This window comes from Amycolatopsis sp. NPDC034160 (genome assembly GCF_055575355.1).
In genome coordinates this window covers 92618-136014 of sequence record NZ_JBVISU010000023.1, presented here as the reverse complement: position 1 = coordinate 136014, position 43397 = coordinate 92618, and the positions used below count along the sequence as shown (strand labels likewise).

The 43397-nt window shown below is 69.1% G+C and carries 42 protein-coding genes and 1 pseudogene; 13 read left to right on the top strand and 30 right to left on the bottom strand.

Annotated features, from left to right (window positions below):
• Positions 1 to 120: 120 nt before the first annotated feature.
• The 3 genes from pspM to ACZ54P_RS33820 form a co-directional block, all read right to left on the bottom strand.
• On the bottom strand, positions 121 to 1128 hold the full coding sequence (pspM, locus tag ACZ54P_RS33830; protein WP_465465664.1) for a phage shock envelope stress response protein PspM: 1008 nt from the start codon (positions 1126 to 1128) through the stop codon (positions 121 to 123).
• A gap of 75 nt (positions 1129 to 1203) precedes the next feature.
• Positions 1204 to 2049: a PspA/IM30 family protein gene (locus tag ACZ54P_RS33825; protein WP_465465663.1), complete on the bottom strand. Its 846-nt coding sequence runs from the start codon at positions 2047 to 2049 to the stop codon at positions 1204 to 1206.
• 220 nt (positions 2050 to 2269) lie between these two features.
• A complete protein-coding gene (locus tag ACZ54P_RS33820) occupies positions 2270 to 3151 on the bottom strand; it encodes an RNA polymerase sigma-70 factor (RefSeq protein WP_465465662.1) in 882 nt (293 codons plus the stop codon).
• Positions 3152 to 3321: 170 nt separating this feature from the next.
• Between ACZ54P_RS33820 and ACZ54P_RS33815 the strand changes: the two genes are divergently transcribed.
• Positions 3322 to 3807, top strand: a complete 486-nt coding sequence (locus tag ACZ54P_RS33815; protein ID WP_465465661.1) for a carboxymuconolactone decarboxylase family protein — start codon at positions 3322 to 3324, stop codon at positions 3805 to 3807.
• A gap of 51 nt (positions 3808 to 3858) precedes the next feature.
• Here the strand turns inward: ACZ54P_RS33815 and ACZ54P_RS33810 are convergent, their stop codons facing one another.
• The 4 genes from ACZ54P_RS33810 to rimO all read right to left on the bottom strand — a co-directional run bounded on the left by ACZ54P_RS33810 (position 3859) and on the right by rimO (position 6969).
• Positions 3859 to 4314, bottom strand: a complete 456-nt coding sequence (locus tag ACZ54P_RS33810) for a helix-turn-helix domain-containing protein (protein ID WP_465465660.1) — start codon at positions 4312 to 4314, stop codon at positions 3859 to 3861.
• 101 nt (positions 4315 to 4415) lie between these two features.
• A complete protein-coding gene (locus ACZ54P_RS33805) occupies positions 4416 to 4865 on the bottom strand; it encodes a CinA family protein (RefSeq protein WP_465465659.1) in 450 nt (149 codons plus the stop codon).
• An 11-nt stretch (positions 4866 to 4876) separates the two neighbouring features.
• The gene (pgsA, locus tag ACZ54P_RS33800) at positions 4877 to 5524 is read right to left on the bottom strand and encodes a CDP-diacylglycerol--glycerol-3-phosphate 3-phosphatidyltransferase (RefSeq protein ID WP_465465658.1); all 648 of its coding nucleotides are present in this window, start codon (positions 5522 to 5524) and stop codon (positions 4877 to 4879) included.
• Positions 5521 to 6969, bottom strand: a complete 1449-nt coding sequence (gene rimO, locus ACZ54P_RS33795; RefSeq protein ID WP_465465657.1) for a 30S ribosomal protein S12 methylthiotransferase RimO — start codon at positions 6967 to 6969, stop codon at positions 5521 to 5523. The genes pgsA and rimO overlap by 4 nt, the downstream gene beginning before the upstream one ends.
• A gap of 88 nt (positions 6970 to 7057) precedes the next feature.
• Here rimO and ACZ54P_RS33790 point away from each other — a divergent pair, with 88 nt between their 5' ends.
• Together ACZ54P_RS33790 and ACZ54P_RS33785 are read left to right on the top strand one after the other, a co-directional pair.
• Complete coding sequence (locus tag ACZ54P_RS33790; protein ID WP_465465656.1) at positions 7058 to 7585, top strand: amino-acid N-acetyltransferase; 528 nt, start codon at positions 7058 to 7060, stop codon at positions 7583 to 7585.
• A gap of 44 nt (positions 7586 to 7629) precedes the next feature.
• A complete protein-coding gene (locus tag ACZ54P_RS33785; RefSeq protein WP_465465655.1) occupies positions 7630 to 8271 on the top strand; it encodes a nitroreductase family protein in 642 nt (213 codons plus the stop codon).
• Between the two features lie 254 nt (positions 8272 to 8525).
• Here the strand turns inward: ACZ54P_RS33785 and ACZ54P_RS33780 are convergent, their stop codons facing one another.
• Together ACZ54P_RS33780 and ACZ54P_RS33775 are read right to left on the bottom strand one after the other, a co-directional pair.
• Positions 8526 to 8990, bottom strand: a complete 465-nt coding sequence (locus ACZ54P_RS33780) for a hypothetical protein (protein WP_465465654.1) — start codon at positions 8988 to 8990, stop codon at positions 8526 to 8528.
• 124 nt (positions 8991 to 9114) lie between these two features.
• On the bottom strand, positions 9115 to 11622 hold the full coding sequence (locus tag ACZ54P_RS33775) for an FtsK/SpoIIIE family DNA translocase (RefSeq protein ID WP_465465653.1): 2508 nt from the start codon (positions 11620 to 11622) through the stop codon (positions 9115 to 9117).
• Positions 11623 to 11749: 127 nt separating this feature from the next.
• On the opposite strand from ACZ54P_RS33775, the gene ACZ54P_RS33770 reads away from it, so the two are divergent.
• From ACZ54P_RS33770 to ACZ54P_RS33750, 5 genes are all read left to right on the top strand, one after another.
• Positions 11750 to 12559 carry a lysophospholipid acyltransferase family protein gene (locus ACZ54P_RS33770; RefSeq protein WP_465465652.1) on the top strand — a complete coding sequence of 270 codons (810 nt, stop codon included), beginning with the start codon at positions 11750 to 11752 and terminating at the stop codon, positions 12557 to 12559.
• 112 nt (positions 12560 to 12671) lie between these two features.
• On the top strand, positions 12672 to 12962 hold the full coding sequence (locus tag ACZ54P_RS33765; protein WP_465465651.1) for a hypothetical protein: 291 nt from the start codon (positions 12672 to 12674) through the stop codon (positions 12960 to 12962).
• Positions 12962 to 14491, top strand: a complete 1530-nt coding sequence (locus ACZ54P_RS33760; protein ID WP_465465650.1) for an alpha/beta hydrolase — start codon at positions 12962 to 12964, stop codon at positions 14489 to 14491. The genes ACZ54P_RS33765 and ACZ54P_RS33760 overlap by 1 nt, the downstream gene beginning before the upstream one ends.
• Before the next feature lie 65 nt (positions 14492 to 14556).
• Entirely contained in the window at positions 14557 to 15126 is a 570-nt protein-coding gene (locus ACZ54P_RS33755) for a hypothetical protein (RefSeq protein ID WP_465465649.1), read from the top strand.
• A 96-nt stretch (positions 15127 to 15222) separates the two neighbouring features.
• The gene (locus ACZ54P_RS33750) at positions 15223 to 16191 is read left to right on the top strand and encodes an EamA family transporter (RefSeq protein WP_465465648.1); all 969 of its coding nucleotides are present in this window, start codon (positions 15223 to 15225) and stop codon (positions 16189 to 16191) included.
• On the opposite strand, the gene ACZ54P_RS33745 is transcribed toward ACZ54P_RS33750, so the two are convergent.
• Positions 16168 to 16755 carry a DUF305 domain-containing protein gene (locus ACZ54P_RS33745; protein WP_465465647.1) on the bottom strand — a complete coding sequence of 196 codons (588 nt, stop codon included), beginning with the start codon at positions 16753 to 16755 and terminating at the stop codon, positions 16168 to 16170. The genes ACZ54P_RS33750 and ACZ54P_RS33745 overlap by 24 nt on opposite strands.
• Positions 16756 to 16908: 153 nt before the next feature.
• On the opposite strand from ACZ54P_RS33745, the gene ACZ54P_RS33740 reads away from it, so the two are divergent.
• Positions 16909 to 18294, top strand: a complete 1386-nt coding sequence (locus ACZ54P_RS33740) for an amino acid permease (protein WP_465465646.1) — start codon at positions 16909 to 16911, stop codon at positions 18292 to 18294.
• Positions 18295 to 19106: 812 nt separating this feature from the next.
• Here ACZ54P_RS33740 and ACZ54P_RS33735 read toward each other — a convergent pair.
• The 6 genes from ACZ54P_RS33735 to thyX form a co-directional block, all read right to left on the bottom strand.
• Positions 19107 to 19922: a pentapeptide repeat-containing protein gene (locus ACZ54P_RS33735; protein ID WP_465465645.1), complete on the bottom strand. Its 816-nt coding sequence runs from the start codon at positions 19920 to 19922 to the stop codon at positions 19107 to 19109.
• Positions 19923 to 19995: 73 nt separating this feature from the next.
• Positions 19996 to 21684 (bottom strand): ribonuclease J, encoded by a 1689-nt coding sequence (locus ACZ54P_RS33730; protein ID WP_465465671.1) that lies wholly within the window; start codon positions 21682 to 21684, stop codon positions 19996 to 19998.
• A 5-nt stretch (positions 21685 to 21689) separates the two neighbouring features.
• A complete protein-coding gene (gene dapA, locus ACZ54P_RS33725) occupies positions 21690 to 22703 on the bottom strand; it encodes a 4-hydroxy-tetrahydrodipicolinate synthase (protein ID WP_465465644.1) in 1014 nt (337 codons plus the stop codon).
• Positions 22704 to 22804: 101 nt separating this feature from the next.
• Positions 22805 to 24304: a serine/threonine-protein kinase gene (locus tag ACZ54P_RS33720; RefSeq protein ID WP_465465643.1), complete on the bottom strand. Its 1500-nt coding sequence runs from the start codon at positions 24302 to 24304 to the stop codon at positions 22805 to 22807.
• 82 nt (positions 24305 to 24386) lie between these two features.
• Positions 24387 to 24779 (bottom strand): ACT domain-containing protein, encoded by a 393-nt coding sequence (locus ACZ54P_RS33715; protein ID WP_465465642.1) that lies wholly within the window; start codon positions 24777 to 24779, stop codon positions 24387 to 24389.
• Positions 24779 to 25531, bottom strand: coding sequence for an FAD-dependent thymidylate synthase (gene thyX, locus ACZ54P_RS33710; RefSeq protein WP_034312167.1), 753 nt, complete (start codon positions 25529 to 25531; stop codon positions 24779 to 24781). The genes ACZ54P_RS33715 and thyX overlap by 1 nt, the downstream gene beginning before the upstream one ends.
• Before the next feature lie 133 nt (positions 25532 to 25664).
• Here thyX and ACZ54P_RS33705 point away from each other — a divergent pair, with 133 nt between their 5' ends.
• Both ACZ54P_RS33705 and ACZ54P_RS33700 read left to right on the top strand, forming a co-directional pair.
• A complete protein-coding gene (locus tag ACZ54P_RS33705; protein WP_465465641.1) occupies positions 25665 to 26189 on the top strand; it encodes a toxin-antitoxin system HicB family antitoxin in 525 nt (174 codons plus the stop codon).
• Between the two features lie 11 nt (positions 26190 to 26200).
• A complete protein-coding gene (locus ACZ54P_RS33700) occupies positions 26201 to 27109 on the top strand; it encodes a DUF4097 family beta strand repeat-containing protein (protein WP_465465640.1) in 909 nt (302 codons plus the stop codon).
• A gap of 194 nt (positions 27110 to 27303) precedes the next feature.
• On the opposite strand, the gene ACZ54P_RS33695 is transcribed toward ACZ54P_RS33700, so the two are convergent.
• Positions 27304 to 28524: a winged helix-turn-helix domain-containing protein gene (locus ACZ54P_RS33695; RefSeq protein ID WP_465465639.1), complete on the bottom strand. Its 1221-nt coding sequence runs from the start codon at positions 28522 to 28524 to the stop codon at positions 27304 to 27306.
• A gap of 59 nt (positions 28525 to 28583) precedes the next feature.
• Here ACZ54P_RS33695 and ACZ54P_RS33690 point away from each other — a divergent pair, with 59 nt between their 5' ends.
• Positions 28584 to 29144 carry a GNAT family N-acetyltransferase gene (locus tag ACZ54P_RS33690; RefSeq protein WP_465465638.1) on the top strand — a complete coding sequence of 187 codons (561 nt, stop codon included), beginning with the start codon at positions 28584 to 28586 and terminating at the stop codon, positions 29142 to 29144.
• 66 nt (positions 29145 to 29210) lie between these two features.
• Here the strand turns inward: ACZ54P_RS33690 and ACZ54P_RS33685 are convergent.
• A pseudogene (locus ACZ54P_RS33685) lies at positions 29211 to 29513 on the bottom strand (GtrA family protein); the annotation flags it as partial.
• Positions 29514 to 29767: 254 nt separating this feature from the next.
• Between ACZ54P_RS33685 and ACZ54P_RS33680 the strand changes: the two are divergent.
• Complete coding sequence (locus ACZ54P_RS33680; protein ID WP_465465637.1) at positions 29768 to 30289, top strand: YqaA family protein; 522 nt, start codon at positions 29768 to 29770, stop codon at positions 30287 to 30289.
• Positions 30290 to 30346: 57 nt separating this feature from the next.
• On the opposite strand, the gene ACZ54P_RS33675 is transcribed toward ACZ54P_RS33680, so the two are convergent.
• The 12 genes from ACZ54P_RS33675 to ACZ54P_RS33620 form a co-directional block, all read right to left on the bottom strand.
• On the bottom strand, positions 30347 to 30796 hold the full coding sequence (locus tag ACZ54P_RS33675) for a tetratricopeptide repeat protein (protein WP_465465636.1): 450 nt from the start codon (positions 30794 to 30796) through the stop codon (positions 30347 to 30349).
• On the bottom strand, positions 30793 to 31539 hold the full coding sequence (dapB, locus tag ACZ54P_RS33670) for a 4-hydroxy-tetrahydrodipicolinate reductase (protein WP_465465635.1): 747 nt from the start codon (positions 31537 to 31539) through the stop codon (positions 30793 to 30795). The genes ACZ54P_RS33675 and dapB overlap by 4 nt, the downstream gene beginning before the upstream one ends.
• The gene (locus ACZ54P_RS33665) at positions 31536 to 32903 is read right to left on the bottom strand and encodes a M16 family metallopeptidase (protein ID WP_465465634.1); all 1368 of its coding nucleotides are present in this window, start codon (positions 32901 to 32903) and stop codon (positions 31536 to 31538) included. The genes dapB and ACZ54P_RS33665 overlap by 4 nt, the downstream gene beginning before the upstream one ends.
• A 107-nt stretch (positions 32904 to 33010) precedes the next feature.
• Positions 33011 to 35266, bottom strand: coding sequence for a polyribonucleotide nucleotidyltransferase (locus ACZ54P_RS33660; protein ID WP_465465633.1), 2256 nt, complete (start codon positions 35264 to 35266; stop codon positions 33011 to 33013).
• Between the two features lie 252 nt (positions 35267 to 35518).
• Positions 35519 to 35788 (bottom strand): 30S ribosomal protein S15, encoded by a 270-nt coding sequence (rpsO, locus tag ACZ54P_RS33655; RefSeq protein WP_003084034.1) that lies wholly within the window; start codon positions 35786 to 35788, stop codon positions 35519 to 35521.
• Between the two features lie 128 nt (positions 35789 to 35916).
• Complete coding sequence (thpR, locus tag ACZ54P_RS33650) at positions 35917 to 36426, bottom strand: RNA 2',3'-cyclic phosphodiesterase (protein WP_465465632.1); 510 nt, start codon at positions 36424 to 36426, stop codon at positions 35917 to 35919.
• Positions 36426 to 36905 (bottom strand): helix-turn-helix domain-containing protein, encoded by a 480-nt coding sequence (locus tag ACZ54P_RS33645; protein ID WP_037304358.1) that lies wholly within the window; start codon positions 36903 to 36905, stop codon positions 36426 to 36428. The genes thpR and ACZ54P_RS33645 overlap by 1 nt, the downstream gene beginning before the upstream one ends.
• A 114-nt stretch (positions 36906 to 37019) precedes the next feature.
• A complete protein-coding gene (locus ACZ54P_RS33640) occupies positions 37020 to 37982 on the bottom strand; it encodes a bifunctional riboflavin kinase/FAD synthetase (RefSeq protein WP_465465631.1) in 963 nt (320 codons plus the stop codon).
• 215 nt (positions 37983 to 38197) lie between these two features.
• A complete protein-coding gene (truB, locus tag ACZ54P_RS33635) occupies positions 38198 to 39121 on the bottom strand; it encodes a tRNA pseudouridine(55) synthase TruB (RefSeq protein WP_465465630.1) in 924 nt (307 codons plus the stop codon).
• Between the two features lie 29 nt (positions 39122 to 39150).
• Positions 39151 to 40461, bottom strand: coding sequence for an MFS transporter (locus ACZ54P_RS33630; protein WP_465465629.1), 1311 nt, complete (start codon positions 40459 to 40461; stop codon positions 39151 to 39153).
• A 195-nt stretch (positions 40462 to 40656) separates the two neighbouring features.
• On the bottom strand, positions 40657 to 41979 hold the full coding sequence (locus ACZ54P_RS33625) for an MATE family efflux transporter (RefSeq protein ID WP_465465628.1): 1323 nt from the start codon (positions 41977 to 41979) through the stop codon (positions 40657 to 40659).
• Positions 41980 to 42028: 49 nt separating this feature from the next.
• Positions 42029 to 43219 (bottom strand): preprotein translocase subunit SecY, encoded by a 1191-nt coding sequence (locus ACZ54P_RS33620; RefSeq protein ID WP_465465627.1) that lies wholly within the window; start codon positions 43217 to 43219, stop codon positions 42029 to 42031.
• Positions 43220 to 43397: the final 178 nt, after the last annotated feature.

Below are 43397 nucleotides of genomic sequence, written 5' to 3'. Positions count from 1 at the left end.
GAACCCCGCGGAGCTTCCGGCACGGTCGCGAGTGGCTGGGTGGGTCGTGAGTGGCGATTCGGGTTCTAACCCGAATCGCCACTCACGACCACCTGGACCGAGCGGACGTGGCTGCCGAACTCAGGAGAGTTCGCGCAGCGCCATGGCCAGTCCTGCGAGCTTGTCGGTCGCGTCGGAGAGCGACTCCTTGGACGACGTCATGCCGTCCGTGCTCGCGGCGACGGTGTGCCCGGCGGCCGCGACGAGACCGCCGTAGCCGTCGAGTCCGTCGTCGAGCTGCTCGCGCAGTTGCTTGACGGCGGCGTCGAGGGCACCCCGTTCCCGCTCGGGCGCGGCGTCACGGCCGCGTTCGATGGCCTGGATCCGGCTCGCCAGGCCGCGCAGGGCTTGCGCGGCCTCCGTGGCGGTGGCCCGGGCGTCCGCGACGGCGATTTCCGAGACCGGCATGGTGCCGAGCGATGTCGGCTGCGAAAGCTGGCGAAGCAGCTCCGCCAGTGAAGCCTCGCTCTCGATGAGACGCTCCATCGGTTCCCGCGCGACGGAACGCGCCGGGGGCAGCGGAGGCGGAGCGGCGGGCGCGGCGGGCAGCACGGTGCGGTTGAGCGACCGCAGGCGCAGTCCCGACCGGACGCCGAAAGTGCCGAAGACGATGGTGAACGCGCTGGCCGCGATGGCCTGGAAGACGTCGGCCTGGCCGTCCTTCAGCAGGCCCGTGCCCGCGACGACGGCGAACAGTCCGCAAAGGACGGTGAGGAGCAACCAGAAGGTCATCGCGCGCGAGGTGCGGCGCTTGCGGCGCTCCAGTTTGGCGGCCGGTTCGTTCCAGCGGGCCCATTTGGCCTTCGCGTCGGCGACGACCGGGACCTGACCCGCCGCCAGCGATGTCAGCTGCTGGGAAATCTTCGGCATGGCGGGCATCGGCGGCATCTGCGGTCTGCTTCGCGGCGGCTGAACCGGCCGCGGGGGCTGCGCGGCCGTCGGCGCGGACGGCCGGGAGCCTTGCTCGGAGGGCGGAATGTAGCGCTGCAGTTTCTCCTGCGCGCGCTGGGCGTAGTCGGGCAGCTTTTCGATGTGCTTCTCAAGCTTGGCGGTGAACTCCCCGAAGTCTTTGCGCCTGCCCTGCCCCATTTGCCCTCGCCCCTGTCTTCGGTGAGTCCGGTCCCGCGTCCCCGCGAGGACGCGGGACCGGCTCTAGGTGGTGTGTCAGGCGGGGTTCTTGCCCTGTTCGGCCTGAACCCGTGCCTGGATCTCACGCTGGATGTCCGCGGCACCACTCGACGCCTTCGGCGCGGCGGCGGTCTTGCCGTCGGTCACCTGTGCGACGGAGTCACCCTTCATGGAAGCGCGAATCTGCTCCAACCGCGAGTGTCCCGCGAGCTGCGTCGTCGAGGCCTGGACTTCCATCATCCGGCCTTGAACGGAGTTCTGAGCGAGTTCGGCAGAGCCGAGCGCGGTGGTGTACCGCTTCTCGATCTTGTCGCGAACGTCTTCCAGCGACGGGGTGTTGCCCGGCGCGGCCAGCTGGCTCATCTGGTTCAGCGAAGCGGAAACCTGCTCCTGCATCTTCGCCTGCTCCAGCTGCGAAAGCAGCTTGGTGCGCTCGGCCAGCTTCTGCTGCAGCATGGTCGCGTTGCGCTCGACGGCCTTCTTCGCCTGCTCCGCAGCCTGAAGCGACTGGTCGTGCAGGGTCTTCAGGTCCTCGATGCTCTGCTCGGCGGTGACGAGCTGCGCGGCGAAGCTTTCCGCCGCGTTCTCGAACTCGGTCGCCTTCTGCTCGTCGCCCTTGGCGCGCGCCTCGTCGGCGAGCACCAGCGCCTGGCGGGTCGAAGCCTGCAGCTTCTCCACGTCGCCGAGCTGGCGGTTCAGCTTCATCTCCAGCTGACGCTGGTTACCGATCACCGAGGCGGCCTGCTGGGTCAGCGCCTGGTGATTGCGCTGCGCCTCCTCGATGGCCTGCTGGATCTGTACCTTCGGGTCAGCGTGCTCGTCGATCTTCGACGAGAACGCCGCCATCATGTACTTCCAGAACTTCACGAACGGGTTGGCCATCTCCTCCGCCTGCCTTCTCGCATCCCACGGGCTGTTACCTCGAGGTGGGGCGTCCCCTCTGTGATGTTGCAACGTCCCGACCCCGGCGTTGAGTTCCATCGTGTCAGGTCGGCGTCCCGCGTTCCAGGCGACCCCGACGGAATTCAGGGATACCCCTGACTGTGATGTCCGCGACCTTTCGGGCTCACGGGGCGGTGACCGTGGGTGAAAACGGGCGGGTTCAGTGCCGCAGGGCGGTCGCCTGTTCCAGGTGTGACAACTTCTCGGGGTTGCGCACGACGTAGAGCCCGGTGATGAGGCTGTCGTCGAAACGCACCGCGACGACAGTGTCGACCTCGCCGTCGAGGCGCAGGATCAGCGCGGGATGGCCGTTGACCTGCGCCGGGCACAGCGTCGCCGCGTCGGCCTTGACCAGGGCGCTCGCGGCCAGCATCGAGGCGACCCGTCCGGCACCCACGACCGGGGTCAGGATGGCCTGCGCCACTCCGCCTCCGTCGCCGAGGAAGACGACATCGGGAGCGAGGACGTCGAGCAGTCCTTGCAGGTCACCCGTTCGGACGGCGCGCTGGAAGGCCTCGAACGCGGCCCGGGTCTCGGCCGGGGAAGGGGCGGCTCGTGGCCGTCGCGCGGCGACGTGGGCACGGGCCCGGCGGGCGATCTGGTGCACCGCGGCCGGGGTCTTGCCGACGGCTTCGGCGATCTCGTCGTAGGCCACGTCGAACACCTCACGCAGCACGAAGACCGCGCGTTCGGTCGGCGCGAGGGTCTCCAGCACCAGCAGCATCGCCATCGAGACGCTGTCGGCCAGTTCGACGTCTTCGGCGACATCGGGCGTGGTGAGCAGGGGTTCAGGCAGCCAGGGGCCGATGTAGGACTCTTTTCGGCGGCCGAGCGTGCGAAGCCTGCCGAGTGCCTGCCGGGTGGTGATGCGCACCAGGTAGGCCCGCGGGTTCTCCACGGTCCCGAGGTCGACGCCCGACCAGCGCAGCCAGGTCTCCTGAAGGACGTCCTCCGCGTCGGAGGCCGAGCCGAGCATCTCGTAGGCGACGGTGAACAGCAGGTTCCGGTGGGCGACGAACGCCTCCGTGGCGGTGTCGGGCATGGACGGCTCCTGTTCTCGGCGACGGTGTCCCCACCAGACGCCGCGTCCCCTCGATTTCTGACACGTCGAGGCCGTGTCGCACGTCACGTCCCGGCGCTGTCAGCGGGGCCGGGCCGCAGGCATCTGGTGGTCGTTCGCTTCACCGCTCGACCACGAATGAGGACGAAGTCATGAATTCCCGTTTCGATCTGAACAGCACCGAGCTCGGCGCCAAGCTCGGCAAGCGCTTCGCCGGCGTCAGCGTGGCCATCAAGGGTTCCACCCTGCCGAAGGTCACCCAGGAACTGGTGTCGCTGCGGGCAAGCCAGCTCAACGGCTGCGGGTTCTGCGTCGACGCCCACGCCAAGGACCTGGCGGCCGCCGGCGAACCCGCGGTCCGGGTCAATTTGGTCGCCGCCTGGCGCGAGGCATGCGTGTTCACCGAGGCCGAGCAGGCCGCGCTGGCGCTCGCGGAGGAAGGCAGCAGGCTCGCCGACGGGCACCAGGGCGTCTCCGACGAGACCTGGGCCCAGGTGCGGAAGCACTACGACGACGACCAGATCGCCGCGCTGATCTACCTGGTCGCGATGATCAACGCCGCCAACCGGCTGCTGGTGATCACGCGCACCAAGGGCGGGTCCTACCAGGCGGGCACGTTCGACAACGCCGCGAAATGACGGAAAGGCCCCAAGCGGACTGCCTGGGGCCTCTTTCCGTTCACAACCTCGTTAGGCGGCGACCATCTTCGGTGCGGCGATGGTCGTCCGCAGTGCGGGACTCATCCTCGGCGGTGGCGAAATCCGCAGATCGGCCAGATCGTTGCCGATCAGTTCGGACACCAGGCGGCCTCCTTCGAGCCCACCCGCCGCGGCCTCGGCGCCCTCGCGCTCCTGAGCCCGCCGCTTCCCTGCTTCGACCTTCTCGTCCACCGGGGCGACCTCGACGTTGTCCATCGCCGAGACGTCCGCCGCGACCTTGTGGAGGAGTTCGCCGAGGGGAAGATCCAAGGCGTCGCAAATGGACGCCAGCAACTCGCTGGACGCCTCCTTCTGCCCGCGCTCGACCTCCGAGAGGTAGCCGAGGCTCACCCTGGCGGCGCGGGAGATGTCCCGCAGGGTTCGACGCTGGTTCGTGCGGGCGTGTCGGAGCCGGTCGCCGATCGCCTCGCGCAACAGCACGGTCATCACGCGCCTCCCTTCCAGGACTGACTGTCCCCTACGTTACCCAGTGCGGTGCCCCGGGCGCAGGTGTTGACACGGCAATACGCCAAGGGCGAACGCGGCGATCATGTGAGATGTTCCCCCAGCAGGGCGAACGCACCGCGGACGGCACCGGCTCTGACCGAGCCTCGATCACCGCTCAAGTCCAGCGTACGGACGGTGAGCACGCCCGGGCCGGCGAGGCCGACGTGGACGGTGCCGGGTGCGACACCGTCCTGCCCTGCCGGGCCCGCGACACCGGTGAGGCCGAGGCCCCAGGTAGCACCGCAGCGATCCATCGCCCCGGTGGCCAACTGCGCCGCGACCTCGGGATGAACGGCACCGTGGACGGCGAGGAGGTCCTCGTCCACCCCGGCGAGCGAAGCCTTCAGATCGGTGGCGTAGACGATCAGGCCGCCCCGGACGACGGCGCTCGATCCGGGGGTCTCGGTCAGGGTCGCGCAAACCAGCCCGGCGGTCAGCGACTCGGCGGTCGCCACCGTCTCCCCACGCTCGATCAGGTGAGTGACCAACATCTCACCGGTTGTCACGACGCGGTGCCTGTCGCACGCTGTCCAGCGGCCCGCATCCGCACCGCGCGCACGACGTAGTCGAGGCCGGTCACGACGGTCAGGACCAGCGCGAGTCCCATCAGCACCCAGCGGACCGGTTCGGCGGCGGCAGGCAGCGGCAGCAAGTACGCGGTGATGGCCGCGACCTGCGTGAGTGTCTTGGCCTTGCCGCCACGGCTGGCCGGGATGACGCCGTGCCGGATCACCCAGAAGCGCAGCAGCGTCACACCGATCTCGCGGATCGCGATGATGATGGTGACCCACCAGCCCAGTTCGCCGAGCACGCTCAGCCCGATCAGCGCGGCGCCGATCAGCGCCTTGTCCGCGATCGGGTCGGCGATCTTCCCGAAATCGGTGATCAGCCCGTACTTCCGCGCGACCCAGCCGTCGACCTGGTCGGTGAACGACGCGATCGCGAACAGCGCGGTGGCCATCGCGCGCCAGAAGGTGTCGTCCCCGTCGCCCGCGAACAGCGCCATCACGAACAACGGCACCAGCACCAGCCGCGACATCGTGAGCAGGTTCGCCAGGTTCAGCGTCGGAACCGGAGTGGCTTCGGGAACCCGGGCGTGCTCACCGCCCGTTCCCTCACCGGCTCCGGCGTCGCTCGGGGCGGCATTCACCGGTCGGCCTCGGGCGGCGCGGGCCGCACGATCAGATCGACGCCCTCGGAGTCGACGACCTCGCAGCGCACGAAGTCACCGACCGCCAGCGAGGGCAGGTCGTCCGTCTCGATCAGGACGCATTCGCCGTCGACCTCGGGGGCCTGGTGCGCGGCGCGGCCGATCGGGTCCTCGCCGTCCTCGGCCTGCTCGATCAGCACGTCGACGAAGTCACCGATCCGCTCCTCGGCTCGCTGCGAGGTCAGCTCCTCGACCAGCGCGGAGATCCGCGACACCCGCTCGGCGACCACGGACTCGTCGAGTTTGCCGTCGAAGGTCTCGGCCTCGGTGCCGTCCTCGTCCGAGTAGCCGAAGACGCCGACCGCGTCCAGCCGCGCGCCGGTCAGGAAACGCTCCAGCTCGGCCACGTCCTCCTCGGTCTCGCCGGGGAACCCGACGATGACGTTGGTGCGGATGCCGGCGGCGGGCGAGTACTCCCGGATCTGGTCGCACAACGCGAGGAACGAGTCCGTCGAGCCGAAGCGGCGCATCCGGCGCAGCACGGTCTCACTGGAGTGCTGGAAGGACAGGTCGAAGTAATCGGCGACACCCGGCGTGGTCGCGATGGCCTTGACCAGGCCAGGGCGGGTCTCGGCGGGCTGCAGGTACGAGACGCGGACGCGTTCGATACCGGGCACCGCGGCCAGGCGCGGGACCAGCAGCTCCAGCGCGCGGGCGCCGTCACGGCCGAAGTCCTTGCCGTAGGAGGTGGAGTTCTCCGAGACGAGGAAGACCTCTTTGACGCCGTTCTCGGCGAGCCACATCGCCTCGGCGACGATCTCGTCCGGCTGCCGGGACACGAAGGAACCCCGGAACGACGGGATCGCGCAGAACGAGCAGCGGCGGTCGCAGCCGGAGGCGATCTTCAGCGCGGCCACCGGGGAGTCGTCGAGCCGGGTCCGCAGCACGCGCGGGCCCCAGCCGTGCTGCGCGTGCCCTGGCACCTCGACCGACTCGGCGGCCGTCGGACGCTGGACCGGGCTGATCGGCAGCAGCTTGCGGCGGTCGGACGGGGTGTGGGACTCGACCTTACGTCCCGCCACGACGTCGTCGAGACGCTCGGAGAGGTCCGCGTAGTGGTCGAAACCCAGGACCGCGTCGGCCTCGGGCAGGTTCTCGGCCAGCTCATTGCCGTAGCGCTCGGCCATGCAGCCGACGGCGACGACCTTCTTGCCGGTGTCGGACGCCGCGAGCAGGGTGTCGACCGAGTCCTTCTTGGCGGACTCGACGAAGCCGCAGGTGTTGACGACCACGACGTCGGAGTCTTCGGGCTCGGCGGTGAGCTCCCAGCCGCCCGCCGCCAGCCGTCCGGCGAGTTCCTCGGAATCGACCTCGTTGCGGGCGCAACCGAGGGTCAGCAAGGACACGCGACGGGTGGCGACAGGATCAGTGGTGGGAGAAGACACGTGCCTTAGGGTAGCTGGCCTGCTCTCGGGGTCGGCGATCGCTTGCTCGGGCGAGCCTCCGGCCGGTCGCGGCCTCGTGGATGGCTTAATGGTGGACGTGCCCTCAGATCCCCTCCTTCACCGCCGCCCGATCGTTCGCCGGGCGCGGATCGCGGACGTCCGCAAGATCAAGGCGCTGGTCGACTCCGACGCGGGGACGGTGCTGCTGGAGAAGGAACTCGTCACCCTCTACGAGAGCGTCCAGGAGTTCTGGGTGGTCGAAGACGGTGACGACGTCCTCGGCTGCGGCGCCCTCCACGTGCTGTGGGAGGACATCGGCGAGCTGCGCACCATCGCCGTCGACAAGGACTCCCGGGGCCGCGGCATCGGGCACGCGCTGGTGGGGCAGCTGATCGACTTCGCCAGGGAGATCGGGCTGAAGCGGCTGTTCGTGCTGACCTTCGAGACCCATTTCTTCTCCGGGCACGGCTTCGTCGAGATCGACGGCACCCCGGTGACCCAGGAGGTCTACGAGGAGATGCGGCGCTCGGCCGACCCGGGTGTCGCGGAGTTCCTCGACCTGCCGTACGTGAAGCCCAACACGCTGGGCAACAGCCGGATGCTGCTGGAGCTGTAGCTTCGGGTGGCGAAGCGTTCTTCGGCATCAGGGAAAGGCGGGACATGGACACTTCGGTCACCGACCATCTGCTCAGCACGACGCGAGCGGTCCGGCGCAAACTCGACCTGGACCGGCCGGTCGAGCCGGAAGTGCTCGAAGAGTGCCTGAGGCTCGCGCTGCAGGCACCGACGCCGGGTAACCAGCAGGCGTGGCGGTGGCTCGTGGTGCGGGATCAGGGCGTCAAAGACCGGCTGTCGGAGCTGTTCCGCCGGGTCGGGAAGGCCTATCTGGAGACGAACGCGGCCGCGTTGGGCGAGGCGATCACCGAGCCGTCCGTCGCGCGGGCGTTCGCCTCGGGACAGCATCTGATCGACGTCATCGACCGGGTCCCGGTGTACGTCATCCCGTGCCTGACCGGCAGGCCGAGCGGGGACAACGCGACCGACGCCGCCTTCTACGGCGGGATCTTCCCGGCGGTGTGGAACTTCCAGCTGGCGCTGCGGTCGCGCGGTCTGGGCTCCACGCTCACGACGTACCACCTGACGCACGAGGCGGAAGCGGCCGAGATCCTCGGCATCCCCTCCGACGTCACGCAGGTGGGGCTGCTGCCGGTGGCTTACACGACGGTGCCGGATTTCAAGCCCGCCGCGCGCGTGCCGCTGTCGGAAGTCGCGTACCTCGACGGCTGGGGCAACGCGCTCTAGGCAGAGGCGACCGGGGCGGCGCTGGTCGTGGCCGGGCGGCTTCAGTGTCCATAAAGGACGCTTTTCGAGACTCTGGCGCCCGATTTGGGCTACTTACACGGTTTCACACAGGGGTCGTGAGTGCTAATGAGGGTTAGAACCCTCATTAGCACTCACGACCCTCGTGGACAGTCAGGTGATGCTCTTGGCCGAGGGCTTGTCGGGCATTGGCGACTTAGCTCTCGATAGAACGCGGATCGCCGGTCGAGACGCGCCTAAGCCTTCGACACCCGCAGGGTGACCTGGTCGCCCCCCGAACTCACGGCGACCAGGTCCACCCGGCAGGCGGCGAACTCGACGGACTGCCTGCCACCCCGTCCGGTGGAGGCCAGTTCCGCACTCGTCCGCTCGCCGCGTCCCGGTTCGGCCAGGGTCACCGCGACCACGGCCTCCCCTTCCCAGACGCAGACCATGCCCTGGGCGCAGCGGGAATCGGACACCAGCTGGGAGAACCGGATACTGATGTCCTTCGACGCGACCTCGGCGGTTTCACCGGCCTTGAGAGTGATGGACTCCCCCATCTCCACGGTGCCTTTGGGCGACTGAGCCGGTTCGGGCGCCGGCGGAGCGGCCGGTGCGGCTTGGGCCGCCGGGGGTTGTTCGCGCGCGACGGAGCTGCCGGCTCCGCAGGCGAGACCGGCCAGGGCGCAGAGGACGACGAGCAGCTTCTTGGGGTCCACACGTCCTTGACGTAACGGAGCCGCCGGTCCGTTGCATCGGGTTTCAGCTGACTTTCTCGTAAGTACATGAAGGCCCCCTTACCTGCGCTAGGCGCAAGGAAGGGGGCCTTCATGTACTAACAGGTCAGTCGTCGTCGGAGACGTCCCCGCCTCCTCCGTCCCCGCCGCCGCGGATCATGAACAGCACCGACTCCAGCTCCTCCGGCTTGATCAGCACGTCCCGCGCCTTCGAGCCTTCCGACGGGCCGACGACGCCCCGGCTCTCCAGCAGGTCCATCAGGCGGCCGGCCTTGGCGAACCCGACACGCAGCTTCCGCTGCAGCATCGACGTCGACCCGAACTGCGAGGTGACGATCAGTTCGGCGGCCTGCAGCAGGACGTCGAGGTCGTCGCCGATGTCGGAGTCGATCTCCTTCTTCTCACCGGCCTTCGCCGCGGTGACGCCGTCCTGGTAGTCCGGCTGCGCCTGCTCCTTGGCGAAGTTCACCACCGCGGAGATCTCTTCGTCACCGACGAAGGCGCCCTGGATGCGGACCGGTTTCCCGGCGCCCATCGGCAGGTACAGGGCGTCACCCATACCGATGAGCTTCTCCGCGCCCGGTTGGTCGAGGATGACCCGCGAGTCGGTGAGCGACGAGGTCGCGAACGCCAGCCGCGAGGGCACGTTGGTCTTGATCAGGCCGGTCACGACGTCGACGGACGGGCGCTGGGTCGCCAGGACCAGGTGGATACCGGCGGCACGCGCCTTCTGGGTGATCCGGACGATCGCGTCCTCGACGTCGCGCGGGGCGGTCATCATCAGGTCGGCGAGCTCGTCGACGATCGCCATGATGTACGGATACGGCTGGTAGACGCGCTCGCTGCCGGGCGGCGCGGTGATCTCTCCGGAGCGCACCTTCTTGTTGTAGTCGTCGATGTGCCGGACCTTGTTGACCTGCATGTCCTGATACCGCTGCTCCATCTCCTCCACCAGCCAGGCCAGCGCCGCGGCGGCCTTCTTCGGCTGGGTGATGATGGGCGTGATCAGATGCGGGATGCCCTCGTACGGGGTCAGCTCGACCATCTTCGGGTCGATCAGGATCATCCGGCACTCGTCCGGCGTCGCCCGCGCGAGCAGCGACACCAGCATCGAGTTCACGAAGCTCGACTTACCGGAACCGGTGGATCCCGCCACCAGCAGGTGCGGCATCTTCGTCAGGTTCGCGGTGACGAAATGGCCCTCGATGTCCTTGCCGAGGCCGATCACCATCGGATGGTTGTCCTTGACCGTCGACGGCGCGCGCAGCACGTCGCCGAGGCGCACCATCTCGCGGTCGGAGTTCGGCACCTCGATGCCGACCGCGGACTTGCCGGGGATCGGGGCGAGCAGCCGGACGTTGTCGGTCGCCACCGCGTAGGCGATGTTCTTGGTCAGCGCGGTGATCTTCTCGACCTTCACCCCGGGGCCGAGTTCGACCTCGTACCGGGTGACCGTCGGGCCCCGGGTGAACCCGGTGACCTGCGCGTCGACGTTGAACTGGTCCAGCACGCCGGTGATCGCCTCGATCATGGCGTCGTTGGCCTTGCTGCGGGACTTCGGCGCGTCACCGAGCTTCAGCAGGTCCGGCGGCGGGAGTTTGTAGTCGCCTTCCACGGTCCGGGTGACAGCCAGCGGCTGCTCGACCTTCTTGGGCTTCTTCTCCGGCACTTCGACCGGTTTGACAGCGGGTTTCGGCGGGCGCAGCGGCGTCGGCGGTTCGGCCAGCGCGGCTTCGATGTCGAGCTGCTCCCCCGCGTGGTCACCGGCACCCTGGCGGCGGCGCGACGGCTTCCGCAGGCGGACCGACTTCGGGTCGGCCTCGGTGACGGCGTCGCGTTCGTCGTGGATGGCCCGGCGCTCGGCCTCGGCCTCTTCGATCTCTTCGGGGTCGAGCCCCCAGGTGCGCAGCCGGTGCGGGATCTCCCGGACCGGGGTCCCGGTGAACACGAGCGTGCCGAACAGCAACGCCAGTACCAGCAGCGGCACGGCCACCCAGGTGGTGACGCCCATGGTCAACAGGCCGCCGGAGACAGCGCCGATCACCCCACCGGCGTACATCCGCCCGTCGTTGGTCTCGGGCAGCGCGGTGAAGATGTGCAACAGGCCGAGCACGGACAGGATCACCAGCAGCGTGCCGATCACCATCCGCGGCCGGGCCTCCGGCATCGGTTCCGAACGCATCAGCGCGACGGCGACCACGGTCAGCACCAGCGGGAGCGTCACGGCACCGGCACCCAGCAGCGAGCGAGTGCCGACCTCCACCCAGCCGCCGATCGGACCCGCGGCACGCCACCACACGCCGAACGCGATCACCAGCGCCAGCGCGATCAGGCCGAGCGCGAGACCGTCGCGGCGGTGCTCGGGTTCGAGTTCACGGCCGCGGCCGACCGTCCTCGCCAGGGTGCCGAGGCCCTTGGCGAGCAGGTTCCAGGTGCCGCGCACGCCTTTGGCGAACGTGCCGGAAGACTTCTTCCTGGCTGCGGGGCGCCGTGGCGCGGGCTTCCTCGCCGCCGTTGACCTGGGCTTCGCCGGGGTACGCGGTTTCCGCGCCGGCCCCTTGCTGCCGCCGCTTCGCGCCGTACTCCGTTTCCTGGTCGTCGACCCGCTAGCCATGTCTCCACGGTAACCGCCTCGACCCTTCAGCCCCGGGTGCCACTCGGAGCACATACTGAACATTCGTCTCAGGTCACAGCTTGAGCGGCCATCCGGGTGAAAAGAGTTTCATGACATGCTCTGCCCCATGTTCGCGCTGCATCAGGATGAGAATTCGGCTCGCCGCGCCCCCGCCATCTGGCGCACGATGCTGAACATCGACCGGGGGCTGGTCAACGTCGTCGGCAAACTCACCGTGACCGGCGGTGTCCCGGCGGAACTGCGCCGGAAGCCGCTGCTCATGGCGGCCAACCACATCGGCGTGTTCGACGCGTTCGTGCTGATGGCCGCCTGTAAACGGATCGGCATCAACCCGCGGTTCATGCTGGCGGGCGGCATCCTCGACGCCCCCCTCATCGGGCCGGCGCTGCGGGCCAGCGGACACCTGCGGGTCGACCGCAAACAGGCTTCGACGGCCGTCGGCCAGTTCGCCGAGGCGACCGAGGCGTTGCGCACCACCCGCGACCCGCTCATCGTCTATCCCGAGGGCCGGATCAGCCACGATCCCGGTCTGTGGCCCGAACGCGGCAAGACCGGCGCCGCCCGGCTCGCGCTGGCGGCCGGGGTACCGGTGATCCCGATCAGCCAATGGGGCGCGCACGAAGCCGTCTATTGGGGAACGGAGACGGTCAACGGGCCCGCCGATCTGGTGCCGCTCGCCAAATCCGGGCTGAGCGCGCCGATGCGCCGTCCCCGCTTCCAGGTGCATTTCGGTGACCCGGTGGATCTGTCGGAGGTCGAGCCGGGGCGGCCGGGCGCCGGGGTTCGCGCGCACGCCAAGATCATGCAGGCGATCACCGACGGCCTGGTGCCGCTGCGCGGCGGCGAACTGGACAAACCGCGCTTCCACGACCCGACGCGGCCGACCGACACGGTCAGTCCCTGGAAGAAGTACTGAGTTCCGCGTCCGCACGGTTTCCGGGACGGCCCTGGGTGGATGAAGGAACCGCACGTCCGTCTCCCGCGTCGTAGTGCGGTCACACAGCGTCACGCTATGGGGAGGCAGCGGGATGACCGGCGGCTACGAGGTACTCCTGGAGGTGATCGGCGCCGCGTCCGACGCCGCGAAACGGGCTTCGGACGACGTCGGCCAGGTGGATCTCGCGGCCGCGCTCGCCGGTGTCGCGACAGGCCTGCCCGGTGGTGTGTCCGGTGAAGCGGCCCGGCTGCTCGCGGACGCCTGGGGCCGCGCGGTGCCAGGCTGGGTGAAGAACGCTTCGGAGTACTCCGGGCAACTCGACGCGACCGCCGTCCGCTACCGCTCGAACGAGCTGGCGGCGTCCCGGGAACTGCACGTCTGATGCTCACGTGGGGCGACGTACGCCGATGGGATCCGGCCGCGATCGGCGCGGTCGCCGACGCGCTCAACGACGGCTGCACCCGGATCATCGCCGCCGACGACGACGTCGAGTCCATGGCCCGGTTCCCCGGCTGGTCCGGTGAAGCCGCCCTCGCCGCATCGATGCGAGGCGAATCGCTGACGTCCACTTTGGAACAGCTGGTGGCCGAAGCGGCCGCGGTCCGGCGGGGCGCGCACGAGGTGCAGATCGCGTTGGACCGGATCGTGGCTTTCGTGCGGGAGACCGACGAACTCGCCTCCCGGCACGGCCTGACCATCGGCCCCGGCGGAGAGGTCACTTCTTCCGGTGGGCCTTCGGAACCGCGGGTGGCGGCGGAACTCGCCGACCGGATCGAGCAGATCCTGCGCCGCGCCACCGACGTCGACGCCGACTTCGCGGCCATCATGCGGCGCGCCCTTCGAGGCGAGATCACCGAACAAGGAGTCGGCACCCTCGCCCAGGCCGCTGACGCCGGAGCCGCGCGAAGCGGTCTGTCGATCATCGGCCCTCCAGAGCACGGTTCGGCCGGTGACAACAAGGCGTGGTGGGACAGCCTGTCGGATACCGCAAGAGTCGCTTTGCTGCAAGGAAATCCAGGGCTGGTCGGGAATCTCGACGGGATCCCGGCCGCCGACCGCGACGCCGCGAACCGCGCCGTCCTCGCCAGGGAGATCGAACGGCTCCAAGGCGATCCCCGGGTGAAGGGGCTGGAAGCCATCGCGCGGCGGCTCGACCAGCCGGAGCCTCAGGCGTTCCTGCTGGGCTTGGACACCAGCGGGGACGGGACGGCGATCGTTTCTGCCGGCAATCCCGACACCGCGGCGAATGTGGCGACCTACGTGCCGGGGACCGGTGCGGAACTGGCGAAGATCGGCGGGGATCTCGACCGTTCCGACAAGATGTGGGCCGTGGCCACGACCGCGGGGTCGCCGTCGACCGCGGTGATCACCTGGCTGGGTTACGACGCGCCGGACGGTCTCACCGACGCCGCGAGCGACAAGTACGCCGATGGCGGTAAAGCGGCACTAGCTCGGTTCCAGGACGGTCTGCGGGAAACGCATCAAGGGGCACCGTCGCACAACACGGTGCTGGGGCACAGCTACGGCACGACGGTCGCCGGCCACGCGGCCCGCGATGGCGGCCTCGCCGCCGAAGAACTCGTTTTCGTGGCGAGCCCGGGCGTCGGCGCGCACGACGTGAGCCAGTTGCACCTCGATGGGGTGGCTCCGGGCGAGATCGGCGGACATGTGCACGCGACGGTGGCCGAACACGACATGATCGATCTGGCCAATCTGGAGGTCGCCGGGTACGACCTGGTACTCGGACAGGATCCGACCGACGCGGAGTTCGGCGGGCGGGTGTTCACGTCGGCGCCGGGCACGGACGGGTTCGGCGGGTACAGCCAGGCAGCGCACAGTGAGTACTGGGAAGACAACAACCCCTCGCTACGGAACATCGGCCTGATCATCGCGGGGAAACCCGCCTCGTGAAACTGTCGCTCCTGACCGCCCTTCTCCTGTTCTCGACGGCCTGCTCCCCCGGAGGTGGAGACGCCATGAAACCGACCATCACCGAACAACAGGCCCGGGAGAAGGCCGAGGCGTACATCCAAAGCGTGTTCGCCGCGCTGCCAGGCTCGGCGCAGCGGAAACTGTTCACCCAGAACCGTTCAGAATGCGCCGACCCGACCGACGACGGTCCCCGAGGCCGGTTCGAGATCTCGGCGACCTACGAGGTGACCGGGCTCGAACCGGCGAAGTTCGCGGAGTACTTCGATGCCGTGGTCGGGTGGTGGACGGCTCACGACTTCAAGATCCTGACGGATTCACGGCCCCGAGATCAGTATGTGTTCGCCCGGAACACCGCGGACGCGTTCGACATGTCGGTTCAGGCGAACGATCTGGGCAAGTTCTACCTCGGCGCGACCTCACCGTGCGTCTGGCCGAACGGCACCCCCGACCCTCAAGCCCGCGAAGCTCAAGCCCTCGAAGCCGGCGAACCCGAGCAGCCGGCCGCCGCTCCCCCGGCACCGGAGCCGGCCCGCAGACCGCGCCGCGCCCCGGTGGACGACGAAGACTTCGACCAAACCGACTGGACCGACGGCAACTTATCTCGTGAGTGGTAATGACGGTGAGAACCGTCATTACCACTCACGAGACCGGACACCCAGCCGCTGGGAAAACCGTTCGCCCCGCCCCCACCCGGCCTCTACCCTCCGGCCGTGACCGCCGAACTCGCCGCCCCCGCCCAGCACGTCGCGCATCGAGGCCGGGGCATCACGCTCGTCCTGCTCGCCGCGCTCTTCTTCGGGACGTCGGGCGTGCTGGGCAAACCGGCGATGCAGGCGGGGTTGTCGCCGGAGCAGGTCGCGGCGATCCGCATCGGGCTGTCCGCGATCGTGCTGCTCGGACTGGTCGCCGTCTTCCGGCCGAAGCTCCTCAAAGTGACGAAGCGAGAGTGGCCGCTGCTGCTGGCGTACGGCTCGCTCGGGGTCGCCGGTGTCCAGCTCATGTACTTCCTCGCGGCGGGCCGGATCCCGGTGGGCATCGCGATCCTGCTCGAATTCACCTCTCCGGTGCTGATCGCGTTGTGGGTGCGGTTCGTGCGGCGGGTGCGGCTGCCGAGGGCGATGTGGGCGGGTATCGGGCTCGCGATGACCGGGCTGATCCTGGTCGCCCAGGTCTGGGAAGGCCTCAGCCTCGACGTCGTAGGGTTGCTCGCCGGGCTGGGCGCGGCCGTCTGTTCGGCAGGGTATTTCCTGCTCGGGGAGCGCGGGGTCGCGAACCGGGATCCGCTCGGCATGGTCACCTGGGGGATGACGATCGGCGCGGTGCTGGTCTGCGCGGTCGCCCCGCCGTGGACGATCCCGTGGGGTGTCGTCGCCTCGCCGGCGGCTTTCGGACCGTGGCATCCGCCGGTGTGGTCACTGCTGATCGCGCTCGTGCTGATCGCGACGGTGCTCGCCTACGCCACCGGCATGACGGCGCTGCGTCATCTCCCAGCGTCGGTGGCGAGCGTCGTCGGGCTGGTGGAGCCGCTGATCGCGGCGGCCGCGGCCTGGGTGCTGCTCGGCGAGGCGCTCAGCTGGATCCAGGCCGTCGGCGCGGTGGTCCTGTTGACCGGCGCGTACATCGTCCAGTCGAACTCGAACGTGGTCCAGACGGACTCAACCCTGCTGGAAGCCCCGTAGCTCGCTGATCTCCTGCTGCTGCGAACGTGCCGTCGTCGCGGCGAGGTCGCGGGCGTCGGGATTGCGGCCGTGCTGCGTTTCGGCCTCGGCGATGCGGACGCCCGCCTCCCGCTGCTTCTGCAGCCGCGAGGCGAACTGGCGGTCGAAGTCCTTTCCGGACAGTCCGGCCAGTGTCGTCAGCTCAGCGGGGCTGATGTACCCGTCGCGCTGGACGTGTTCGAGGTTCGGATCGTCCGGGGCGGGCTGCGCCCAGGACTCGATGAGCGAGGAAAGCCGTGCGATCTCCGGTTCATGCGTGTCGATGATCCGCTTCGCGAGCGCCTTCAGCGCCGCGTTCTCCGCGCGGGTTTCGGCCAGGGAAGCCAGATCCATGCCCTGCTGATGGTGCGCGAGCGCCTGCCGCGCGAACGCGACATCGGCGTCGTTGAACGGAACGGCGGCCTGTTGCGCCATCGGCGACGACCCCGGCGGCGCGGTCTGCGGCTGGGGTGCCTCGCCCGAGCAGCCGGTCAGCACGGCGGCCAGTGCGACGGCGGGCAGGAACCGGAGGACGGCGTGCGGCATCGAAGTGCTCCTCGGAACGCGCGGTGGAGATGCCTAGGTTGGCAGAGTCCACATCGGTCCGTTCACCGGGGTTGCGCAAATACTTTTCCTCCGGGCTCCGCGGTGCGAGAATCCCGCGATCCGCCGCCACTGGAGACAGGAGGCCATCCGCGAATGGACGCCGAAACCTCTCCAGAGCGGACCACCGAACGCGACGGCCTCCGCCCGGACCTGCGGCAACGCCACGTCCGGATGATCGCGCTCGGTGGCATCATCGGCGCGAGCCTGTTCATCGGCAGCGGCGCCGTCATCCACACCGTCGGCCCGGCCGCCGTCCTCTCCTACGCCATCGGCGGCCTGATCGTCGTACTGGTGATGCGGATGCTCGGCGAAATGGCGACGGCCGCGCCGTCCCAAGGCTCCTTCATGGAGTACGCGCGGACCTCGCTCGGCGGCTGGGCGGGTTTCACCGTCGGCTGGCTGTACTGGTACTTCTGGGTCGGCGTGGTCGCGTTCGAGGCCGTCGCCGGGGCGAAGATCCTGCAAGCCTGGATTCCCGTTGTGCCGCAATGGATCTTCTCGCTCGTGCTGATGCTGCTGCTGACCGCGACCAACCTCGCCTCGGCCCGTTCGTTCGGGGAAACGGAGTTCTGGCTCGCGTCGGTCAAGATCGCCACGATCGTGGTGTTCCTGGTCGTCGGCATCCTGTTCGTCCTCGGCCTCTGGCCCAGCGGATCCTTCTCGGTCGGCAACATCGCGCAAGATGGTTTCGTCGCCAACGGCCCGTTTTCAGTGGTGCACGGTGTGGTGATCGTGATCTTCTCCTATTTCGGCGCGGAGATCGTCACCATCGCCGCCGCCGAATCCCGGGAGCCCGAAGCGGCCGTACGCAAGGCGACGTCGTCGATCGTGTGGCGGGTGATCGTGTTCTACGTCGGCTCGGTGACACTGCTGGTGATGATCACCGGCTGGCGCGACATCCCGACCACCACGAGCCCGTTCGCCGCCGCGTTCGGGCGGTTCGGCATTCCCGCCGCCGAGACCGTGGTCAGCGCGGTGGTGCTGACCGCCGTGCTGTCGGTGTTGAATTCCGGGCTGTACACGGCTTCGCGGATGCTGTTCGCGTTACGCGGCAACGGCTGGGCGCCGAAATGGATCGCGGACACGAACCGGCGCGGGGTGCCGTGGAAGGCGATCCTGGTGTCCACTTCGGTCGGTTACGTCGCCGTGGTGATGAACTTCGTGTCCCCCGACAAGATCTTCTACTTCATCATCAACTCCGCCGGCGCGGTCGCGTTGTTCGTCTACGCGATCATCGCCGGGTCGCAGCTGCGGATGCGGCGCCGTCTGGAAGCCGAGGCACCGGAACGGCTGAAGCTGCGCATGTGGGGTTATCCGTGGCTGAGCTGGCTCACGTTGGCCGGGACGCTGGCCGTGGTCGCGTCGATGCTGTTCGTGGACGCGGACACGCGGGCCCAGCTGTACCTGAGCTTGATCAGCCTCGCGGTGATCCTCGGCGTCTACTTCCTCCAGCGACGGCGGCTTGGCTCGACGTCGTGAGTGGCGATTCGCGTTCTTGAGGGATAAGGCAAGCGTGGCGTGCCCTGAAGGCTTCGATGCTGGAGCAGTGGTGTTCCCGCTGTGTCGCGAAAGCGGCCGCGGCTTCGAGAGAATGCGCCGTAGCGGTGTCGGCCACGCCTCTTCCTGCTCTTGGGTCAGGGTCCCGGCAAAGTCGCATACCTAGCCGGCCCGCTCTCGACTGTCCATAAGGGACACATGACGGGGAATTGATGCCCGCTTTGAGCGCTTTGCGCGATTTTGACGAGGGAATCGTGAGTGGCAAGGAGCGTTCTCTTGCGCGGTAAGGCAAACGTGGCGTGTTGCGTGCGGGGCTGCTCGCGCCGCGGCCGGATGTCCCCAATGTGGCATTGGGGACGCTGACCGTCTCCAATGCCACATGGGGGACATGCCGCCTCCCGATTGCCTGCTCACAGCGCCAGGGGTGACCAACCTTCCCCCCTCTCAAGGAGGTGTCGCGAAAACCGCTTCCGCAACACCAAGCCAGGCCCCAGGGCAGGCCAACTTGCCTTACCTCTCAAGATAGAAAGGGTTAGTGGGCAAAGGTGTCATGGTCGGCACCTATGCGGATCGTGTTCCCGCGAAGGCGACGCTCGCTGCTCGTGTCGCGAAAGCCACTTTCAGGACATGTGATGTCCCGAAAGTGGCTTTCGCGACACCCTCGGGACGCCACTGCCCAGTGCCGAAGCATGATGCCCAACGTCTCACAGACCCTCCCGAACACGACACCTTTGCCTTGCCGCTCGATAGAACCCGAATCGCCACTCCCGGCCCCATCGGCCACTGCGCCACGGTCAGACTGGTGGTCGCGGGTCGGTCGCCATCGGAATGAGCCGCGCCTGAGCGACCGGCGAGGTCGCCCAAGCACGCCACGACGGCGGCCACGAGTGCGCGGCGTCGGGCTGTTCCACCCGCGCGTCGGTGAAGTCGGCGTCTTGCTCGAACTGGGCGTCGGCGAACGTGGTCGTCCCGCTGAACATCGCGCCGATGAAGGTCGCATACCTGGGGAACGACGCGCCACGGAAGTCGGTGTCACCGGTGAAGGACGCCCTGTCGAAGTTCGCGTACGTCAGGAACCGGGCCCGGTGAAAGTCGCCGCGGACGATCAGGCTGTCCCGGAAGTTGGCGTCCTCGAGGACGGTGTCCGCGAAATCGGGTTCGACGAGCACCGCGTCCCGCAGGTTCAGCTCTTCGACATCCCAGAACTCGAAGGGCCGGGTCTCCCCCTCCGGCCACCTGAAGTGCCGCGTGAGCAGGTTCTGCGCGGCGCGCCGGACTTCGAGTTCTTCGTCGTCTTCGGACGGGTACAGGAAGGGCTTACGCAAATAGGCGCAAGTCATCTCGACGACGCTTTCCCTGACGTCGGTGTCTTCGCGCCCGTAGCGTTCCAGGATCGCGAAGCTTTCGAGGCGCTCCGCGGCGGCCTCGCTCTCCATCATGGCCTCGACGCGTTCCCAGTCGTCCCGGCGTAATCCCTCGGTCACCTTCTCGGGCTGGATCCGCCGGTCGCGGCGGACGCCCTCGATGATCATCCGGACGAGATAGACGGCGCCGATCCCGAGCGCCACCCCCGCCAGCGCGCCTATGACGTGTACCCCCACCATCACCATGCGGTGATTATGCGCGTGAAGGCCCCCTTCCCGCGGCTGATCCGAGGGAAGGGGGCCTTCACGCGCGATGAAGCTAGACGGGGATGACCGTCGGCACGATCATCGGACGGCGCCGGTAGGTGTCGGCGACCCAGCGGCCGACGACGCGGCGCACGGCCTGCGCGATGCGATGCGTGTCGGTGATGCCCTCGGCTTCGGTCCGCGCGAGTTCCATCTCGACCATCGGGAGCACGGCGTCGAGCGCCTTCGGATCGTCGGAGAATCCGCGTCCGGACACCGTCGGACGGGTCACCGCGCGACCCGTGCTGGTGTCCACGGCGACCGTGATCGCGATGAAGCCACCCTCACCGAGCACGAGCCTGTCGGACAGGGTCGACTCGCCGACGTCGCCGACCGACAGGCCGTCGACGTACACGTGTCCGACCTCGACCCGGCCGGTCCGCGAGGCCTTGCCGTCGACGAGATCGACCACGACGCCGTCTTCGGCGATGACCACGTTCTCCGGCGCGACACCGGTGCGCACGGCCAGTTCACCGTTGGCGACCAGGTGCTTCCACTCGCCGTGCACCGGCATGACGTTGCTGGGGCGCACCGCGTTGTACAGGTACAGCAGCTCGCCCGCCGACGCGTGGCCGGAGACGTGCACCTTGGCGTTGCCCTGGTGGACGACGTTCGCGCCGAGCCGGGTGAGGCCGTTGACGACGCCGAAGACGGCGGTCTCGTTGCCCGGGATCATCGAGCTGGCCAGCACGACGGTGTCCCCCGCGCGGATCGAGATCTGCCGGTGCTCGCCGCGCGCCATCCGCGACAGCGCCGACAGCGGCTCGCCCTGCGAACCGGTCGACACGAACAGCACCTTGCTCTCGGGCAGGTCGCTGGCCTGGTCGAGAGTGACCAGAAGGCCGTCCGGCACGTTGAGCAGGCCGAGGTCGGCGGCGATGCCCATGTTCCGGACCATCGACCGGCCGACGAAGGCGACGCGGCGGCCGTGCCGCGTGGCGGCGTCGAGCACCTGCTGCACGCGGTGCACGTGGCTCGCGAAACAGGCGACGATGACGCGCTGGTCGACCTTGCGGACGACGTCGTCGAGCACCGGGCCGATGTCGCGCTCCGGCATGACGAATCCGGGGACCTCGGCGTTGGTCGAGTCGACGCAGAACAGGTCCACGCCCTCGTCGCCGAGCCGGGAGAACCCGGCGAGGTCGGTCAGCCGCCCGTCGAGCGGGAGCTGGTCGAGCTTGATGTCGCCGGTGTGCAGCACGACACCCGCCGGGGTGCGGATGGCCACCGCGAGCGCGTCCGGGATCGAGTGGTTGACCGCGAAGAACTCCAGGTCGAAGTCGCCGACCTTGCGCCGCTCGCCCTCGCGGACCTCGATCAGGTTCGGTCGCTGGCGGTGCTCCTTGGCCTTGGCCGCGAGCAGCGCGTTCGTGAACCGCGAACCGTAGATCTTGAGGTCCGGGACGAGCCGCAGGAGGAACGGGACGGCGCCGATGTGGTCCTCGTGCCCGTGGGTGAGGACGAGGCCGTCGATGTCCTCCAAGCGGTCTTCGATCGCGCGGAAGTCGGGCAGGATCAGGTCGACCCCCGGCTGGTCGTCTTCGGGGAAGAGGACCCCGCAGTCGACGATCAGCAGACGGCCGCCGAATTCGAAGACGGTCATGTTGCGGCCGACTTCGCCGATTCCGCCGAGCGCGACCACGCGCAGGGCGCCTTCCGGCAGCGCGGGCGGCGGGGTGGTCGGTCCGGGTCCGGTTGACAATGAACTCACCGAGGCATGGTCCCTACGCTGGTATGTGAGGTCGGCGCCGTATAGGCCGCCGCTGAATCTGCTTGTGCCACCCGAGCACCATGCCAGTCGCTGACGGCGCTGTCGCCGAGCGGCACGCCACCCTGGGCGAGATCGGCGGAAATCGCCTGGAGCTGTTCGTCGCTCGCGGCCACGATGGGCAGCCGCGGGTCGCCGATGTCGAATCCGCGCAACCGCAGGGCCGCCTTCGAGAACGCGACGCCGCCGACACGGGACATCGCCCGCAGGACGGGCAGCATGCCGCGGTGGTTGGTGCGCGCGGTGGAGGTGTCGCCGGATTCGTAGGCGTCCATCATGCCGCGGATCCGGCCCGCGACGACGTGCCCGATCACGCTGACCACGCCGGTGCCGCCGACGGAGAGCCACGGGAGGTTGAGGCCGTCGTCGCCGGAGTAGTAGGCGAGCTGGGTGTTCGCGATGACTTCGGAGCCGGCGATCAGGTCGCCCTTGGCGTCCTTGACCGCGAGGATACGCGGGTGCTCGGCGAGCCTCAGCAGCGTGTCGACCTCGATAGGGACGATCGAACGCGGCGGGATGTCGTAGAGCATCACCGGCAGTTCGGTGGCGTCGGCGACCGTGGTGAAATGCGCGTAGAGCCCGGCCTGGCTGGGCCGCGAGTAGTACGGCGTGACGACGAGGATGCCGTGGGCACCGGCCGCTTCGGCCTGCTTCGCCTGCTCGATGCTGTGCGCGGTGTTGTTCGTGCCCGCCCCGGCGACGATCGTCGCGCGATCGCCGACGGCTTCGACGACGGCGCGGACCAGCTCGGTCTTCTCGGCGTCGGTCGTGGTGGGGCTTTCCCCGGTCGTGCCGTTCACGACAAGACCGTCGTTGCCCAGTTCCACGAGGTGTTCGGCCAGCTCCTGCGCCCGCTTCAGGTCCAGCGCGCCGTCGGCGTCGAAGGGGGTGGCCATCGCGGTGAGCACGCGCCCGAACGGTCTTCCCGGCGCTGCGGTAGGTGGAGTGGACATGCTGTGAAGGTACCTCCTGCGACCGTCCGACCCCTTGCCGACGTGGTCATTCCCGCCGATACGGGAGAATTTCCGGGGTGGAGCCGGACTCGGCGCAAACTCTATTTGACCTTGGTCGTGATCTGCGCCGGGATCTGGCTGCCGTCGGCCTTGGCGAGCAGGCAGAGGAACGCGCGCGAGTAGCTCGGGTCCTCCTTGTTGGGCGGCCGGTTCCATTCGGCTTCGGTCGGCACCACGGGACGCCAGATCAGCGTCGAACGCTGCGCCGCCGGGACCACGTTCGAAGTGAAGGTCGCCGAGCACAGCGACTCGGCGATCCGGTTGACCGCGTCCGCACCGGGATACACCGCGACCTGGGCGTCGTCGTCGGAATAGGACTGGACGTCGAGCAGGTTCCCCTTGGCGAAGATCTCCATCAGGTGATCCTTGTCGCAGCTGATCCCGTCGTTCAAATTGACGCCCTCTTTGAGCGGCACGTTGAAGCAGTCCCCGGACGAACCGAGTTTGACCTGGCCGTTGATGCCGTAGGTCAGCGTGGGCTGCGCCTGGTCGTTCCCCTCCGGCGCGGCCATCCAGCGGCCCAGGAAGATGCCGCCGACCAGGGCGGCGATCACGGCGACGGCGGCCAGGCTCAGCCACAGTGGACGCAGATCGCGCTTCGGCGGAGCGGGTGCGAGCCGGGTCATCGGCTGGCCGGGGTGCAGCATCGCCGTGCCGCCCGAGGGCGGGGTGGGCTGGGCCTGCACGCCCTGCGCGGCCGCGAGCAGGCTGCGCACCTGGTCGTACGACATCCGTGCTTCGGGTCTGGTGACCAGCAGGCCGAGGATCGCGGCGGCCAACGGGCCCTGGACCCTGGTCAGGTACGGGGCCTCGGTCATGATCGCGTGCAGCGTGGCCGCGGTGGTCGACCGTTCGAACGCGACGATGCCCTCGGCGGCGAAGAACAACGTCGTGCCCAGCGACCAGAGGTCGGACTCGGGCATCGCGTCGCGGCCTTCGACCCGTTCCGGCGCCATGAACGCGGGGGAGCCGACGATCATGCCGCTGGTGGTCAGGCGCGGGTCGTCGGCGGCGTGCGCGATGCCGAAGTCGGTGAGTTTCACCCGGCCGTCCGGCGAGACCATGATGTTCGCGGGTTTGACGTCGCGGTGCACGATCCCGGCGGCGTGCGCGGCCCGCAACGCCGACAGCACCCGCTCCCCCACCAGCGCGATCTGCTGGGCGGGCAGCGGTCCGCGGTCACGCACCAGGTCGGCCAGCGTCGGCGCCTCGACCAGCTCCATCACGATGTAGGTGGCGCTGTTCTCGGTGACGACGTCGTACACGGTGACGACGGCCGGGTCGTTGAGGCGCCCGGCGGAGCGGACCTCGCGCAGCATCCGCTCCGTCAGCACCGAAGCGTCCTCGGGGGCGTTCGGGAACTTCAGCTCCTTGATCGCCACCTGGCGGCCGATCACCTGATCCTGTGCGCGCCAGACGATGCCCATCCCACCGCGGCCGAGCTCGCCCAGCAGGGCGTATCGGCCGGCGATGATCCGCGCGCCGGAGGCCTGCTGGGGCTGCTGTGGCGGCCCGTACGGACGGGTCTGTTCGTCGGTCAAGGTTCGGTGCTCCTTCGGTTCACGCAGGATGCCAACTCGGACCCGTTCGCGCTCCGAAAGGTTCCTTCGCCGAGCTCGTGAATCAGACTGTGACCTCGTGCCCGGACTCCCGGAGCGCCTGCACCGCGCGTTCCAGCTCGGTAGCCCGGACCAGGACGTGGTCGGTGTCGAACGTGGACATCGAGAACAGCGCCACCCCGGCGGCGGCAAGTTCACTCGACAGCGCCGCGATGATGCCGGTCAGCGTGAACGCCAGCGGCCCGCGGACCGTCAGCAACCGCCAGCCGACCTCCACCGTGGCCCCGGCCGGTGCGAGACCGGCCGGGCAGATCACCGACAGCTCTTCGGGCGTCCGCGTGATGGAGATCAGCACGGGCTCGCCGGGGTCGAGCAGATTCGCCGGAACCGGCGCGTCCGGGGCGAGGCGGGCGACCGCGTACTCGCCTGGCCGGACGTCGATCGCGAGGCGCCGCATCAGCCCTCGAGAACCTTCGGGCTGGACGCGACCTCGGTGCCGTCGGGCAGCGCGGAGATGGTGAAGTCCGCGAACACGTTGCCCGAAGCCTTCTGCAGCTCGCGCAGGCACTCGATGGCCAGGGCGCGGATTTCGACGTCGGCGTGCTCGGTGGCGCGCATCGCGATGAAGTGCCGCCAGGCGCGGTAGTTGCCGGTGACCACGATGCGGGTCTCGGTCGCGTTCGGCAGCACGGCGCGCGCGGCCTGGCGGGCCTGCTTGCGGCGCAGGGTCGCGCTCGGCACGTCGGCGAACTTCTCCTCCAGCCCGGCGAGCAGCTCGGTGTAGGCGTCGACGGCGGCCTGCGAGGCGGCGAGGAACTTCGCGTGCAGCTCCGGGTCCTGCGCGATGACGTCGGGCTCGACGAAGGCGGCGTCGCGCTCCGGGACGTAGCGCTGGGAGAGCTGCGAGTAGGAAAAGTGCCGGTGACGGATCAACTCGTGCGTCAGCGACCGGGAGATCCCGGTGATGTAGAAGCTGACGGACCCGTGCTCCAGCACCGACAGGTGGCCCACGTCGATGATGTGCTCGAGGTAGCCGGCGTTGGTCGCCGTCTTCGGGTTCGGCTTCTTCCAGGACTGGTAGCAGGCCCGGCCCGCGAATTCGGCCAGTGCCTCACCACCGTCGGCGTCGGTCGACCACGGTACGTCCGACGGCGGGAAGAACTCCGTCTTCGCGATCAGTTGAACCTTGGGTGACACGGTCTCGGCCACGTTCGCACTCCTTTTCGACCCCTGCTCCACGACTCCGGGCAGCGTAACCGCAACCCGGTTCGACAGCGGGGCGACATCACGGTGACGTCATCGACTCCTTGACTGACATCACTTATGACGTCATAGTGGTGTCATGGATCTGACGCCGTACATCTCAAGCCTTCGCGAGGACCTCGCGAACACGGCTTCGGCCGGCGACGAGCAGACGCGGCGCGCTGCCGCGCTGCTGTCGTCGGCGCTGGAGCCCGCCGCCCGGCTGACCATCATGAACGCCCTCGCGGACCTGGCCGCCGAAGTGACCTCGGCGCTGCCGGGGCACGTCGTCGACGTCCGGCTCGACGGCCGCGACGTGCGCGTCGTCGTCACCGGCTCCGCCGAGAGCACCGAGCAGGCCCCGCCCCGCCAGGAAGCGCCACGGGAGACCCCGCGCGCGCCCAAGGTGGACACGGGCGACATCACCCGCATCACGCTACGCCTGTTCGAGCAGGTCAAGGGCCAGGCGGAAGCCGCGGCCGCCTCTCAAGGCGTTTCGCTGAACACGTTCGTCTCGCAGGCCGTCCAGGGCGCGCTGGGCAAGGGCGGCGGCGAGCACTGGCACCACAAACAGAAGCCGGGCGGCGGTGCCGGTTCCCACCTGCACGGCTGGGTCCAGGGCTGAGGGGGACGGAAATGACCGAGGAAAACACTTCCGCCGGTGAAGAGACCGTGCGCGTCGAGGAGTTCGAGGCCGAGGGCCCGATCGAGATCGATGTGAGCGTGGCTATCGGCCGGGTGAGGATCGAACTGACCGACGAGACCGGTGTCCGCGCCGAGGTCCGCCGCGACGGCGGCGAGCAGCAGCCGTGGGTGGACGGGATGACGAGCCTGCTCAGCTGGGTCGGAGAACGCTTCGGCGACCAGCTCGGCGGTTCGCCGGGGGCGTCGGCGGAGGACGCCGTGGCGCAGACGCGGGTCGAGAAGGTCGGCAACCGGCTCGTCGTCCAGGCGCCGAAGGCCTGGCAACTGAAGAACGTCCCGCTCGCGGTGACCGTCCGGGCACCCGCCGGTTCGCATCTGGAGGTGCGGGCCGGGGCGGCCGACGTCACGGTGTCCGGCGTCGCCGGGCGAGCCGACGTCATGACCGGGGCGGGCAAGGTCGGCCTGGAGCGGGCCGACGGTTCGGCGATCGTCCGCACCGGCACCGGCGACATCAAGCTCGGAGCGACCCAGTCCGGTCTGCAACTGCGCACCGGCAGCGGCTCGGTCGAGGCGTCCTCGCTGGGCGGTTCGGCCACGATCGCGACCGGTACGGGAGACGTCTGGCTCGGCGAGGTCGCGGGCGAGGTACTGGCACGCACCGGCAGCGGTGACCTCTCGGTGGCGGACGCCGCCTCCGGGGCACTGGAGCTGACCACCGGGTCCGGCGCGGTCCGGGTCGGGATCCGCGGCGGCGTGCACGCCGAAGTCGACCTTTCGTCGACGACCGGTTCGGTGTCGAGCGAGCTGGATGTCGCCGAAACCGCGCCTTCGGAGGTCTCGCTGAAGGTGCGGGCGCGGACCGGCACCGGCGACGCGGTGGTGACCAGCGCGGCCAGCTGAGGCTGCGGGCCGCAGGGGGATCGGGGGACCTTTGCTCTCAGTTTTCCACGGGGGTGGGAGCGAAGGTCCCTCGCTCGTTCCCGCAGAACCGGTTGCCCTGGTGACCGGCTGCTATGAAAGGTCCTTTCCTTGCAAATTTTGCAAGGAAAGGACCTTTCATAGCGCGAGCCGACCCAAACGACAGCGCGAGCCGCTCAGCGCACCAACCGGGAAAGCACCGGAGCGAGATCGCCCCGCTCCCCCACCGCGACCCCGTCCAGCCCCTGCCAGTCCGCCATCAGCCGCAGCTCGCCCGCCAGCTCACTCGCGACCCGCGCGACATCCACCCCTGGCTCGGCGAAAGCGCCCTGAACGCGAAGCACCCCGGCGGCTCGATCGCATTTGAGATCGACCCGGCCGACCAACTCACCGTCCAGCAGGAACGGGAACACGTAGTAGCCGTAGATCCGCTTCGGCTCGGGGACGTAGATCTCGATGCGGTAGAAGAAGTCGAAGATGCGCTCGGTACGGGCGCGTTCCCAGATCAGCGGGTCGAACGGTGACAGCAGCGCGCGGCCGGCGACCGACCTCGGCGCCTTCGCCGCGACGTGTCGGTAGGCGGGAGCGGCCCAGCCCTCCACGGTCACCGGCTCCAGCACGCCCGCCTCGACCAGTTCGGCCACCGCCCGTTTGCTGACGTCGGGGCCGAGCCGGTAGTAGTCCCGCAGATCCGGTTCGGTGCCGATGCCCAGCGCGACGGCCGAGCGGGTGATCAGTTCGCGGGCGCCCTCCTCCGGCGTCACCTGCCGCGACAGGATCTCCGGCGGCACCACGCGTTCGGTCAGGTCGTACAGCCGCTCGAACGACCGGCGCGTGCCGGTCGTCAGCTGCCCCACGCCGAACAGCCATTCGCACGCCTTCTTGACCTCGGAACGCTCCCACCACGAGCCGGGTTTCCGGCGCGCGCCATCGCTTTCCAGCGCCCGTTCGATGCCGCCCGCGCCGATCGGTCCCTGTTCCTTGACCACGGCGAGGATGTCGTCCACCAGACCGGGCGTCTGCTCCAGCACCCGCGCGTAGTTCGTCCACCAGCCCATGCGTTTCGCCCCGGACCGCAGCAGCGGCCAGTCCGCCACCGGCAGCAGACTCGCTTCGTGCGCCCAGGATTCGACCAGCATCCGGGGCTTGCGCGCGGAATGCGACCAGGCCGCGTCGTCCACCAGCGTGGGCTCGTACGCGCCGAGCCGGGAGAACAGCGGCATGTAGTGCGCGCGGACCGCGACGTTCACCGAATCCAGCTGCAGCAACTGGATCCGCGACAGCACGCGCTGCAGATGCCGCCTGCTCGCCGTTCCGCTCGGCCGCGCGTCGGCGAACCCCTGTGCGGCCAGCGCGATCCGGCGCGCGACCGGCCCGCTGATGGTCGTAGTGCTCATCATCGGAATGGTGCCATCCACCACCGACAGTTTTCCGCGGCACCGATAACCTGCGCACCATGGCCGTCGCCGAAGTCCGCCCCGCCGTCGTTTCCGACGCCGCCGAGATCGCCCGTATCCAACGCGAGACCTGGCGAAGCGCCTACACAGAGCTGCTTGGCGAAGCGGCCGTCGCCGAACTCGACGCCGTGGAACTCGAAAAGACCTGGGCCGAAACGATCGAGTACCCCGGCACACGTGTCTTCCTCGCCGTCGAAGGAGAGTTCGCCGTCGGTTTCTGCGTCGCCGGCCGGGCTCCGGAGAGCGAGGTGGCCGCCGCGGACGGTTCGCTGCCCGACGACGCCTCGACGACGGCGCTCATCGCCTCACTTCTGGTCGAGCCGCGTTGGGGACGGCGCGGGCACGCGGGGCGGCTGCTGGCGAACGCGTCCGCGTGGCTGCGCGAGGACGGCGCCACCCGCGGGATCAGCTGGGTGGCGCAGACCGATCACCCGTCACTGGGGTTCTTCCGCCGCGCGGGATGGTCCCCCGACGGGACCGTCCGCATCCTCGACACCGGAAGCACGAGCGTGCGCGAAGTCCGGCTCACCGGCGGCCTCGACCTCGAGCTCGCTCCCTGACTTCGCGAACACGATCCAGCGCATCACCGAGTACATGAAGACGCCTTCGCACGCCCCGGCGATGAGCCGGGACAGGCGGTAGTCGACGCCCAGCGCGGCCAGTCCCGCGCCGACGCCGAGCAGGAACGCCACGTAGTTGACGATGATCGCGACGACGTACAGCCCCGCCTGTCTGCCCACGGGCGCGTGCGAGCGGAAGTTCATGCCGCGGTTCAGCACGAAGCTCAGCCCGAACGCCGTCGCGTACGCGAGCGTGATGGCCAGCCACACCGGCAGGCCGAGCCAGCCCCGAAGCAGGGTCAGCAGAATGAGGTCGACCCCGAAGGTGAACCCGTTGATGAGCGCGAAACCGAGGAAACTCGGCGCCACCAGCCGGGAAAGCCCGAAGGGGAGGCGCCGGACCACGGCCGCGCAGAAGTCGGCGAAGCGATCCGCGAAACCCTTGCCGCGGACCGCGTCGTGCACGTCGGCCACGGCTTCAGCATGACAGCGGCAGGTGGCCGCGAGCCGACGGACAGGTGATCTTCTGGTGCGCCCCGGAAGCCGGGAACGGGGGTTATCCCCAGTGCGTCCTGTTTTTCAGCTGATAGCTTGGAGAGAACGAAGATAACGGGGAGGCAACGATGGTGGGCTGGTTGCTCCTGTCGTTCGGGGTCGCCTTCGGCTCCGCGATCCTCCCCATCGTCAGCGTCGAAATGTTCCTCATCGGCCTCTGCGCGAGCGAACCGACCTTGCCGTGGCTGCTGCTCGGCGCCGTCGTCGCCGCAGGTCAGGTGGGCGGGAAGACGCTCTACTACCTCGCCGCGCGCGGCAAGATCAAGCTGCCGAAACCACTGCACGACCGGCTCCACCGGGAGCGGCCGCCCACTCCGCGTCGCGAACGATGGCGGGCACGGACCAAGAAGATGCGTGCCCGGCTCGACGCCCTTCGCGAACGCTGCCACCGCCATCCGCAGTGGATGGCGGGCACCTACGGCGTCAGTTCGGTCATCGGCCTGCCGCCGTACATGGCCACGAGCGTGCTCGCGGGCCTGGTGAACATGCCGCTGGCGAGCTTCCTCGTCACCGGGTTCGTGGGCCGCTGGCTGCGGTTCAGCCTGCTGGCCGCGTCACCGGCGTTGTTCGCGGGCTGGTTCCCCTTGTGAGCACGAATATCGTGGTGCGCACCAGGACGGCCTTGCCTTGCCCACGCGTTTAGAGGACTAAGTGCGGGAAGCGGCTTCGAGTTCCACGGCGCGCCGCATCGTGGCGCGGGCCCGCTTCCGGTCCCCCGCGATCTCGTAGGCGTAGGCCAGCCGGTACCAGACGCGCCAGTTCTCCTGATCCGCCTCGACCTCGGCACGGCGCTCGTCGAACCAGGCGTCCGCGGCGTCGCGATCCACCCGGCCGGAAGGCCTCCGGGGCAGGTCGGACACGTCGGGCAGACCGCCTTCTTCGTCCAGCCGCCGCGAAAGCCGCTGGATCTGGACGCCGGAGCGCCAGGTGGTGACGATGATCCAGACCCCGAGCAGCGGCAGCAGCAGGACACCGACGCCGAAGATCACCGGCACCGTCGCGCCGGTGCGCACCAGCGCGATGCCCCGCCCCGCCAGGAGGACGACGTAGACGGCGAGCGCCGCCGTCATCACCAGGGCGAAGTTGCGGGCCCTCACAGGTCGAGGATGTTCTCGAGACCGACCGTGAGGCCGGGCCGCGTGCGCACCGAACGCACGCCGAGCAGCACACCCGGCATGAACGACGTGCGGTGCAGCGAGTCGTGCCGGATGGTCAGGGTCTCCCCTTCGCCGCCGAACAAGATCTCCTCGTGCGCCACCAGTCCGGGCAGCCGGACCGAGTGCACGCGGACGTCCTCGACGAGCGCGCCGCGGGCACCGTCCACTTCGGACGTCGTCGCGTCGTCGCCCGGTTCGAGTCCGGCCGCCGCGCGGGCCTCGCCGATCAGCCGCGCGGTGTGCGCCGCCGTTCCGGACGGCGCGTCGGCCTTGCGGTTGTGGTGCAGTTCGATGACCTCGGCCGAGTTGTAGAACCGCGCCGCCTGCTGAGCGAACCGCATCGCCAGCACCGCGCCGAGGGCGAAGTTCGGCGCGATGAGCACGCCGACCGACGGATCGGCGGCAAGCCACGAGCGCAGCTTCTCCAGCCGCTCCTCGCTGAAGCCGGTGGTGCCGACGACAGCGTGGATCCCGTTGCCCGTCAGGAATTCCAGGTTGTCCATCACCGCGTCGGGATGGGTGAAGTCGACGACGACCTCTGCCTGCTTGAGCGCCGAGAAGTCGTCCCCGGCGTCGAGCGCGGCGACGAGTTCCATGTCTTCGGCGCCGTTCACGGCACCGACCACTTCCTGGCCCATCCGGCCGCGTGCGCCCAGCACACCGACGCGAATTCCAGCGGTCATGATGCGATCACCTCGTGCAGATCGTCCGGCAGGTCGTCGGCGTGAGCGTACGGCCCGACCACCGCAGCCGCCGACACGCCACCAGGGCGGTGCAGCAGAGTGCGAGCGAGCGCACAGACCTCTTCGGTGGTGACGGCGTCGATCCGCGCCACCGTGTCGTCGACGCCGAGGTACCGGCCGTAGTTCAGTTCGTTCTTGCCGATCCGCGACATCCGCGACGAGGTGTCTTCCAGGCCGAGCACGAGCCCGCCCCGCAACTGCCCCTTCGCGCGCGCGACCTCGGCTTCGCTCAGGCCGTCCTTGCCGACGAGTTCGAGCACCTCGCGGATCACGCCGGCGACCTCGCCGAGCTTCTCGGGCTGGCAGCCCGCGTACACGGCCATGTGCCCGGTGTCGGCGTAGCTCGCGACGGACGAATACACCTGGTAGGCCAGCCCGCGCTTTTCGCGGACTTCCTGAAACAGGCGTGAACTCATCCCGCCGCCGAGCGCGGCGTTGAGCACCGACTGCGCGAACCGCCGGTCGTCGTGCCGAGACAGCGACCGCAGGCCGAGCATGACGTGGGCCTGCTCGGTGTCGTCGGTGTGCAGCGCGAGCTTCGGCACCATCGCGATCCGCGCGCGGCCCGACCGCGGCGGCACCGGGGTGGCCGTACCGGTCAGGCGGTTCCGCAAAGCCTTGCGCACCAAGCGAAGCGCCTGACCGTGCTCGATGTTCCCGGCGACGGCGAGCACCATCCGCGGCAGGGTGTAGCGGCGCCGGTAGAACCCGCGCAACGCCGACGCGGACATCTCCACGATGGACTTCTCGCTGCCGAGCACGGGACGGCCCAGCGGATGTTCGCCGAGGATCGCGCCGACGAACGTCTCGTGCAGCAGGTCCTCGGGGTCGTCGTCACGCATCGAGATCTCTTCGAGCACGACACTGCGCTCGGTCTCGACGTCGGAGTCCGTGCACAGCGCCTCGAACACCACATCGGTCACGAGGTCCATCGCGAGCGGCAGGTCCTCGTCGAGCACCTGCGCGTAGTAGCAGGTGTGCTCCTTCGCGGTGAACGCGTTGAACTCGCCGCCGACCGCGTCGATCTCCTCGGCGATCTGGGTGGCGTCGCGGTTCTTGGTGCCCTTGAACAGCAGATGTTCGAGGTAGTGCGCGGCACCTTCGACCGACGCCGGCTCGTCGCGCGATCCGACGCCGACCCACAGCCCGACCGTCACCGACCGGGACGCGGGCACGTGCTCGGTGATCACCCGGAGGCCACCGGCCAGCACGCTGCGCTTGACCACCGCACCATCCGAAGTGGACTCGAGCGTACGGGTGCTGCCGACGGGCTGCTCGTGCCCGGCTGTGCTTGATCGCGCCAACGGATCCCTTACTCGCAGGTCAGGAAAGGGCCGTTCAGGACCCGCTTTGAAGCGGCTGCGCGTCCCGAACGACCCTTTCCTGGCGTTTCACATCGATCTGGCCGGACCTACTGGGCGTCGGCCTTCGGAGCGTCGGCCTTCTCGCCTTCGGCCGCCTTGGCGTCCGCCGTGTCCTCTTCCTGGACCACGATCAGGCTGATCTTGCCGCGGTTGTCGATGTCGGCGATCTCGACGCGGAGCTTGTCGCCCACGTTGACCACGTCCTCGACCTTGGCGATCCGCTTGCCGTTGCCCAGCTTCGAGATGTGCACCAGGCCGTCCTTGCCCGGCAGCAGCGAGACGAACGCGCCGAACGCGGCCGTCTTCACCACGGTGCCGAGGAAGCGCTCGCCGACCTTGGGCAGCTGCGGGTTGGCGATGGCGTTGATCTTGTCGATCGCCGCCTCCGCCGACGGGCCGTCGGCCGCGCCCACGTAGATCGTGCCGTCGTCCTCGATGGAGATGTCGGCGCCGGTCTCCTCGGTGATCGAGTTGATCATCTTGCCCTTCGGGCCGATGACCTCGCCGATCTTGTCCACCGGGATCTTCACGCTGGTGACACGCGGGGCGAACGGGCTCATCTCGTCCGGAGCGTCGATCGCCTCGGCGATGACCTCGAGGATGGTGAGGCGAGCGTCCTTCGCCTGCTTCAGCGCGGCACCGAGGACCTCCGACGGGATGCCGTCGAGCTTGGTGTCGAGCTGGAGCGCGGTGATGATGTCCTTGGTGCCGGCGACCTTGAAGTCCATGTCGCCCATGGCGTCTTCGGCACCGAGGATGTCGGTCAGCGCGACGTAGCGGGTCTCACCGTCGACCTCGTCGGAGATGAGGCCCATGGCGATGCCGGCGACCGGCGCCTTCAGCGGGACACCCGCGTTCAGCAGGGCCATGGTCGAGGCACAGACCGAGCCCATCGAGGTGGAGCCGTTGGAGCCCAGCGCCTCGGAGACCTGGCGGATCGCGTACGGGAACTCGTCCCGCTTCGGCAGGACCGGGACCAGGGCGCGCTCGGCGAGCATGCCGTGGCCGATCTCGCGCCGCTTCGGCGAACCGACGCGGCCGGTCTCGCCGGTGGAGAACGGCGGGAAGTTGTAGTGGTGCAGGTACCGCTTCGTGGTCTCCGGGGAGAGCGAGTCGATCTGCTGCTCCATGCGGAGCATGTTCAGTGTGGTGACGCCCAGGATCTGGGTCTCACCGCGCTCGAACAGCGCGGAACCGTGCGCCCGCGGGATCACGGCGACCTCGGCGGCGAGCGACCGGATGTCGGTCAGGCCGCGGCCGTCCATGCGGATCTTGTCCGTGAGGACGCGCTTGCGCATGATCTTCTTCGACAGGGCCTTGAACGCCGCGCCGATCTCCTTCTCACGGCCCTGGAAGGCTTCGCCCTCGCCGAGGCCGACCTTCTCCAGCACCGCGGCCTTGACCTGGTCGGTCGCGTTGTCGCGATCCTGCTTGCCCGCGATGGTCAGCGCGTTCGCGAGGTCGTCGGTCGCGATCGCGGCGACGGCGTCGAAGGCGTCCTGCTCGTAGGCGAGGAAGACCGGGAACTCGCCGGTCGGCTTGGCGGCGACGTCGGCCAGCTGCTGCTGGGCCTCGCACAGCACCTTGATGAACGGCTTCGAGGCCTCGAGGCCCTCGGCGACGGCGATCTCGTCGGGCGCCTTGCCACCGGCGGCGATCAGGTCGAGCGTGTGCTCGGTGCCCTCGGCCTCGACCATCATGATGGCGACGTCGTCACCGACGATGCGGCCGGCGACCACCATGTTGAAGGTGGCCTCTTCCAGCTGCTTCCAGGTCGGGAACGCGACCCACTGGCCCTCGATCAGCGCGACGCGGACGCCGCCGACCGGACCGGAGAACGGCAGCCCGGCGATCTGGGTCGAGGCCGAAGCCGCGTTGATCGCGAGCACGTCGTACGGGTCGTCCGGGTTGAGGCTCTGGACGGTGATGACGACCTGGATCTCGTTGCGGAGACCGTCGGCGAACGACGGGCGCAGCGGCCGGTCGATCAGGCGGCAGGTGAGGATCGCGTCGGTCGACGGGCGGCCCTCACGGCGGAAGAACGCGCCGGGGATGCGTCCGGCGGCGTACATCCGCTCCTCGACGTCCACGGTCAGCGGGAAAAAGTCGAAGTGGTCCTTCGGGTGCTTCGACGCGGTGGTCGCCGAGAGCAGCATGGTCTCTTCGTCGAGGTACGCGACGACGGAACCGGCGGCCTGACGGGCCAGACGGCCGGTCTCGAAGCGGACGGTGCGAGTGCCGAAACGGCCGTTGTCGATCACGGCTTCGGTTTCGTGCACGGTGACTCCGGTGGAGTCGGTCATAGGGTGTATCTCCTCTTTTGTTCCTCTGTAATGACGCGAGTCTCCCACCCTGGGACCTGTTTCGCCTGCGGACGCTCGAGAAGTGAGGCCGGTCTTCGATCGAAGCCCCCGGGCCGTTACCCGGGAACCACTACCGAGGACCGGCGGACGGATCCTCGTGCGCGCTCGCGCCATGCCTCTCACATGGAGAGGACGTTCTGTTCTTAAGCCGAGGGGGAGCGACCGCTGTGGCCACTCCCCCTCGGGTTCAAGCTATCGGCGGAGGCCGAGACGCTGGATCAGCGCCCGGTATCGCTCGATGTCCACCTTCATCACGTAGTTCAGCAGCCGGCGGCGGCGGCCGACCAGCAGCAGAAGCCCGCGACGGGAGTGGTGGTCGTGCTTGTGAGCCTTGAGGTGCTCGGTGAGGCCGACGATGCGCTTGGTCAGCAGCGCGACCTGGGCCTCGGGGGATCCGGTGTCCGAGTCGTGCACGCCGTACTCGGCAAGGATCGACTTCTTTTCTTCGGTGGACAACGCCACTGTGGTGCTCCTAGATACTCTGTGCCGTGCGGCCCGGACGCTGCTTCACGCCGGGTGAGACGGTCGCGGCCGCCACGGACTGCAGCCGGACCCGATCATCGAGGTTACCAGCCTCGTGATCAGCGGCTTCAGGCGCGGGCGCGCTTCAGCTCGTACGACCGGATCACCCGGTAGTGCGACGCGCCCTGCTCACGGTCACTGCGGATCAAGACGGCTTCGGTGGCCGTCCAAGTTCTGCTGGTGAACCCGGCCAGCCGCTCCTCCCACGCGCTCGCGGCCCTCGGCCGGTCGCGGGGAAAGCGGGCCACTGTGAGGTGGGCCGTGTACGGCCTGCCCTCGTCCTCCGCGCCCGCCTTGACGGCCAGCTCGTGGAGCCCGGTTCCGGTGACACTCAACCACAGCACCCCGGGGAATGTCGCGGCCTTTTCCAGCCGGACGTCGATCGCGGTCGCGTCCGCCAGCCGTCCGGCGAGCCGGCCAGCGCGTTCTTCAACGTCGTCCTCACCGTAAAAACCGAGAGTGACGTGCCAGTATTCCCGCGGCGACCAGCGGAGATCACCGTCTCCGGGTGCCCCCAGCGCCGTCGCGATCTCGTCGAGGACGTCGTCCGGCGGGATCAGGGCACTGAAGAGGTTCATCAGGAGTTCTTGGCCGCCCGGCGCAGCAGGTCCGCCAGAGCGGGGAAATCGTCGTCGAGCAGCTTCGCGGCTTCGGTGAGGTCTTCGTCCTCGCCGATGTCGCGCAAGGCCACGAGCACACCCTGGTCATCGGCGACGGCGCCGACCGGGATGCTGTCCCTGCCCACCGTCGGCCGCGAATCGCGGACATCTTCCAGGGCCTCCTGCATGGCCTTCCGGTCCCCCGCGGCGACCGCCGGGACCAGCACCTTGCGCTCCAGCATGATCATCTTCGCGAGCACGACCGGGTTGCCGATCTTCGCGCGGCGCCCGCTCATCACCTGACTGAGCATGGGCGCGCTGATCCCGAGCACCTCGGCGAGGAAGGCCTGGGAGATGTCGAACGCGACGACCAGTCTCCGCACGCGATCGCCGAGCGGCTCCCCGTACCACTCCCTCTGCAGCGCGATGTTCCGCTGGACGATCTTGTGGTCCTCCACCTGGTCCGCTCCCCTAACCCCATCCAACGCCACCTGTGGTCTGTGACATCTTGCCACCGGGACGCACCGTGACGGGCGTGTTCGTACATTCTCACCGGCCTCGGCCGGGGCCGGTCAGTCCTGCTCGCCCAGCAGTTCCCTGGTACGGAGGACGTCGTCGTCGATCTGCTTCACCAGACCTTCCGACGTCGGGAACCGGACCTGGTCCCGCAGCTTGGCGACGAAATCGAGCGAAACGTGCTGCCCGTAGAAGTCCTCGTCGATGTCGAGGACGAAAGCCTCGACAGTGCGCTCACGCCCGGAGAACGTCGGGTTGGTCCCGACCGACACCGCGGCGCGCAGCCGGCGGCCGGGATCCGACGAACGGGTGAACCAAGCGCCGTAGACCCCATCGGCGGGCACCGCGGCGAAGCGCGGCGTCGACAGGTTCGCCGTCGGATAGCCGAGGTCGTGGCCCCGCCCGTCGCCCCGGACGACGATGCCCTCCAGCCGGTGCGGCCTGCCGAGCGCCTCGGCCGCCGCGACGACGTCACCGGCGTCGATGCACGAGCGGACGTAGGTCGAGGAGAAAGTGATCTCGTTCTCCGTCTGCTGCCGCGCGAGCAGTCCTTGCAGTTCCGCGCCGTGCGCCACGAAGCCGAACCGCTTCCCCAGGGTGCGCAGGAGGGTGACGTCACCGGCGGCCTTGGCGCCGAAGGTGAAGTTCTCCCCCACGATCACCGCGGCCGCGTGCAGCTTGTCCACCAGCACCTCGTGCACGAACTCGTGCGCGGTCAGGCGCGACAGTTCCAGCGTGAACGGCAGTACGCAGAAGACGTCGACGCCCAGGCCCTCGACCAGTTCCGCCTTGCGGCGCAACGTGGTCAGCTGCGCGGGATGGCTGCCCGGGCGGATCACCTCCGACGGATGCGGGTCGAAGGTCAGCACCACGCTCGGGACGCCGCGTTCGGCGGCGGCACGGACCGTCCTCGAGATCAGCTCCTGATGCCCGCGGTGGACGCCGTCGAAGACGCCGATCGTCACCACGCACCGTCCCCAGCTCCCGGGAAGGTCACCCAAACCACGCCAACGCTGCACTTGTGCCCCGTCTCCTCCGGCCTGTTTCGTGCACCACCCTAAGTGCCTGTTGGCGGAGCTGAGGAGGTACCCCGGAAAGGGATCCGACGCGTGAACCCGCCCCGGCCGAAGGCCCCGCTATCGCGGTGGCAGGACGCCTCACCCGCCACCGTGACGTGGACGCCCGGAGTGCGTCCTGCCGACGTCGATCGCGGACGCCGGTTCACCGCCAGGCATCAAGCGGGCAGCAACACGACCACCGAGCGGGCCAGTTCGCCCTCGTCCGCGGCGAGTGCGAGTACCCGGCCGTCCGGTCCGAACATGCCGTACGTTCCCTCGATCCCGGCCGCGGGCACCCTCTGTCCATAGCGGACCGCCTGGGCCGCGCGGGCGTCCAGATCGCGGCGCGGGAACGCGGCGGCGACGGCGGCGTCGAGGTCCAGTGACAGCTCCGGTTGTTCCTCGAGCTGCTCGAGGGTGCGCGCCTTGGCGAGGGTGAACGGCCCGACCGTGGTGCGCCGCAACGCGAGCAGATGCCCGCCGACGCCGAGTCCGGCGCCGAGATCGCGGGCCAGCGCCCGCACGTAGGTCCCGGACGAACACTCGACGATGGCGTCGAGTTCGATCCGGCCGGCCTCGCGGCGGGTGGCGAGCAGGTCGAACCGGTGCACGGTGACCGGACGCGGCGGGATGACGACCTCTTCGCCGGCGCGGACCCGGGCGTAGGCGCGCTTCCCGTCGATCTTGACCGCGCTGACCGCGCTCGGCACCTGCTGGATGTCACCGGACAACGCGGCGATCCCGGCGGCGATGGCGTCGTCGGTGATCTTCTCGACGGTTTCCGGGGCGGCTTCGGCGATCGGCTCGCCCTCGGCGTCGTCGGTCGTGGTGGACAGTCCCAAGGAGAGGGTCGCGAGATAGGTCTTGCGGTCCAGCGCCAGATGGCCGAGGAGTTTCGTCGCACGTTCGATGCCGAGCACCAGGACGCCGGTGGCCATCGGGTCCAGGGTGCCGGCGTGCCCGACCTTGCGGGTGCCCATGAAGCGCCGCGCCCTGGCGACGACGTCGTGGGAGGTCATCCCGGACGGCTTGTCGACGATGACGAGACCGGGCGGCGGAGCGGGACGTTTCTTGGCTTGAGCCTGATTGGGGCGCGACACGCGCCGAACCCTATCTTTCGGGTCCTCGCCTAGGACGAGACGGGCAGTGACGCTTCGGCGTCCCAACGCCGTCGCCGGATCTGCACCGGGATCTCCTCGCCGCGGGCTTCGGCCTCGAACAGGGTGGCGCGGGTGCGCCGCCACCACACGAGCATCCGGAAGGTGCCCAGCGCGAGCACCGCGACGACCGACAGCAGCGCCGGCCGGAACGCGCCGCCGGTCCACTCCAGCAGTACCCCGACCGCGAGCGCCGAGACCGTCGTCGCCACGAACCCGCCGACGTTCACGACGCCGGTCGCGGTGCCGACGCGCGCGAGCGGGTTGTAGTCCCGTGCCAGCGCGAACCCGATCATCGACGCGGGGCCGCCGAGGGAAAGGAACGCGAACACGGGGACCAGGACGGCGACGGGGATCGTCCCGCTCCAGCCGAGCAGGATCGCCCACATCACCGCGGCACCGGCGATGTACCCGCCGACCAGCGGCATCCGCAGCGACGGGCGCCGTCCGATCAGGCCGCCGACGACCGGGCCGCCGATCATCGAGCCGAAGACAAAGACGATCAGCAGCGAACTCGCGGTGGCTTTCGGAACGCCCTGTCCCTGCACCAGGAACGGGACACCCCACAGCATGGTCAGCACGTTGGGCGCGAACATCGTGCTGAAGTGGACCCAGAAGCCCAGCCGGGTCCCCGGCGTGCGCCACGCCTCGGCGACCTGACGGCCGAGCACCTTCGGAGGCACCTTTTCGCGTACGGGCTCCGGCTCGCCGCGCGGATTGTCTTCGACGCGGAGCGCGACGACGGCGGTGTACAGCGCGGTCACAAGACCGACGACGAGGAACGTCGGCGTCCAGCCCGCGTCGTCGAGCAACAGGCTGAGCGGGAGGGTCGCGGCGAGGTTGCCGACGTAGCCGATGGCCGAGGTGAGGGTGGCGATCAGGGCGTAGTGGCGGCCGGGGAAATGCGCGGCGATCAGCCGCAGGACGCTCACGAAGGTCAGCGCGTCACCGAAGCCGAGGACGGCGCGGGCGAGCAGGCCGAGCGGGTAGGAATCGGCGACCGCGAGCAGGATCTGGCCGAGACCGAGGAAGAACACGGCGCCGGTGAGTACGCGGCGCGGGCCATAGCGGTCGACGAGGACGCCGGTGGGGATCTGCATCGCGGCGTACACGCCGACCTGAAGGACGGTGAAGGTGCCGAGCGCGGCCGCGCCGACGCCGAAGCGGTCGGCGGCCTGCAGCCCGGCGACGCCGAACGACGTCCGGTGGAAGACGGCGAGCAGGTAGACGGTGACGGCGGCCGACCAGATGAACCAGGACCGGCGGGTGGCTCGGCCTGTCACGGTGGTTCCTCCTAGGAAAGGACTTTCGGGCAAGAACAGGCGCCCGCACTGCCGCCTCACTAGTTGTATCGCCTAAGCAACGGCGGAACATACCCGTCACCCCGGTGGTTTTCGCCACAGCGAGCGCCCCGCCCCCACTCCGCATTTAGTCCTCTAAACGCGGTAGTCGCACACGCAAGGACCGCATTTAGAGGACTAAACGCGCTCGGCGCCCACCACCGCCCAGCGCCCCGAGCGCCACCGCACCAGCAAGGTCGCCAGCCGCAGCACCATGAACAACGAGAGCCCCGTCCAGATCCCGGCCAACCCCCACCCGAACGCGAGCGAGAGCCAGATCAGCGGCAGGAAGCCCAGCGCCGCGCTCAGCAGCGTCGCGTTGCGCAGGAACGCGGCGTCGCCCGCGCCGAGCAGGACGCCGTCCAGCGCGAACACCACCCCGGCTATCGGTTGCAGGGCGACGAAGAACCACCACGCGTGCGGGATCTCGCCGAGCACGCTCGCGTCCGAAGTGAACACCTGCGGCAGCACCCCGGCCAGCGACGCGAACACGACCCCGAGGAAGCAGCCGAAAACCAGGCCGTAGACGGTGATCTGACTCGACACGCCCCGCGCCCGTTTGCTCGCCCCGGCGCCGAGCGCGGCTCCCACGAGCGACTGCGCCGCGATCGCCAGCGAGTCCAGTACGAGCGCCAAGAACGTCCACAGCTGCAGCACGACCTGGTGCGCGCCGACCGCTCCGGTGGAGGTCCGGGCGGCGACCGCGGCGGCGGAGACGAAACACGCCTGGAAGGCGAGACTGCGCAGGACCAGGTCCCGGCCGAGGCCGAGCTGGGCGCGCATCACCTTCGGCTCCGGCCGCAGCGGGACCCGTTCCCGCACCAGGGCCACGAGGAACAGCGACGCCGAGATCACCTGCGCGACGACGTTCGCGATCGCCGAACCTTCCAGCCCCCAGTCCGCGCCGTACACCAGCACCGGGCACAGCACGGCGGAGATCCCGTTGCCCGCCAGGACATAGCGCAACGGTTTCGCGGAATCCTGCACGCCGCGCATCCAGCCGTTGCCCGCCATCGTGATCAGGATGAACGGCGTGCCGAACAACGCGATCCGCAGCCAGGAGACGGCGGCGCCGGTGATCGCGGCGTCCCCCGACAGCACCCGGGCGATCGGCCCGGCCAGCAACTGCCCGGCGACGATCACGACCAGTCCGACGATCACCGCCAGCCAGGTCGCCTGGACACCTTCGCTGACCGCCTCACCGCGACGTCCCGCGCCGTGCAGCCGCGCCGTCCGCGCCGTGGTGCCGTAGGACAGGAACGTCAGCTGGCTCGAAACCTGCGACAGCACGACACCACCGACGGCGAGCCCGGCCAGCGGCAGAGCGCCGAGATGCCCCACGACGGCCGTGTCCACCAGGACGTACAACGGCTCGGCCGCGAGCACACCGAGGGCGGGTACGGCGAGCCCGAGAACGCGTTTCGGCGGGACGCGCTCGTCGACTGTGGAAGCTTCAGACACCCCTGGAGACTAAAGGTCTGGTACGACAGTCCCAGCCGCCGGGAACGGCTCAGCGGAGGAACGGCTCATAGCGCCGTTGAAGGCGCAGTGACTGGGCCTGCCGTGTGGTGTCGAGGGTGACGCTGACGAGGAAGACGAGGACCACTTGGAGGGTCACTCCGGCGAGGGGAAGCCTCGGGCTCACGTCCAGCAGGGCCAACCCGGTGACCGGGATCAGCGCGACCACTCCCGAGCAGAACGCTCCGAAACCGATGATCCGGCGGTTGACATAGTCGAGGTATTCGGCGGTCCAGGTTCCCGGCCGGATTCCGGGGACGAAACCACCCACCCGCACCAGTTCGGCGGCCACCTTGTCCATGTCCTGCGTCACGGCCGCTCTGCTGAAGGCGAAGAGACAGACGAGGACGAAGTAGACCGCGATCCGTCCGGGATTTCCTTCGTCGCGCAGCCACGCCAGCCAGTCTGCGCCAGGCCAGAGGATCGGCAGGGACAGCAAGACGGCGGCGAAGACGGCCGGGCCGTTCGCTTGGGGGAACCGAAGAGGGATGTAGGACGGGGTTCCGCCGTAGACACGCCTGCCGATCATCCGCTTGGCGTGCTGCACCGGGACGCGGCGTTGCCCCTGCGCGACGACGATCGTGATCACCGTGACCGACAGCGTCACCACGGCCATGACCACGATGGCGGCCCAGCCCTTTCGTTCGTACAGCCGCAGGAACTCCGACGGCAGCACCGCCAGAACCTGCACGAGCAACAGGATCCGGACGCCGTCACCGAACCCCCGGTCGGTGAGCACCTCGGCCAGCCGCATGACCAGCGCGGTGCCGGCCGTCAGGCACGCCACGGCGACGACTGTGCCGAGCACCTCCTGACCGCGGAACCCGAGCACCCCGATGGCACCCAGCAGACCGAGCACGACGGTGAGCCGTCGCCGGTACCGCGTCAGCACCCGGGCTCCGGCTGCACCTTCGGCCCGGAGCGCGGCCAGCCGCGGGATCAGCACGATCAGCCCCCGCAGGACCGGCGGCGCGGCCAGGCAGGGAAGGACACCGAACGCGAACACCGGCAGCGTGGACAGGCCGCCACCGGTGAGGAGGTCGAGGAGCCAGCGCAGCGGGTGAGCGGCTTCCGGCGCGCGGACGGTCACGTGGGGAATGGGCAGGCTTTGGCCCAGCCGGAACAGCACGATCACGCCCAGCGTGACCAGGATCCGGCGGCGAAGGGGAGAGTGGGCGTTCATCGTGGAGATCACGGTAGGGACGACGGATGAAATTCCGATGACACCGCCGCCCGGTGGTCGTGGGGGGGGGGTTGGGGTGGGAACCGAAGCGCCCCCCCCGACCACCCCCCCTCCCAGGTCGAGGAGAAGGGTCCTCGAGAGGGTATCCTTTCATCCTTCTAGTACCCCTCCCCCTCTT

Coding starts and splice junctions, on each gene's coding strand:
- pspM (WP_465465664.1), bottom strand. CDS start 1,128: ATGGGGCAGGGCAGGCGCAAAGACTTCGGGGAGTTCACCGCCAAGCTT.
- ACZ54P_RS33825 (WP_465465663.1), bottom strand. CDS start 2,049: ATGGCCAACCCGTTCGTGAAGTTCTGGAAGTACATGATGGCGGCGTTC.
- ACZ54P_RS33820 (WP_465465662.1), bottom strand. CDS start 3,151: ATGCCCGACACCGCCACGGAGGCGTTCGTCGCCCACCGGAACCTGCTG.
- ACZ54P_RS33815 (WP_465465661.1), top strand. CDS start 3,322: ATGAATTCCCGTTTCGATCTGAACAGCACCGAGCTCGGCGCCAAGCTC.
- ACZ54P_RS33810 (WP_465465660.1), bottom strand. CDS start 4,314: ATGACCGTGCTGTTGCGCGAGGCGATCGGCGACCGGCTCCGACACGCC.
- ACZ54P_RS33805 (WP_465465659.1), bottom strand. CDS start 4,865: ATGTTGGTCACTCACCTGATCGAGCGTGGGGAGACGGTGGCGACCGCC.
- ACZ54P_RS33790 (WP_465465656.1), top strand. CDS start 7,058: ATGGTGGACGTGCCCTCAGATCCCCTCCTTCACCGCCGCCCGATCGTT.
- ACZ54P_RS33785 (WP_465465655.1), top strand. CDS start 7,630: ATGGACACTTCGGTCACCGACCATCTGCTCAGCACGACGCGAGCGGTC.
- ACZ54P_RS33775 (WP_465465653.1), bottom strand. CDS start 11,622: ATGGCTAGCGGGTCGACGACCAGGAAACGGAGTACGGCGCGAAGCGGC.
- ACZ54P_RS33770 (WP_465465652.1), top strand. CDS start 11,750: ATGTTCGCGCTGCATCAGGATGAGAATTCGGCTCGCCGCGCCCCCGCC.
- ACZ54P_RS33765 (WP_465465651.1), top strand. CDS start 12,672: ATGACCGGCGGCTACGAGGTACTCCTGGAGGTGATCGGCGCCGCGTCC.
- ACZ54P_RS33760 (WP_465465650.1), top strand. CDS start 12,962: ATGCTCACGTGGGGCGACGTACGCCGATGGGATCCGGCCGCGATCGGC.
- ACZ54P_RS33755 (WP_465465649.1), top strand. CDS start 14,557: ATGAAACCGACCATCACCGAACAACAGGCCCGGGAGAAGGCCGAGGCG.
- ACZ54P_RS33745 (WP_465465647.1), bottom strand. CDS start 16,755: ATGCCGCACGCCGTCCTCCGGTTCCTGCCCGCCGTCGCACTGGCCGCC.
- ACZ54P_RS33740 (WP_465465646.1), top strand. CDS start 16,909: ATGGACGCCGAAACCTCTCCAGAGCGGACCACCGAACGCGACGGCCTC.
- ACZ54P_RS33735 (WP_465465645.1), bottom strand. CDS start 19,922: ATGGTGATGGTGGGGGTACACGTCATAGGCGCGCTGGCGGGGGTGGCG.
- dapA (WP_465465644.1), bottom strand. CDS start 22,703: ATGTCCACTCCACCTACCGCAGCGCCGGGAAGACCGTTCGGGCGCGTG.
- ACZ54P_RS33715 (WP_465465642.1), bottom strand. CDS start 24,779: ATGCGGCGCCTCGCGATCGACGTCCGGCCAGGCGAGTACGCGGTCGCC.
- ACZ54P_RS33705 (WP_465465641.1), top strand. CDS start 25,665: ATGGATCTGACGCCGTACATCTCAAGCCTTCGCGAGGACCTCGCGAAC.
- ACZ54P_RS33700 (WP_465465640.1), top strand. CDS start 26,201: ATGACCGAGGAAAACACTTCCGCCGGTGAAGAGACCGTGCGCGTCGAG.
- ACZ54P_RS33695 (WP_465465639.1), bottom strand. CDS start 28,524: ATGAGCACTACGACCATCAGCGGGCCGGTCGCGCGCCGGATCGCGCTG.
- ACZ54P_RS33690 (WP_465465638.1), top strand. CDS start 28,584: ATGGCCGTCGCCGAAGTCCGCCCCGCCGTCGTTTCCGACGCCGCCGAG.
- ACZ54P_RS33680 (WP_465465637.1), top strand. CDS start 29,768: ATGGTGGGCTGGTTGCTCCTGTCGTTCGGGGTCGCCTTCGGCTCCGCG.
- dapB (WP_465465635.1), bottom strand. CDS start 31,539: ATGACCGCTGGAATTCGCGTCGGTGTGCTGGGCGCACGCGGCCGGATG.
- ACZ54P_RS33660 (WP_465465633.1), bottom strand. CDS start 35,266: ATGACCGACTCCACCGGAGTCACCGTGCACGAAACCGAAGCCGTGATC.
- thpR (WP_465465632.1), bottom strand. CDS start 36,426: ATGAACCTCTTCAGTGCCCTGATCCCGCCGGACGACGTCCTCGACGAG.
- ACZ54P_RS33620 (WP_465465627.1), bottom strand. CDS start 43,219: ATGAACGCCCACTCTCCCCTTCGCCGCCGGATCCTGGTCACGCTGGGC.